Source organism: Foetidibacter luteolus, from assembly GCF_009650435.1.
Classification (GTDB): Bacteria; Bacteroidota; Bacteroidia; order Chitinophagales; family Chitinophagaceae; genus Foetidibacter; species Foetidibacter luteolus.
In genome coordinates this window covers 60,172-117,842 of record NZ_VVIP01000012.1, presented here as the reverse complement: position 1 = coordinate 117,842, position 57,671 = coordinate 60,172, and the positions used below count along the sequence as shown (strand labels likewise).

The 57,671-nt window shown below is 45.9% G+C and carries 47 protein-coding genes (1 of these 47 running past the window's edge); 21 read left to right on the top strand and 26 right to left on the bottom strand.

Features of this window, described 5'->3' with window-relative positions; all coding sequences use genetic code 11:
* From F0364_RS03455 to F0364_RS03445, 3 genes are all read right to left on the bottom strand, one after another.
* Positions 1-3,083: the 5' portion of a VPS10 domain-containing protein gene (locus F0364_RS03455; protein WP_153796355.1), read on the bottom strand. Its footprint begins 79 nt before the window's first position; only the first 3,083 of its 3,162 coding nucleotides appear in the window; it begins with the start codon at positions 3,081-3,083; its stop codon lies off the left edge, out of view.
* A 263-nt stretch (positions 3,084-3,346) separates the two neighbouring features.
* A complete protein-coding gene (locus F0364_RS03450) occupies positions 3,347-4,780 on the bottom strand; it encodes a RagB/SusD family nutrient uptake outer membrane protein (RefSeq protein WP_207632492.1) in 1,434 nt (477 codons plus the stop codon).
* 112 nt (positions 4,781-4,892) lie between these two features.
* A complete protein-coding gene (locus F0364_RS03445) occupies positions 4,893-7,847 on the bottom strand; it encodes a SusC/RagA family TonB-linked outer membrane protein (protein ID WP_153796354.1) in 2,955 nt (984 codons plus the stop codon).
* Between the two features lie 440 nt (positions 7,848-8,287).
* Between F0364_RS03445 and F0364_RS03440 the strand changes: the two genes are divergently transcribed.
* Positions 8,288-8,815: a hypothetical protein gene (locus F0364_RS03440; protein WP_153796353.1), complete on the top strand. Its 528-nt coding sequence runs from the start codon at positions 8,288-8,290 to the stop codon at positions 8,813-8,815.
* A gap of 433 nt (positions 8,816-9,248) precedes the next feature.
* On the top strand, positions 9,249-11,657 hold the full coding sequence (locus F0364_RS03435) for a TonB-dependent receptor plug domain-containing protein (RefSeq protein WP_153796352.1): 2,409 nt from the start codon (positions 9,249-9,251) through the stop codon (positions 11,655-11,657).
* A gap of 628 nt (positions 11,658-12,285) precedes the next feature.
* Here F0364_RS03435 and F0364_RS03430 read toward each other — a convergent pair.
* Positions 12,286-13,281, bottom strand: coding sequence for an SDR family oxidoreductase (locus F0364_RS03430; protein WP_153796351.1), 996 nt, complete (start codon positions 13,279-13,281; stop codon positions 12,286-12,288).
* Between the two features lie 175 nt (positions 13,282-13,456).
* Between F0364_RS03430 and F0364_RS03425 the strand changes: the two genes are divergently transcribed.
* The gene (locus tag F0364_RS03425; protein ID WP_153796350.1) at positions 13,457-14,014 is read left to right on the top strand and encodes an RNA 2'-phosphotransferase; all 558 of its coding nucleotides are present in this window, start codon (positions 13,457-13,459) and stop codon (positions 14,012-14,014) included.
* A 46-nt stretch (positions 14,015-14,060) separates the two neighbouring features.
* Here F0364_RS03425 and F0364_RS03420 read toward each other — a convergent pair whose 3' ends face one another.
* Positions 14,061-14,579 carry a DinB family protein gene (locus tag F0364_RS03420; RefSeq protein ID WP_153796349.1) on the bottom strand — a complete coding sequence of 173 codons (519 nt, stop codon included), beginning with the start codon at positions 14,577-14,579 and terminating at the stop codon, positions 14,061-14,063.
* 81 nt (positions 14,580-14,660) lie between these two features.
* Positions 14,661-15,335 (bottom strand): lipoprotein signal peptidase, encoded by a 675-nt coding sequence (locus F0364_RS03415; RefSeq protein WP_153796348.1) that lies wholly within the window; start codon positions 15,333-15,335, stop codon positions 14,661-14,663.
* A 262-nt stretch (positions 15,336-15,597) separates the two neighbouring features.
* On the opposite strand from F0364_RS03415, the gene F0364_RS03410 reads away from it, so the two are divergent.
* From F0364_RS03410 to F0364_RS03390, 5 genes are all read left to right on the top strand, one after another.
* Complete coding sequence (locus F0364_RS03410) at positions 15,598-16,056, top strand: DinB family protein (protein WP_153796347.1); 459 nt, start codon at positions 15,598-15,600, stop codon at positions 16,054-16,056.
* 39 nt (positions 16,057-16,095) lie between these two features.
* Positions 16,096-16,782 carry a type 1 glutamine amidotransferase gene (locus tag F0364_RS03405; protein ID WP_153796346.1) on the top strand — a complete coding sequence of 229 codons (687 nt, stop codon included), beginning with the start codon at positions 16,096-16,098 and terminating at the stop codon, positions 16,780-16,782.
* Between the two features lie 93 nt (positions 16,783-16,875).
* Entirely contained in the window at positions 16,876-17,301 is a 426-nt protein-coding gene (locus tag F0364_RS03400) for a MarR family winged helix-turn-helix transcriptional regulator (protein WP_153796345.1), read from the top strand.
* A gap of 70 nt (positions 17,302-17,371) precedes the next feature.
* A complete protein-coding gene (locus tag F0364_RS03395; protein WP_153796344.1) occupies positions 17,372-18,004 on the top strand; it encodes a thioredoxin family protein in 633 nt (210 codons plus the stop codon).
* 152 nt (positions 18,005-18,156) lie between these two features.
* Positions 18,157-18,951, top strand: a complete 795-nt coding sequence (locus F0364_RS03390) for an SDR family NAD(P)-dependent oxidoreductase (protein ID WP_153796343.1) — start codon at positions 18,157-18,159, stop codon at positions 18,949-18,951.
* Between the two features lie 25 nt (positions 18,952-18,976).
* Here F0364_RS03390 and F0364_RS03385 read toward each other — a convergent pair whose 3' ends face one another.
* On the bottom strand, positions 18,977-20,023 hold the full coding sequence (locus tag F0364_RS03385; protein WP_153796342.1) for a nucleoid-associated protein: 1,047 nt from the start codon (positions 20,021-20,023) through the stop codon (positions 18,977-18,979).
* A gap of 431 nt (positions 20,024-20,454) precedes the next feature.
* On the opposite strand from F0364_RS03385, the gene F0364_RS03380 reads away from it, so the two are divergent.
* A complete protein-coding gene (locus F0364_RS03380; protein ID WP_153796341.1) occupies positions 20,455-21,063 on the top strand; it encodes a YdeI/OmpD-associated family protein in 609 nt (202 codons plus the stop codon).
* 78 nt (positions 21,064-21,141) lie between these two features.
* Here the strand turns inward: F0364_RS03380 and dxs are convergent, their stop codons facing one another.
* The 5 genes from dxs to F0364_RS03355 form a co-directional block, all read right to left on the bottom strand.
* Entirely contained in the window at positions 21,142-23,073 is a 1,932-nt protein-coding gene (gene dxs / locus F0364_RS03375) for a 1-deoxy-D-xylulose-5-phosphate synthase (protein ID WP_153796340.1), read from the bottom strand.
* 455 nt (positions 23,074-23,528) lie between these two features.
* The gene (locus F0364_RS03370; protein ID WP_153796339.1) at positions 23,529-24,029 is read right to left on the bottom strand and encodes a hypothetical protein; all 501 of its coding nucleotides are present in this window, start codon (positions 24,027-24,029) and stop codon (positions 23,529-23,531) included.
* 57 nt (positions 24,030-24,086) lie between these two features.
* Positions 24,087-25,163: an Ldh family oxidoreductase gene (locus F0364_RS03365; RefSeq protein ID WP_153796338.1), complete on the bottom strand. Its 1,077-nt coding sequence runs from the start codon at positions 25,161-25,163 to the stop codon at positions 24,087-24,089.
* A gap of 172 nt (positions 25,164-25,335) precedes the next feature.
* Entirely contained in the window at positions 25,336-25,794 is a 459-nt protein-coding gene (locus tag F0364_RS03360) for a single-stranded DNA-binding protein (RefSeq protein ID WP_153796337.1), read from the bottom strand.
* 371 nt (positions 25,795-26,165) lie between these two features.
* Positions 26,166-27,332 (bottom strand): trans-sulfuration enzyme family protein, encoded by a 1,167-nt coding sequence (locus tag F0364_RS03355; RefSeq protein ID WP_153796336.1) that lies wholly within the window; start codon positions 27,330-27,332, stop codon positions 26,166-26,168.
* 461 nt (positions 27,333-27,793) lie between these two features.
* Here F0364_RS03355 and F0364_RS03350 point away from each other — a divergent pair, with 461 nt between their 5' ends.
* From F0364_RS03350 to F0364_RS03340, 3 genes are all read left to right on the top strand, one after another.
* Positions 27,794-29,260 (top strand): T9SS type A sorting domain-containing protein, encoded by a 1,467-nt coding sequence (locus tag F0364_RS03350; RefSeq protein WP_153796335.1) that lies wholly within the window; start codon positions 27,794-27,796, stop codon positions 29,258-29,260.
* Between the two features lie 15 nt (positions 29,261-29,275).
* Complete coding sequence (locus tag F0364_RS03345) at positions 29,276-30,595, top strand: phage tail-like protein (protein WP_153796334.1); 1,320 nt, start codon at positions 29,276-29,278, stop codon at positions 30,593-30,595.
* A gap of 288 nt (positions 30,596-30,883) precedes the next feature.
* Positions 30,884-32,065: a hypothetical protein gene (locus tag F0364_RS03340; RefSeq protein ID WP_153796333.1), complete on the top strand. Its 1,182-nt coding sequence runs from the start codon at positions 30,884-30,886 to the stop codon at positions 32,063-32,065.
* 193 nt (positions 32,066-32,258) lie between these two features.
* Here the strand turns inward: F0364_RS03340 and F0364_RS03335 are convergent, their stop codons facing one another.
* Complete coding sequence (locus tag F0364_RS03335; protein WP_153796332.1) at positions 32,259-36,158, bottom strand: TraB/GumN family protein; 3,900 nt, start codon at positions 36,156-36,158, stop codon at positions 32,259-32,261.
* Between the two features lie 851 nt (positions 36,159-37,009).
* Here F0364_RS03335 and queA point away from each other — a divergent pair.
* The 3 genes from queA to F0364_RS03320 all read left to right on the top strand — a co-directional run bounded on the left by queA (position 37,010) and on the right by F0364_RS03320 (position 39,084).
* Positions 37,010-38,059, top strand: a complete 1,050-nt coding sequence (queA, locus tag F0364_RS03330) for a tRNA preQ1(34) S-adenosylmethionine ribosyltransferase-isomerase QueA (protein WP_153796331.1) — start codon at positions 37,010-37,012, stop codon at positions 38,057-38,059.
* Between the two features lie 116 nt (positions 38,060-38,175).
* Positions 38,176-38,607 (top strand): Xre family toxin-antitoxin system antitoxin, encoded by a 432-nt coding sequence (locus F0364_RS03325; RefSeq protein WP_153796330.1) that lies wholly within the window; start codon positions 38,176-38,178, stop codon positions 38,605-38,607.
* A 9-nt stretch (positions 38,608-38,616) separates the two neighbouring features.
* Positions 38,617-39,084: an RES family NAD+ phosphorylase gene (locus F0364_RS03320; RefSeq protein ID WP_153796329.1), complete on the top strand. Its 468-nt coding sequence runs from the start codon at positions 38,617-38,619 to the stop codon at positions 39,082-39,084.
* A 20-nt stretch (positions 39,085-39,104) separates the two neighbouring features.
* Here F0364_RS03320 and F0364_RS03315 read toward each other — a convergent pair whose 3' ends face one another.
* The 3 genes from F0364_RS03315 to F0364_RS03305 all read right to left on the bottom strand — a co-directional run bounded on the left by F0364_RS03315 (position 39,105) and on the right by F0364_RS03305 (position 41,630).
* Positions 39,105-39,761: a phosphatidylserine decarboxylase family protein gene (locus tag F0364_RS03315; RefSeq protein WP_153796328.1), complete on the bottom strand. Its 657-nt coding sequence runs from the start codon at positions 39,759-39,761 to the stop codon at positions 39,105-39,107.
* Positions 39,762-40,012: 251 nt separating this feature from the next.
* Positions 40,013-40,894 carry a phosphatidate cytidylyltransferase gene (locus tag F0364_RS03310; protein ID WP_153796327.1) on the bottom strand — a complete coding sequence of 294 codons (882 nt, stop codon included), beginning with the start codon at positions 40,892-40,894 and terminating at the stop codon, positions 40,013-40,015.
* Between the two features lie 142 nt (positions 40,895-41,036).
* Positions 41,037-41,630 carry an RNA polymerase sigma-70 factor gene (locus tag F0364_RS03305; protein WP_153796326.1) on the bottom strand — a complete coding sequence of 198 codons (594 nt, stop codon included), beginning with the start codon at positions 41,628-41,630 and terminating at the stop codon, positions 41,037-41,039.
* A gap of 209 nt (positions 41,631-41,839) precedes the next feature.
* On the opposite strand from F0364_RS03305, the gene paaA reads away from it, so the two are divergent.
* From paaA to paaD, 4 genes are all read left to right on the top strand, one after another.
* Positions 41,840-42,784 carry a 1,2-phenylacetyl-CoA epoxidase subunit PaaA gene (gene paaA, locus F0364_RS03300; RefSeq protein ID WP_235921001.1) on the top strand — a complete coding sequence of 315 codons (945 nt, stop codon included), beginning with the start codon at positions 41,840-41,842 and terminating at the stop codon, positions 42,782-42,784.
* A 192-nt stretch (positions 42,785-42,976) separates the two neighbouring features.
* Positions 42,977-43,345 carry a 1,2-phenylacetyl-CoA epoxidase subunit PaaB gene (gene paaB, locus F0364_RS03295; protein WP_153796324.1) on the top strand — a complete coding sequence of 123 codons (369 nt, stop codon included), beginning with the start codon at positions 42,977-42,979 and terminating at the stop codon, positions 43,343-43,345.
* 54 nt (positions 43,346-43,399) lie between these two features.
* A complete protein-coding gene (gene paaC, locus F0364_RS03290) occupies positions 43,400-44,152 on the top strand; it encodes a 1,2-phenylacetyl-CoA epoxidase subunit PaaC (RefSeq protein WP_235921000.1) in 753 nt (250 codons plus the stop codon).
* 7 nt (positions 44,153-44,159) lie between these two features.
* Complete coding sequence (gene paaD / locus F0364_RS03285; protein WP_153796323.1) at positions 44,160-44,675, top strand: 1,2-phenylacetyl-CoA epoxidase subunit PaaD; 516 nt, start codon at positions 44,160-44,162, stop codon at positions 44,673-44,675.
* 26 nt (positions 44,676-44,701) lie between these two features.
* Here paaD and F0364_RS03280 read toward each other — a convergent pair whose 3' ends face one another.
* Positions 44,702-45,667 (bottom strand): terpene synthase family protein, encoded by a 966-nt coding sequence (locus tag F0364_RS03280; RefSeq protein ID WP_153796322.1) that lies wholly within the window; start codon positions 45,665-45,667, stop codon positions 44,702-44,704.
* A 287-nt stretch (positions 45,668-45,954) separates the two neighbouring features.
* Between F0364_RS03280 and F0364_RS03275 the strand changes: the two genes are divergently transcribed.
* Positions 45,955-46,731, top strand: a complete 777-nt coding sequence (locus F0364_RS03275) for an enoyl-CoA hydratase-related protein (protein ID WP_153796321.1) — start codon at positions 45,955-45,957, stop codon at positions 46,729-46,731.
* A 2-nt stretch (positions 46,732-46,733) separates the two neighbouring features.
* Here the strand turns inward: F0364_RS03275 and F0364_RS03270 are convergent, their stop codons facing one another.
* The 4 genes from F0364_RS03270 to F0364_RS03255 form a co-directional block, all read right to left on the bottom strand.
* Positions 46,734-47,249 (bottom strand): GNAT family N-acetyltransferase, encoded by a 516-nt coding sequence (locus F0364_RS03270; RefSeq protein ID WP_153796320.1) that lies wholly within the window; start codon positions 47,247-47,249, stop codon positions 46,734-46,736.
* A 4-nt stretch (positions 47,250-47,253) separates the two neighbouring features.
* Complete coding sequence (locus F0364_RS03265) at positions 47,254-47,736, bottom strand: MarR family winged helix-turn-helix transcriptional regulator (RefSeq protein WP_153796319.1); 483 nt, start codon at positions 47,734-47,736, stop codon at positions 47,254-47,256.
* A gap of 137 nt (positions 47,737-47,873) precedes the next feature.
* Positions 47,874-48,719 (bottom strand): ferritin-like domain-containing protein, encoded by an 846-nt coding sequence (locus tag F0364_RS03260; RefSeq protein WP_153796318.1) that lies wholly within the window; start codon positions 48,717-48,719, stop codon positions 47,874-47,876.
* Positions 48,720-48,769: 50 nt separating this feature from the next.
* A complete protein-coding gene (locus F0364_RS03255; protein WP_153796317.1) occupies positions 48,770-49,480 on the bottom strand; it encodes a ferritin-like domain-containing protein in 711 nt (236 codons plus the stop codon).
* A 287-nt stretch (positions 49,481-49,767) separates the two neighbouring features.
* Here F0364_RS03255 and F0364_RS03250 point away from each other — a divergent pair, with 287 nt between their 5' ends.
* The gene (locus F0364_RS03250; RefSeq protein ID WP_153796316.1) at positions 49,768-51,102 is read left to right on the top strand and encodes an APC family permease; all 1,335 of its coding nucleotides are present in this window, start codon (positions 49,768-49,770) and stop codon (positions 51,100-51,102) included.
* A gap of 269 nt (positions 51,103-51,371) precedes the next feature.
* Here F0364_RS03250 and F0364_RS03245 read toward each other — a convergent pair whose 3' ends face one another.
* The 5 genes from F0364_RS03245 to F0364_RS03225 all read right to left on the bottom strand — a co-directional run bounded on the left by F0364_RS03245 (position 51,372) and on the right by F0364_RS03225 (position 57,547).
* Positions 51,372-51,692 carry a DMT family transporter gene (locus F0364_RS03245; protein ID WP_153796315.1) on the bottom strand — a complete coding sequence of 107 codons (321 nt, stop codon included), beginning with the start codon at positions 51,690-51,692 and terminating at the stop codon, positions 51,372-51,374.
* Between the two features lie 404 nt (positions 51,693-52,096).
* On the bottom strand, positions 52,097-54,259 hold the full coding sequence (locus F0364_RS03240; protein ID WP_153796314.1) for a S9 family peptidase: 2,163 nt from the start codon (positions 54,257-54,259) through the stop codon (positions 52,097-52,099).
* Positions 54,260-54,312: 53 nt separating this feature from the next.
* On the bottom strand, positions 54,313-55,980 hold the full coding sequence (locus tag F0364_RS03235; protein ID WP_153796313.1) for a M1 family metallopeptidase: 1,668 nt from the start codon (positions 55,978-55,980) through the stop codon (positions 54,313-54,315).
* Between the two features lie 209 nt (positions 55,981-56,189).
* Complete coding sequence (locus F0364_RS03230) at positions 56,190-56,405, bottom strand: hypothetical protein (RefSeq protein WP_153796312.1); 216 nt, start codon at positions 56,403-56,405, stop codon at positions 56,190-56,192.
* 89 nt (positions 56,406-56,494) lie between these two features.
* Positions 56,495-57,547 carry a sugar phosphate isomerase/epimerase family protein gene (locus F0364_RS03225; RefSeq protein ID WP_153796311.1) on the bottom strand — a complete coding sequence of 351 codons (1,053 nt, stop codon included), beginning with the start codon at positions 57,545-57,547 and terminating at the stop codon, positions 56,495-56,497.
* Positions 57,548-57,671 lie beyond the last annotated feature (124 nt).

Genomic DNA, 57,671 nt, shown 5'->3' with positions numbered 1-57,671 from the left:
TCTTCTTTCTGGCCTGGTTTATATGTATCAAACTTTTTAACAGCCTTGTTTTGCAACAGGCTATTTAAAGTAGCCAGGTAGCCGTCCAGTTCAGCAGACAATTCTCCAAACACTTTGTAAGCCCCATCTGTGGGTTTGGCATCACCGGTTTCTATACTGCGCTGTAACGAGGCGAGGCGGTTGTTAATCTTAATTGGATAGTTGAGGGGGTCCTGGCTGCTCTGGTTTTTAACCTGGTACAGAGATTCTTCTACGGCACTTAAATCGGCCAGTATTTTCTTATTAGCAGTTTCGGCTCCGGCCTTTTTGATGTTTTCCTTAATACTGCGTATGTGTATTACCGCTTCATTAGCCTCTGTAGTTTTGTCGCGTACCTGCATGGCCAGCTTAAACTGTGCCTGTGCATCCGCTTCGGTAACTCCTTGCAGGCGTGGGTCAAGCCTTACCTCAAAGGTTTGAGATAAGGTTTGGCCACCTGTGGTTAGCCTTACCTCGTATTTGCCGGGAGGCGCAGATGGCCCGTTATTGCCCCTTGCACCCCAGATAATCATTCCTTTGAATGATGCGGCTGCAGGATACTGCATCATCCATTCAAACCTGTTAAGGCCGGCCGCCATTTTAGGTTGTTGCTGTCCACGACCATAAAAGCTTTCTTCATCAGATTCTTCTTTGCCTTCTTTAGATGGCTTTGGTTTAACACCGTAGAAAGTGTTTACCAGGGAGCCAGCCGCGTCAAATATTTCAATTTTCAGGCTGTCAGCATCTTTGGGAAGGAAGTATTGTATCAGCGCATTCTGTACACGGCGAACCGCATAGTAAGGTTTAAACAAATGAATACCATTGGCTATTTCAGGTTTGTATTCACGAATAGGCGCTACATCATCCAATACATAAATTGAGCGGCCATGCGTGCCTATTACTATATCTTTCTCGGTAACCAGCAGGTCAGACACCTGGGTGTTGGGCAGGTTAAGTTGCAAAGGCTGCCAGTTTTCGCCATCATTAAACGAAACCCAAACGCCGTGCTCAGTACCTGCATACAACAAACCGGGGCGAACTACATCTTCTCTTACCGCGTGTACATAATCTCCTGCTGAAATGCCGTTTATGATCTTCTTCCAGGTTTTGCCGTAATCATCTGTTTTAAAAATATAAGGCTCCCTGTCGTTCATCTGGTAGCGCTTGGCGGCAACATAGGCTGTTCCGGCTTTGTGGCGGGATGCGTCTATAATGCTTACCCTGCTGTCTTTAGGCAAACCGGGCGGGGTAATGTTTTGCCAGCTTTTACCGTTGTCCTGCGTAATGTGTACCATGCCATCATCAGAGCCAGCCCATATTGTGTTTACATCGTGATAAGATGGCGCCAAAGCGAAAACGGTGGCATAAATTTCAGGGCCATTCATATCCCTTGTAATAACACCGCCGCTGATGCCGAGAGTAGCGGTATCGGCATAGGTTAAATCCGGGCTTATTTTTTCCCAGCTCTGGCCATCGTTGGTTGTCATCCACACGTGTTGGGAGCATGTATACAGGCGATTGGGATCGATAGGAGAGAAAACAATCGGGTAAGTCCATTGCCATCTTTCAGGCAACACCTTGGCTTCTTCGCCGCTAAAGAAACGCGGATACACCTGCACGTCCCTTGTTTGGCCGGTTGCACGGTTAATGCGGGTTAACAGGGCACCCTGGCTGCCTGCGAAGAAAATGTCGGGGTTTTTCGGGTCTTGTGTAATGTAGCCGCTTTCGCCACCGCCAACAGCATAGGCGTAACCCATACCAGGCTTAATAGAATTGCTGCGGGTGTTCATGTGGTTCCATCCTTCGCTTGGTACAGCAATGGTGGTATTATCCTGCTGGGCACCGGCTACATGGTAAGGAAAATCGTTGGTAACAAAAATATGGTACAACTGGGCTGTGGGAAAATCCTCATCTGTCCAGGTAGTGCCGCCGTTAATGGAAACGGTACCGCCGCCATCGTTGGCTTCTGCCAGGCGCAATGGGTCGTTAGGGTCAATCCACAAATCGTGGTTATCGCCGTGCGGCACACGTATGGTTTTATCAAAAGTTACACCGCCGTCTGTTGATTTGTAAAAGCCCACGTTAAGGCCCCAGATGCCGTTTTTATCTTTAGGATCGGCATAAATGCGGGTATAATAAAAGGCCCGCTGACGAAGTTTTCTTTCGTTGTTCACCATCTTCCAGGTTTCGCCGCCATCATCGGAACGGAAAAGGCCCCCTTCATTGGCTTCTACCTGTGCCCATACCCTTTTTGAATCAGCCGGAGAAACAGCCACCCCTATTTTGCCAATAGGGCCGGCGGGCATGCCCGGTTTTGCGGTGAGCTCAGTCCAGGTGGCGCCGCCATCAGTGGTTTTAAACAAACCACAGGCACCGCCGCCGCCCCACATTTTGTAGGGGGTGCGTGTTACCTGCCAAATTGAAGTGTAAACAGTTTCAGGATTATTTACATCAATCACCAAATCTGCAGCGCCGGCTTTATCGCCTTTGTACAGTATTTTTTTCCAGGTTTTACCGCCATCAGTGGTTTTAAATACGCCCCTTTCTTCGTTAGGGCCGTAAGCATGGCCTAGTACTGACACGTACACAATATCCGGGTTGGTGGGGTGTATGCGGATGCGGGAAATAATCTGTGAATTTTTGAGGCCGATGTTTGTCCAGGTTTTACCGGCGTCTGTTGATTTGTAGATACCATCACCCTGCATGATGTTGCCGCGGAATTCTGACTCTCCCATACCTATGTACACGATATCGGGGTTGGTTTCTGATACCGCTACAGCGCCAACCGAAGAGCTGGCCAACTGGCCATCGGTAACGGGTTTCCAGCTAAGGCCGCCGTCTATGGTTTTCCACAGGCCGCCACCTACCGCACCAAAATAATATTCCAGCTTGCGTTTGCCGCTGCCGGCAACGGCCAGCGAACGGCCACCCCTGTTGGGGCCAATGTTACGCCAGGCCATGCCTTTAAAAACATCCGGGGATGTTTGGGCCTGCATTTCTGTAACGGTTAAGCTTAAAGCCAGGCCTGCCAGGCCTATCATCTTTGCTATTCCTAATGTTTTCATTGTAGTGTTTGTTTGTAAATTTTCAATGGCTGTTTGCAAGAATGTTTTTTAAAGCCTATGCTGGCTTACCCGCTCCCTCTTCCGGGGAAGAGGGGCAGATAAGTTTTCGGCGATAGTAGCTTTTGTGTACAGGCCGGTTGTTGCACCGGTGTGCTGAAGAGAGGACCAACCGTACAAGAGTGCGACGCAACGATGCTACATTCCTGTTCTTCTGCCGGGCCCATAAAAATTCTTCAGCAGGTACGGCGCAGCCGTAGCCCGTACTATTGGTAGGCCTCGTTTTGCTCGATATTGCTGTTGGCATCTACCTCGAAGGAAGGCATTGGAAATACCTGCCTGCCCGGTATGGTAAGGCTAACCGGAGGGCCGTTCTTTCTTTCTACGTTTACCAGTTGGGTAAGCGCCTGGCCTGTTCTTACATAATCGAAGAAGCTGTGCCCTTCGAAAGCGAACTCCAGTTGCTGCTCGTTCCAGATAGCAGCAAGAACAGCGGCCTGGCCGGAGGGATTAACCTCGTCTACACCGGCACGTTTGCGGACAACGTTAAGGTCTGCAATGGCGCCGGTAAGGTCGTTGGTTTTGGCCCTGGCCTCTGCACGGTTGAGGTACATTTCGGCAATGCGCAGGATGTGGATGTTATCAATATTGCCTGCTTTATTGTACTTGGTTGGATAGTAGATACCTGCTGAAGCTGCAAAACCAAAGAGTGTACCCCTGATGTCTTTAGGATCTGCCTTTGCTTTTTCGTAAAAGCTTGTATGGGCCGCCAAATCTCCACGGCCACCGGAAGAGGTGGGGAAATACCAGTTGCGGATATTGCTTACGTCTGCAGCGTTGTAGTTAAGCTCGAATATTGATTCGGTGCTGAGCTTGGTAAGAAAGATATCCGTGTAGCTGGGGTTTAATGCGTAGTTGGCTTCGCCGATAACGAGGGTAGCATACTCCGCAGCCTTGGCAAAGTTGCCGGTGTACAGGTACAACCTGGATAAGAGCGCCCTGGCAGCGCCTTTGGAAGCCTGCGACCTGTCTGCCGTGGAAAGCAGCAGGTTTTCGGCCTGCAACAGGTCATCTTCTACCTGTTTGTAAGATGCATCCAGCGTTGCCCTTGGGGGGAAGGAGCTTTCGTCTATCTGGCGCGAAGGTGTTAGCGTAATAGGTACACCCAGGGCGCCTACAACGCCAGGCACGCCGCCGTACAACCTGGTAAGATCGAAATAAGCGAGGGCCCTAACAAAATAAGCCTGGCCCATCATTTTGTTCTTGTCAGCGTCAGAAGCATCGGCAAGGCCCGGGGCCGCAGCTATGAGGTTGTTGGCCTGGTTAATGGCCCTGTATGCCCTGGCATAAAAGTTACCGTTTTCTGTATTGCCGAGTGATACCTGGTAGTTATCCATTTCACGGTAAAAATCCCAGGTGCCGATGCTTTGCCCCTGGTTGGAGCTAACATCGCTGATGATTAAGAAATTGCTGCCGTAGTAGTTGCTGTTCTGCAATTCGTTATACAGGCCCGCCATAGCGGCTATGCCACCCTTGCGGTTGGTAATGGAAGAGGCATCCTGCACTTCGTTTTGCGGTGACTGGTCCAATACCTTATTGCAGGAAGTTGTAAAAACAAGGCCAGCCATGATAAAGGCATAACCCAGTTTATATAGTGACGCCGAAGGCAAAACGGCTTTTGTTGCTGTTACTGTTTTCATCTAAAATATGTTTTAAGAGTTTTAAACATGATTGGCATGACATGGAAAACCCATGCCCGGCATCTTTTTGAGAGGTGCTTGAAACCACCTGCTGAGATGGTTTGCCAGTGTGCTAAAATGTTACATTAATACCCGCCATAATTGTTTTAGGCTGCGGCATTGTATAAAACTCTATGCCCTGTGTTAACGCGTTGGAGGCCGTACCTGTAAGTTCAGGGTCGAGACCAGTGTAGTTGGTGATGGTCCATATATTCTGCGCAGAAACATAAATTCTTGCTGAAGACATTTTTATGCTGCGTGCCAGGGATGAAGGCAACGTATAGCCGAGCGAAATGTTTTTAAGGCGCATGTAGCTTCCATCTTCCAGGAAGCGGGAAGGCCTGAGATCGCTGGCATAGTTGGCCGCCGTCATTTTGGGTATCATGGTAATATCACCGTCATTCTGCCACCTGTCTAACTGGCTGAGAGAGAAATTGGTTGACCTTGTGCCGCCATGCTCCTGGAAAAACCTGTTCCAGTGCAACTGTTTGTTGCCCTGTGAGAACTGGAAGAAGAACATGAGATCGAAACCCTTAAAGCTGAGGTTGTTGGTGAAACCGCCGGTGAAATTGGGATTGGCGGTACCTACAATGCGGCGGTCGTTGTTAACGTCGAACTGGCCATCGCCGTTTACGTCTTCAAACTGGATGGCGCCGGTTTTAGGATCAACACCTGTTTGGGGGTTAAGATAGAAGGAGAACATCTGGCCACCTTCCTGGTAACGGTAAATATCCCTGTTATATACATTGAAAGGAGCTGCCAATTTCAATATCTTGTTCCTGTTGAACGACATATTTAGGCTGGTGCTCCAGGTAAGGCCGCTTTTGGAGCGGACAATATCGCCACTGATGCCGAATTCGAAGCCTTTGTTCTCCAACTCGCCATAGTTTTGCGTAAGAACATTAAAACCTGTGGAGCGGGGCAGCGATACATCCAGCAAGAGATCCTGCGTTTTTTTGTAGTAGTAATCGGCGGTGATATTTAACCTGTTTTGAAAAAGGCTGATATCAATGCCTATATCTGTTTGTTTGGTTGTTTCCCATTTTAAGTTGGGGTTGGCCAATTGCGTAGGGCTGATACCCGGCAAATCCGCATAAGCCGCGCCACCCCAAAGGCCAAGTGCCTGGAAATCTTTAATACCACTTTGGTTACCTGTAATGCCGTAGCTTCCGCGGATTTTTAATGTGTTAAGCGCCGGGATATCCTGCAGGAATTTTTCTTCAGTTAATACCCAGCCCAAACCCACTGAGGGGAAAGTACCGTACTGGTTGGCTTTACCGAAACGGGAAGAGCCATCTCTTCTGACATTTACAGTAAGCAGGTATTTGCGGTCGTAATCGTAATTAACGCGGGAAAAAACAGAACCTATACCCCAACTGGTGCCGGTGGTTGTGGCTGTTTGAATAGCTGCCGCGGTAACTTCTTTAAAATCATCGCTGGGGAACTGAGTGCCGGTTACAGAGATAACTGAGGTGGTTGATTTTTGAACAGTGGTACCCACCAGGGCGCTTACTGAGCTTTTACCAAATTTAAAATTGTAGCTCAATACGTTTTCCTGTATCCAGTTGTTGTTGTTGGTGCTTAACGCCTGCGCCCTGCCGTTTACAGCAGAGCCGCCATTGGTTTTAGAATTGTCGTAAACGGTTTCTTCAACATTACTGTAGTCAAGGCTATAGCTGGATTTAAGCTTTAGGCCGTGTATAAACTCATATTCCGCATAAATGCTGCCCACAAAGCGGTTGGTCATCATAGCCAGGTCGCTTTCTGCAATGGCTGCCACCGGATTTTCGAACGTAGGTATTTTAAAATAAGAACCATCGGCATTATAAACGCCCCTGTCTGTAGGATAGAAGAAAGTGCCTTCCAAGCCGCCGGAAATGTTATCGTCATTTCTCAACCTGCCCCGTTTGTTATAGGAGTATAAAAGGCTGGTTCCGATTTTAAGTTTTTCTATCGGAGTAAAGTCCAGGTTAACACGCCCTGTGCTGCGCACAAAATCGGATTTTTTCAATATGCCTTCCTGCAGCATGTTGTTGCCGGAAACCATATATTTTACTTTTTCGTTACCCCCGCTGATGGAGAGATCCACATTGCGCAATGCGCCTGTACGGAAGATAAGATCCGCCCAGTTGGTAGTGATGGCCGTATCGGGATTGCCGTACGGCGCCGGCTTACCATCGTTAACAGCAGCCTCATTCATTAGCCTTTCGAATGTGGGGCCATCTGTAACACCGGGTTTTTTAGGCGCTTTTTGGTTGCCATAGTAAAAGCCGAGTGCAATTTTAGCCTTGCCGCTGGCGCCACGCTTGGTAGTAATAAGTACCACGCCGTTGGCGGCACGGGCTCCATAAATGGCTGTTGCAGAGGCGTCTTTGAGAATTTCCATGGACTCGATATCGGCGGGGTTAATATCTGCCATAGGATTGGTAATACCACCGCCGATGCTAAGGCCGGAAAGATTATTGGATTGTACGGGAACACCATCAATAACGTAGAGGGGGTCGCTTGAAGCATTGATAGATGATGTACCACGAATGCGCACAAATACACCGCCGCCCGGGGTGCCGGAGTTGGTATTTACCTGTACGCCGGCCGCACGGCCCTGCAAAAGTTGGTCGGAGCTGGAAGCCGGGATATTGGATATTTCGGCCGCTTTAACAGAAGTAATGGCGCTGGTAAGCGTTTTACGGTTTTGCTGGCCGTAACCGGTAACCACAACCTCTGTCATGGAATTAAAAGCAGGAGCCAGTGAAATTTCAAAAAGAGAACGGTTGCCGACACCGATTTCCTGTTTTTGAAAGCCCACAAATTCAAAAACCAGCGTGTCTGAAGAAGATGAAACTTTTAACTGGAAGTTACCAGAGGCATCAGACACCGTGCCTTTTGCGCTTCCTTTCAGTGCTATGCTAACACCGGACAATGCACCTCCACCTTCCTGGGAGGTTACTTTACCTGACACGGTCCGGTCCTGGGCCGCTAGGCCAATGGATGCCAGGCAAAAAAGCGAAAAGAATAATCTGCTTTTCATAAGCTAATCAATAAATGGTTTATAAACAACAAGAGTATCCGGTGTTATAGAGCAAGCTTTAACGAAAACGGCTAGGATTAGAAGGGTAAATTTATATATTACAATAAAAATAATGTGACTATTAGTAATGTTAGCAACAGTAACTTTTGGTACTACAAGATTAGTTATTTTTTAAAAAAAAATTAAAATAAAATGTAAAAACAGTAAAATTTCCTAATGAACATTAAAAAAGGAGTAAAAAAATAGAGAGATTATAAAAAAATTTTGAAACAGCAGTAAAAATTACTGTTATATATAATATTTGTAGTAAAATATTGTAATTAATGATAGAAAATGACACAAAAACGCTTATAAACAACAGTGTTTCAATTATTAATGGGTAAAATTATTAAGATAGTTTAATAAATTGCATATTAATATTGTATTAAACATAATATGTTTTGAAGAAAGCGTTAACCATATTTTTTCTTCTGGTATTCAGTTTTTATGCCGGGGGGTTTTACTCCTTCTTCATTATATTTCAGCAACAGGCCCGCAAAGAAATAAAACAACAAATTAAGCGGGATGTACCTGTACGAGAACTAACTGCTATACATATAAGCCGTGACGGAAAAGACGAATTGGAATGGTTTGAGGAAGGAAAAGAGTTTCATTATCATAACATGATGTATGATGTGGTGAAGACTGAGCAATCCGCTGACAGTATTGTTTACTACTGCATTAACGATGTACAGGAAAAGAGCCTTTTTGCGTTTTTAGACAAAATGGTGCAGGACCACCTGGCCCATTCAAAAAAACTGGGCTCACTTAAAAGCCTGGAAAAAGTATGGCTTCCGCTTATAGTGCCTGCAGCAAGTGAAGATACCCGTCACTTTGATCATTTGGCAACCTTACCTTCCTACTACAAAAATCTTTATCAATCTGTTTCACTGGATATGCCTGCCCCGCCCCCAAAACCTTTCTCATAAACAACAAGAAAGTATCAGCAACACCCTTAGCAATAAGGGTGTTGTATATGTTTTTCTTGAAAAACCTCATTAAACAGTCCAGGCATATACCCCGGGTATTACCTGCACCGTCACAGAAGGTTTTGTTACCGGTAAATGGCTGCTAGCTTTTGGTTGATCAATCTTGGTGTCAGTCCCGAAATTTCGGGAGAACAGTTTTTCAGATTGGCGTTACTTTTTCTTGAACACCCCAATATCATCATAAAGAACTTAACAGTATTTGCGCACAATCTACCAGGAACAATTCCAATGGAGCCACCAGTTAAACGTATGCTGTTCGCAGACATTTCACTTAGGGTGAATATCATATACTGCGATACCAAAAGGCCACTTATTACGGTACAAACCACTGTTACTGACGTGCAGGTTATTGATTACTACTTAAACTACTGTAATGAGGAAGATTATACTTATCCAGGCATGCCTGCTGTTTGCTTTTGCAGGCATGGGCCAGGAGCTAACCATAGAAGACGAAGTAACACGCCAGCCCCTTGCAAGGGTACAGGTAGGCAACAAAAAAGCCGGCATAAGCCTGCAAACAAACAACCTGGGCAGAATTGGCATTTCGCCACTGCAAAACGTTGACAGCATATTCATATTCCTGTCGGGTTACCTGCAGCAGGTGGTAACCTATGATCAATTGCAACAACGGAAATTAAAAGTGCTGCTAAAAGAAGATCCCATTTCTCTTGAGGCAGTAGTAGTTACTGCCAGCAAATGGCGGCAGGATAAAAGGCAAACCCCCGCTAAAATTTCTGTCATCTCCCAAAAGGATATACTGCTGCAAAACCCGCAAACCGCGGCTGATTTACTGGGACAGGGAGGAGAAGTATTTATACAAAAAAGCCAGTATGGCGGCGGCAGCCCTATGATACGCGGCTTTTCTACCAACCGCGTTTTAATAACTGTTGACGGTGTGCGCATGAATACCGCCATTTTCCGCAGCGGCAACCTGCAAAACGTTATCTCGCTTGATCCTTTCTCCATCGAAAAAACAGAGGTGCAGTTTGGGCCGGGCTCAGTTATGTACGGCAGCGATGCCATTGGCGGTGTAATGAACTTCAGCACCTTATCTCCGGTATTGTCGTCAACTGGTCACACTTTCATAAAAGGCAATGCGCAGGCACGCTGGGCATCTGCCAGCAACGAAAAAACGGGGCACGTTGACCTTAACATAGGCCTGAAAAAATGGGCTTTTTTAACCAGTGCCAGCTACTTTGATTTTGACCACCTTAAAATGGGCAGCCATGGACCTGAAGAATACCTGCGGCCACATTATGTGCAAACCGTAAACGGTGTGGATGAAATGGTAACCAATCCCAATCCTGAAAAGCAGGTGCCTACCGGGTACAACCAATACAACCTTTTGCAAAAGGTACGCTTTGCGGCAAACGAACACTGGGATGTTCAATATGGCTTCCAGTATTCCAAAACCTCCGATTATTCCCGCTACGACCGGCTCCTGCGCTACCGTGGCAGCAACCTGCGCTCTGCGGAATGGTATTATGGCCCGCAGGAATGGATGATGAACAACCTTACCGTAACCAGCACGGCCCGCACAGCCTTATATGACCAAATGAAAATTGGCGCCGCACAGCAATACTTCAGGGAAAGCCGGCACGACAGGGATTTTCAAAAAACCACCAGGTACAACCGCATTGAAAAGGTAAATGCCTGGTCTTTCAATATTGACCTGGAAAAAACTTTAGCCCAAAAGCACACCCTGGGCTATGGCATTGAATTTATTTACAACAAAGTAACCTCTACCGGAACCGATGAAGATGTAAGCACTGGTAAATCGGTAGCCGGGGCACCCCGCTACCCGGATGGCGACGACTGGAAATCTTACGCGGCCTACCTTACCTATCGTTATAAAGCCAGCGAAAAATTAAGCCTGCAGGCCGGCACACGCTACAACCGCTATGTGCTTAATGCCGTGTTTGATACCAGCTTTTACCATTTTCCATTTTCCACCGCAAAAGTTAACGCCGGGGGGCTTACCGGCAGTGCTGGCCTGGTGTATAACCCCAGTAATACCTGGCAGTTAAGTGCTAACCTAAGCACAGGTTTCCGTTCGCCAAATGTGGATGACATGGGCAAGATATTCGAATCAACCCCGGGTTCCGTTGTGGTGCCCAATCCATCCCTCAAATCAGAGTATGCGTACAATATAGACGCTGGTATTGCCAAAACTTTTGGCGGCATTGTAAAAGTTGAGATAAGCGGCTTTTACACCTGGCTGGAAAATGCATTGGTGCGCCGCAACAGTACGTTAAACGGGCAGGACAGCATTGTGTACGATGGGGAATTAAGCCAGGTACAATCCATACAAAACGCCGCACAGGCAAGGGTATGGGGTGTAAGCGGCAATATAGAAATAAAGTTGCCCTCTGGCTTTGGCATTTCCAGCCGGTTGAACTACCAGAAAGGCGAGGAAGAGCTGGATGATGGCAGCACAGCACCATTAAGGCATGCGGCGCCATTTTTCGGCATAACGCACCTTACCTACTCCCGCAACCGCTTCAAGGCAGATTTTTATGCCGTTTACAACAGCCAGGTAAGCAACGCCAACCTGGCGCCGGAAGAGCAGGGCAAGGATTATATGTATGCCGTAGATGCGGATGGCAAACCCTACTCGCCATCCTGGGCTACGTTTAACCTGAAAGCCATGTACCAGCTTACGGATAACTTTATGTTTACGGCGGCTTTGGAAAACATAACAGACCGCCGATACAGGCCCTACTCATCGGGCATTGTATCGCCGGGAAGAAACTTTATTATTTCCGCAAGGGTAAGTTTCTAAAACATCCCCTGCATTACAACAATTTACAAAACCGCCTTTTTAAAAGGGCGGTTTTGCTTTTGGTGGCAGGGGTCCGGTACTTCTATGAGGCATCGTTGCGTCGCACTACGTTCATCAGTTAGTTTTCATGGCATCTTTTCAGCCCCGGGTAGAATGTCTGAACCAGGATTTTGCGGTGATGTTACTGATTGAACTGATAGCCGCAGTGTCTGCCGCCTTTGGCGCCAGACACGTTGGCACTATTATGTACAAAAAATGTTGCCGTGTAATAAAGAGCTACGCTGATGACAGAATGGGGGCGCCCAAACTCAATACTGCAGGATTAAGTAGAATAAGCGCATTACCCAACATGTGTTCCGGCGGAACACTTTGTGGGTAGAATACATTGCGGGGTGTTAGCTTGGCGTTCCAGAGGAACGCTTTGTGCCCGTATCAGCAGGGATGAGCACAAAATGTTCCTCAGGAACATAGTATTACCTTGGGCTTATTGTGCCTAATCCTATTTATAATATTCTCTATCAGGGGCTGAAAAGCCGCCCTTAGAACAGAACGATGAAAGGATTGCGACGCAACTGGGTGGCCACAAAGTACCAAAGCTGGCAACCAAAAAAAGATTGAAAAACGGACTTTATTCACCGACGGAAGAATGTTTGCTGTACCATTCCACAGTTTTTTCAAGGCCGATTTTAATGGTTACCGTTGGCTGGTAACCAATAACGGCAAAAGCTTTTGAAACATCGGCCAGGCTATGCTTTACATCCCCCTTACGCTCCGGCCTGTAAACCGGCGCTGCTGTTGTTCCTGTCGCATGACTGATGTGCTGCCACAACTCGTTTAAAGTAATAGAGGTGCCGCAGGCGATGTTCATTACTTCGTGCTGTGTAATATTATCCGCCAGCAACGCTTTTATGTTGGCCTGTACCACGTTTTCAACAAAGGTGAAATCGCGGCTGGTATTGCCATCGCCATTAATGTACGGGGCTTCGTTTTTTAACGCGGCCTGTATAAAAAGAGGTATCACTGCGGCATAGGGCCCGGCGGGGTTTTGCCTGGGGCCAAACACATTAAAGTAACGCAGGCCGATGGTATGAAACCCATATAAACGGGAAAAAACATCCGCATACAACTCATTAACATACTTGGTGACAGCATAGGGGGATAAAGGCTTGCCGATATTGTCTTCCTGCTTGGGCAGCACGGACGAATCGCCATAAGTGCTGGAACTGGCAGCATACAGCATCCGTTTTACCTGGGCTTCTTTAGCGGCCTGCAATATGTTAAGAAAACCGGAGATATTTACCTCGTTGATAGTAAGAGGATCGTTTATAGACCGTGGCACAGAACCCAAAGCGGCCTGGTGGCTAATATAATCCATACCCTGCACTGCAAGGCGGCAGGTACCGGCATCACGTATGTCGCCCTCCATTAATTCAAAGCCGGGGTGAGAAAGCCAGGGCTTAATATTGGCCGGCGAACCTGTGGCAAAATTATCCAGTACACGCACCCTGGCGGCGCCATATTGCAGCAGGTATTCCACAATATGAGAACCAATAAAACCGGCGCCCCCTGTTACCAGGAAGCTGCTGCCGCTTATATTTGCCTGGTGAAATTTAGTCTGGTACATAATTGCTGCATATATACAACAATTACACAGCCTGGTAAACTGTAAATAACAATTTAATGGCTGCAGCAGATTACCTGGCAATATTTAACTTCACCAGGCCTTAGCAGCAGGCATAATTAATACTTACTTCGTTTGGTTAACCCGTTTTAAAATCATATCAACCCAATAATATACCATGAGTACCCAGGTAAAAAATATTTCCAAACTAATGAGCCTTGTATTGCGCCATCAGCCGGAATATATTGGCCTTACCCTTAACGCAAATGGCTGGGCCAGCGTAGAAGAGCTTATCAACAGGATGAACAGCCACGGAATAGCTGTAAATAAAACGTTGCTTGAAGAAGTTGTAGTCACCAATAATAAACAGCGCTTTGCTTTTAATGAAGACAAAACGCTGATAAGGGGCAGCCAGGGCCACAGCATTGCTGTTGACCTTGAATTAAAAGAAAGCTTACCGCCGGATATTTTATACCACGGTTCAACCGTATCATCGGTTGAACTAATTATGCTTACCGGTATTAAGAAACAAAGCAGGCAGCATGTACACCTTAGCCAGGATACCAACACGGCCCAACAGGTAGGCGCAAGGCATGGCAAACCTGTTGTTTTGCAAGTAAATGCAAAAGCTATGTATGACCAGGGGTATCGTTTTTATATTTCAGCTAATAAAGTGTGGCTTACAGATGAAGTGCCCCCTCAATTTATATCGCTAAAGAATGCGAGTGAAAAATAAAAAGCAGGTACATAAGCACCTGCTTTTATCATAGATCAGCAACAATTTATCTTTCCCAGAATGGCGGAGGTTCAATACCCAATGAACGCAGGTAAACATAGCCCTGCCCACGGTGATGAATTTCGTTATCAATAAAGTAGAAAATAGTGGAGTAAACAGGTCCTTCGTATAAACCAAAAGCTACATCGTTCTGTTGAAACCTGCCCGGTTCCACCTGCTGCCATAGATTGTTTACTGTTTCAGTTACTTCATCCCAAAGCTGCAGCAGTTCTTCTTTTGTAGCCGGGGTAGCCAGTACAAAACCATCAGGCTTGCCAGGCACTTTCCAGGCGGAAGTGGCTACACCATAAATGCCGGGCAACGCCATGTTAACCATTTCCATAGCCAGCTCAGCAAATGGGCGCATACCGCCAATACTGTAGCTAAACAATTCTTTTTCAGGAAAGGTGTCAATAACACGGCGGGTTAAGGAGCGGTGCCCCTGCCAATGGGCCAGGAAAGCTTCTGAAGTTAATACCTGCTGTTCTGTAGCAGGTTGCAGTGTGTTGTTAAGAGTGGTATTCATGTGTTTTCTTTTTTGTTGATGTAAAGAAAACACCGGCCAGTGACAGCCTTATGTCAGCAGGAAATAAAAAAGTAAAGGAAATTATGAAACCTGGGTTTTGTCATCTACAACAGCGCCGGTTTCAACGGTATTGGCAGCGGCATGCTCTTTATGGGGCATCAGCCTTTTTTGAAACAGCAGCAATACTATTACCCCGAATGATATGGAAGCATCTGCCAGGTTAAATACAGGTTGAAAGAACTCAAACTGGTCGCCTCCCCAAACAGGAACCCAGGAAGGCAGGGTGGTATTGATAAGGGGGAAATAAAACATGTCAACCACTTTACCATGCAAAAAGCTGGCATAACCGCCACCGGGAGGAAAAAGCTGGGCCACATTTTGGATATAAGGGGTGCTCTCGTTGAAGATGAGACCGTAAAACATGCTGTCAATAAGGTTACCGAAAGCACCGGCATATATTAATGATGCACAGATAATAAAACCCCTGCTGTAGCCTTTACGGATAAAGTTGCGGATGATAAAAGTACCGGCTATAACGGCTACCAGCCTGAACAGTGTAAGAATAATTTTACCTACGCCACCGCCAAATTTCCAGCCCCATGCCATGCCCTCGTTCTCTACAAAATGCAGCCTGAACCAATTGCCAATTACGTTGTGCTCTTCGCCAAGGTAATAATGTGTTTTAATGTATACTTTGATGGCCTGGTCTGCTATTAAAATCGCCGCTATTAATAAAGCTGCATACTTACCCTTCACTATAAAAAATTTGGGGCAAAGATAAGGGAATTGGTTTCTGGCGATAACGCAATTAACAATAGCTGCAACGGGTTGAACAACAGTTGCAAAAGCACAAAATCAATACAAAAGCCTGTAGCCGTAAACAATACTACCCGGGCTGAAAAGCTGCGTAGAATTACCGAACGTACAAGTGAGTGACACAACCAAAGCCCAATAGTAGTATCACAGTCTGCGGCCAATACATAAAAACAACTTATTTTGAAGCTGAAAAAGAATTATTATGTACGAAACATTAACTGACAGGATATTGACTCTTTGCGATACCATACCTGCTCTGGTATTGCAGCTTCCGGAAAATGAGCTGACAGCCAGGCCTGCACCCGGCAAATGGAGCAAAAAAGAAATACTGGGGCATTTAATTGATTCAGCCGCCAATAACCACCAGCGTTTTGTACGTGGCCAGTTTGAACAGGAGCCGCAAATATTTTATGCACAAAATGAATGGGTAAGTTTTCAGCAGTACAATACCGCCAGCATGCAGCAGTTGTTAGCATTATGGCAGGCTTATAACAGGCACCTGGCTTACATAATAAGCCTGGTACCTGCCGAAAGCCTGGGCCGCCAATGCCGGGGAAGGGACGGTAATTTATATACGCTTTCTTACCTTATTGAAGACTACCTGGTGCACATGGAACACCATTTAAAGCAAATAATAACTTATAGCCAAGCACAAAACTAAGGTTGGTTACATAGTTGCATTTTTAGATAAATACACAGCATGCACGTACATTTTATACAACACGTTCCGTTTGAATACCCCGGCTCCATAATTGACTGGTGCGGTTTACACGGGCATACCTACAGTATTACCCACATGTACGGGGATTTTAAATTTCCGGCAACAGCAGAATTTGATATGCTGGTAATGATGGGCGGGCCCATGGGCGCCTACGAGACAGATACTTATGCATGGCTTAAGGCTGAAAAAGCATTTATAGCAGCAGCCATTGCCGATAGAAAAAAAGTGCTGGGTATTTGCCTGGGTGCGCAATTAATAGCAGATGTTCTTGGCGCGGAAGTACATCCACACACCGAAAAAGAAATAGGCTGGTGGCCTGTGCAAAAAACCGTTCAGCACCCGCTTACGGCACAGTTGCCGGATACCTTCACCTGTTTTCACTGGCATGGCGATACCTATACCCTACCGCAGGGAGCCATACAATTATTGCAGTCTGCATGCTGTAACCAGCAAGGGTTTGTGTATGGTTCTCATGTTGCCGGTTTTCAATTTCACCCGGAAGTAAAGGAAAACCTGTTGGACGACATGACGGAGCATGAAAGAGCCGAGCTGGTAAAAAGCACCTATGTACAAACAGAACAAGAGATTATTTCTGCCACACCGCATCACATATTGCAGCAACAAGTTTATATGCACAGTTTGCTGGACGCCTTTGTACGGTTATAGCAAATCCTGAATGGTTTAACAATTTAGCAACCCACATATATTTGTATATACAAATATTGTTTTTATTTTTGCCATCTTAAACAGAAAGTGATAATGAAAACATCAGAGTGCAGGTACGCTTCGTGCATATACTTCTCGGCCAGCGCACTGGCCAGGAAGGTGGAGAAGCTGGCGCTGGAAAGCTGGAAGCCCGTTGGGCTTTCTCCCAGCCATGCCTACCTGCTGCTGATAGTGCTTGACGATGCGGGCATACAGCCAGGGGCGCTGGCGGAACAATTACAGCTTTCGCCCAGTACTATTACCAGGCTTATTGAAAAACTGGAAGAACGCAAACTGGTGGTTCGCACTACAGAGGGAAAGGTTACCAATGTTTACCCTACCCCAAAGGCCAAAGCCTTGCTGCCGGATATGAAAAAGTGCATGGATGAGTTTGATAAAAGTACCTGCGGGCTGCTGGGCACCACTGAAAGCAAGGCCATTGCTGCCGGCATGAGCAAGCTGGCAGATAAACTGCCCTGATTTTTTTTGAGTTAACACTTGTATATACAATTAACACTTGCCTGCCAGGAATAAAATAAAAGGAGAATGTATGAAACTTACTGGTGAAAAAAACAAAGCTGTTATTAAAATAATTGATACAGCCTATGCTGATAAGGGGCTTGATTACAGCGCTTACCGGCAATTAATTGACGACCTGCTGGAACTGGGTAAATCAACTAGCCCTGTTCAATCCCCTGCTTTAACGGAATATACCAAACTGAATGTTGCCCGCATGAACAGGTTGGACAAAACAACAACCCTGCTTCCGGAATTTCAGGAAACAATAGCCAAAATAGATAACAAACAAATATGGCTGGTACTTACCGAAGGCTGGTGTGGGGATGCGGCTCAAACCGTTCCTGTATTTGCTAAAATAGCGGCGCAGAACAGTAATATTGAACTGAAATTTTTGCTGCGTGAAGAAAACCCGGAGTTGATGGATCTTTACTTATACAAAGGCATGAGCAAAAGCATACCCAAACTTATTGTTCTTAATGGTGAAGGCGAAGAGCTTTTTAACTGGGGCCCAAGGCCGCAAAAAGTGCAGCAACTGTTTGATGTACTTAAAATGCAGCAGGCACCGTACGACATCATAAAAGAAAAAATTCATGGCTGGTACGCTAAGGATAAGACTATCTCTGTACAGCAGGAATTACTGGCTTTAATGACAGAAGCCCAATAACCCGCCTAAACAAAACTATTCTTTACTCAGTTATATTAAGGTAAGGGCGCTTATGAACAACAGCACGGCTTTAGCAAACTCATCAGCGTTTTAACAAACAGGTTAGCTGCGCCCTTCCTTTTTTCGTTATTACATCACCTTATATAAATACTATGAACTTACATCTTACCAACAAAAAAGCATTAGTTACCGGCTCTACGGCCGGCATCGGTTTCTCTATTGCCAGCCAACTGGCACAGGAAGGCGCAGACGTAATTGTAAATGGCCGCACACAGGCCAGGGTTGATGCTGCCATAGAGCAGATAAAAAAAGATAACCCCTCTGCGAAGGTCAGCGGTGTGGTTGCGGACTTCTCCAAAGCAACGGATGTACAGGCGCTTATAGACCAGGTACCACACATAGACATACTCGTTAACAATATATCTATTTTTGAGCCCAAGCCTTTTACCGAAATACCAGACGCAGACTGGCTTAGGTTTTACGAAATAAATGTACTCAGCGGGGTTCGCCTGTCCCGCCACTACCTGCCCGCCATGCTTAAACAAAACTGGGGGCGAATCATTTTTATCTCCAGCGAATCGGCCGTACAGATACCTGAAGAAATGATTCACTACGGTATGACAAAAACCGCACAAATAGCCATCAGCCGTGGGCTGGCCGAACTTACCAAGGGCACTGATGTTACGGTTAATTCTGTATTGCCCGGCCCCACAAAATCCGAAGGCGTAAGTACTTTCTTAAGCGACCTGGCAAAGGTGCAGCAATCTGATACAAAAGAAGTGGAAAACAATTTCTTTAAAACCGCCAGGCCATCATCCCTGTTACAAAGGTTTACCACTACAGAAGAAGTGGCCAATCTTGTTACCTATGTTGCCAGCCCGTTATCATCCGCTACAAACGGCGCAGCGTTAAGGGCAGATGGTGGTGTGGTAAGAGCTTTATTATAGCAGAAAAATATAAAGGCAAAAGCGTTTAACTCTCTTCCTCAAAGTACAGTTTGTAGTAATGCTTCCCGGTCATTTCGTCGTAACCTTTTTCAATAAGGTCCCGGCGGCCGTGAATGTATATATGGAAGTTTTTATCCAGCTTAAGAACAGATTTAAACACTTTTGCCTGCTTTTTTACCGCGGCCAGGTGTATATCAAACGCTTCTTCTATTTCAAAATTCTTAGCGGCTTCAAAATTCTTTTTATAGTTATTAAAGCTGTCCACCACGTCTGGGTGATGTATTACTTCCTCTGCAAATTCCTGGAAGTTAAACTGCTCTTTGGTTTTAAAGTAGTCCATAGACCGGTTTAGCAAATCAATCTGGTCAGACTTTGTTACCTCGAATTTTTCCGGGTATTCATTCGTAATAAACTGTTTGCAAAAGCTCAGGTATTTATCCGTGTTGTGATAGCTGTCCGCATAAGGCGTTACCTGCAAAAAATCATTCACCCAGTACTGCGCATCATTCTGTTTATTGGTGCTGTCAACCACGCATACAACAAAACCTTCCTGGCTGTTTTTTCTAAACACCAGGCAGCCTTTGTCAAGCTTGTTAATATTAATACCTTGCTCCTGAACCACCTCCCAGCTTTTGCCATGAGGGAATACCTTTAAAAACGTTTCCTTTGTTTCGCTCTTAAACAAACCCACGGCCTGTATGTATTCCGTACCAAACGGAACATTGTTAAACAGCGCTACATACAACTCCCCTTCCTTCACTTTTACATGGGTGCTTTTGCTGTATAAGAAGTGGGCCAGCAATGCCGATTGGGCAGTAAAGCTTTGGGTGTTTTCAAATATCTCCGATATATAGCGGTACACTTCATTTAACTGTATATCGCTGATATGTGTAAAATGATACTGCTCATTCTCGTTAAACGATCCAAGAAAGTATTTAGTAAGCAGCTTGCGCACATCTTCATCATTTAAAGTAAGCGGGTTAGCCGAAAGCTTCAATTCCTCCCCGCGGGATGGGTTACCCACTTTGTGCACAATTACCTGTTGCAGTTCAACGCTGTCTGTACCTGTCATAATGCGGCGAAGATAACAACACCGCCAATACAGCCGGTGCGGGCAGCCATTTTAGCTTTGCATACCATATAACATCGTTGGGGCAAGTAGGTAGTGATAAATGGCGAGAAGGAAAATTTCCTTTTACATCGTACATCCCACATCTAACATCTTGCATTTCTTTTTACATCGTACACCCCACATCTAACATCTTACATAAAAAAGCACTTCGTACTTCTGCCTTCGTACTTGGGGGTGCCCCCAAGCTATCGCAAGGGGTCGGGCTTTCCGCTATTACTCCGGCACAAGGCCCTGCTGCGATGGCCTCACCGGGGTAGCCGCTGCAATCCCTCACCCGTTGGTGACACAGCGCAGATATTCACCATGCTTTCTCAGTTTAGGCCGTTTGCCGGTTTTTAAAACTTTCTTACATTGGTATAAATCTAACCGCCATGCCAGTTACAGATGCCCGCATTGACGCCTACATAGAAAAATCAGCCGCGTTTGCCCAACCCATACTGCGGCATATACGCCAACTGGTGCACAAAGCATGCCCCGGTGTTCAGGAAACCATGAAGTGGAGTTTTCCGCACTTTGATTATGGCAATGAAATGATGTGCAGCATGGCCGCTTTTAAACAGCACTGTGCTTTTGGTTTTTGGAAGGCCCGCCTTATGAAAGACGCGGATAAACTAAGCGATGGCAATACGGAAGCAATGGGGCACCTTGGGCGTATTACCTCGTTACAGGATTTACCCGCCGACAAAGTTTTAATCAGCTATATTAAAGAAGCGGCGCTGTTGAATGAAAACAAAGTAAAACTGCCATCAAAGGCAAAAGCTGAAAAGAAAGAGGTAAATGTTCCGGCGGATTTACAAAAAGCTTTAAAGGCCAATAAAGCCGCGGCAGCCACCTTTAGCAATTTTAGCTACAGCAATAAAAAAGAATACGTGGAGTGGATAACCGGCGCCAAAACCGAAGCCACACGTTCATCCCGCCTGGCCACGGCTATTGAATGGATGGCCGAAGGCAAAATACGCAACTGGAAATATGTAAAGTAGGTTACGTAATGTATCATTTGCCATTGTTAACTGGTACCTACATCATACATCTAACATCGTACACAGTAAGTACTTTATCTATCCCAACAACTCAGCCACTCTTACTTTATCAGTCATCAGTTGCCTTACAGCATCGGCAATGGCTTGTGCGTCGTAGCCGCATTCGCGGTGCAGTTCTTTTAGAGTACCGTGCTCAACAAGCCTGTCAGGAATACCCAGTATTTTAATTTCCGCTTTATAATTATGTACGGCGATAAACTCTGCTATAGCGCTGCCAAAACCACCTACAATAGTTCCATCCTCAACAGTAACAACCTTGCTGTACTTGCTGAACACTTCGTGCAGCATCTGCTCGTCCAGCGGCTTTACAAAACGCATATCGTAAAGCGCCGGGTTAAGCCCTTCGGTGCGCAGCTCACGAATAGCGGCAGTAGCAAAATTGCCCGGGTGGCCTAAAGTAAGTATCGCCACTTCCTGGCCATCTTTCAGCTTGCGGCCTTTGCCTACTTCAATTTCCTCAAAAGCGGTGCGCCATTGGGGCATTACGCCTTCGCCGCGGGGGTAGCGGATAACAAAAGGATATTTCGTAGATTCCAGTTGAGAGGTGTACATCAGGTTGCGCAACTCCTGCTCATTCATCGGTGCACTGATGATCATGTTGGGTATGCATCGGAAATAAGGTATGTCGTAAGCGCCGTGGTGCGTAGGCCCATCTTCGCCAACCAGGCCGGCCCTGTCCAGGCAAAGTACCACGGGCAGCTTTTGTATGGCAATATCATGCACTACCTGGTCGTAGGCACGCTGCATAAAAGATGAATAAATGTTGCAGAAAACACGCATTCCCTGTGTAGCCAGGCCGGCGCTTAATGTAGCTGCATGCTGTTCACAAATGCCCACATCAAAAGCCCGGTGCGGCATTTTTTCCATCATAAACTTTAGCGACGAGCCACTGGGCATTGCCGGGGTTACGCCCATTACTTTATCGTTCAGCTCCGCCAATTCTATCATAGTATGGCCAAATACATCCTGGTATTTGGGTGGCTGGGGAATGTCGTACTTCTTTTTATATATTTCGCCGGTTACTTTATCAAACAGTCCGGGGGCATGCCATTTAGTCTGGTCTTTTTCGGCTAAAGCGTATCCTTTGCCTTTTACGGTAATTATATGTAACAACTTGGGACCGGGAATATTGCGCAGGTCTTTAAGCGTGTCTACCAGTTTGGTAATATTGTGGCCGTCAATAGGGCCAAAATACCGCAGCTTCAGCGATTCAAACAGGTTGGCGCTGCTGCTAACCATGCCTTTCAGGCTTTCGGCTACCTTGTGTGCCATCAGGCGTGAAAAACGCTTGCCCACCGGCAGTTTTCCCAAACCCTTCCAAATGTCATCCTTCAATTTATTGTAAGTGGGAGAAATGCTGATATCCGTAAGGTATTCCTTCAGGGCGCCCACATTGGGGTCAATGCTCATGCAGTTATCATTCAGTATCACCAGCATGTCAGCATCGGTTACACCGGCATGGTTCATGGCCTCAAAGGCCATACCCGCCGTCATAGCCCCGTCGCCAATAACAGCTACTGATTTCCTGTCTTCTCCTTTATACCGTGCCGCCATGGCCATGCCCAGCGCCGCGGAAATTGAGGTGGAAGAGTGGCCCACACCGAATGTATCGTATTCGCTTTCGCTTCTTTTAGGAAAACCACTAAGGCCTTTGTATTTGCGGTTGGTGATGAAATTATCCCTTCTGCCGGTGAGTATTTTATGGCCATAAGCCTGGTGGCCTACATCCCAAACCAGTTGGTCGTAGGGCGTGTTGTAAATGTAATGCAATGCCACGGTAAGTTCTACCACACCAAGGCTGGCCCCAAAGTGGCCGCCATGTACGCTGACAACATCAATAATGTATTGTCTTAATTCGTTACAAAGCTGGTGAAGCTGTTCACGTGGAAGCTTTTTAAGGTCATCAGGATTGTTTATCTGGCTTAACAAAGCCCCCGGCAGAATTTCCATGTAGCGTGATTTATATGTAAAAATAAGGCTTTGGCCCCTAAATTCAGGCTTTGCGGTTACCGGCAGCCTGGTTAAACCATATTTTAAGCTGCTTTCAGGCGATTTTTTGAAATCAAAGCACCTTAAAATCAATTTAGGGCCATTTTCTAAAATACCGGCTGAAACATTGATTACAAATCATCTGCTGTTTTGTTCTGCTACGCTAAAAAAGGGAATTTTTTGGGGGTGTCCCTCGTACCTCGGGCCGGGCAGAACTTCGTTCGCAACCTTCGTCAAAGCAACATTTAGTTGCTTTTTCTCGGTTGTGCTATTACTCCGGCACAAAAGCCCTGCTGCGATGGCCTCACCGGGGTAACCGCTACAATCCCTCACCCGAAGGTGCAGCCTGCTGATATTTTTGCAGGCAGGTTTGCAATGGTCAGCTCAACAAACCCGCTAAGCCAGATTTACGATTGCTACATACTGCCCTGCTCAGACTTTTGATTGCGCTTACTGATGTATGCGGTGATAATAGTAGCAAAAGAACCTGCGCTGAAGTTGCCAAAAGCGGCATTCATAAATACGATAAACAACAACCCGTTTGTTTTATCTTCCACCATGTTTGCCGGCGCATTTACCAACTCTTTTTCTGCATGCCCGCTACTGAAAAGCCCCGGCACATATACAGTAATAAGAATGAACGCTATTAAACAAAAAACTGAAATTGATAAAATGGTAAGAATATGGCCCGCAATAAGCATAAGCGAAACGGGCGTGTTGTTATTTCCAATCCTTCGGTTATAACGCATCATCACAAAAAAGATGCTGCCGAGAAATACAACATCCCCCAGGTACAGGAGCCAGATTTGAGAGAAATCGGCCTGCCTGATAAAATAAATCATTGGAAAAGACGAAATAATAGCAATGAGCACCGCATTCCTTACCAGGAATGGGAGCGCCCCCGGTTGTTTAAGCATGGTCAGCAATATTGTTACACTATTACCGCTGTAAAAACCATACCATACACAAACCGGCTATAGCGGCAAGTGGATGCCGAATTTTTTACCTGTAGCAGAAAGGTCCTCCGCAACGGATGGCTCCAGGGGTATGCCGTGTTGCATTCGCTGGGTTTCCATTTCCCTTTCCGGGTCGCCGGGAATCAACACTTTTTCGTGGCCTTCAGCGGTTTTGGCACTCCTGAAACGTGTTATCCAGTTATCCATGTGCTGCTTAAATTCATCTGCCGGGCGAAAAGCATCAATGCGCATGGCGCCAAAAAAATGCCCCAGCCCCTCGCCGGGCATATTTTGCGGCATAGGTACATAAGCCGGAAACGGCGGCGCCCAGGGGCCATAACTGGCGCCGCTGAGTACTGCGGAAAATATATCTACAATACTACCCAACGCGTACCCTTTGTGAGAACCATGCTCCCTGTCGCTGCCCAACGGCAGTAAAGCCCCGCCCTGTTTTAACTCATTGGCATTGGTAGATGGGCCACCATCTTTAGCCTGCACCCAGCCTTCGGGGGCATCCTGTTTTTTGCGCTGCAATATTTCCAGCTTTCCGTTGGCAGCGGTAGTGGTAGCAAAATCTGCCACAAAGGGCGGCTGTACGCCGGCGGGTATGGCCACAGCTATGGGGTTGGTGCCCAGCATTCTTTCTATGGAAAAGGTGGGCGCTACCAGGGCGCTGGCGTTGGTCATGGCCATGCCAATCATATCGTGCTGCAAAGCCATCATGGCGTGGTAGCCGGCAATACCAAAATGGTTGCTGTTGCGTACAGATACCCAGCCGGTACCTACCTTACCTGCTTTTTCTATGGCTACCTGCATAGCAAAAGGCGCCACCACCAGGCCCAGGCCTTTGCCACCGTCAATAACCGCGGTAGAAGGTGTTTGGTGTGTGATGCTTATTTGCGGGTTGGTATTAATTCTTCCTGCTTCCCATAACCGTACATAACCACTCAGCCGGGCTACGCCATGGCTGTCTATTCCCCGGGCATCAGCAGCTAACAAGGCATTTGTAGCTGTTGCAGCGTCTGCCGCGGAACAGCCCATCGCTAAAAAAACGCTGTTGGTAAACTGGTATAGGTTATGGTACTGAATAATCACAGAATGATGTTTTAAATAATGTAACCCCTTGCTGATACTGTAAACAGGGTGCCGCAAGATAAGGATAAGGCAGGTATAGCGGGAACATGCGATGCTTAAAGAGTTTCTCTAAAACGAACAAAAAAAGGCGGTAAAAAACCGCCCTTAGTTATTTTAATATTAAGCTGGTGTTTTAGAAAGGCAAATCATCTTCAACCGGTTCTGAATAGGCTGCTGGTGAAGAAACAGGTGCGGATTGTTGCGGCGCCTGTTGGTAATTGTTGTAAGCGGGGGCGCTGTTATAGCCTTGCTGTGGGGCGCCCTCCCCATCGTTTGCACGGCTGCCCAGCAACTGCACACTTAAAACGCGTAAGGTTAGGGATGTGCCCTGGCGGCCATCCTGTGTAGTGTAAGAGCGTATGTCTGGTGTTCCATCGGCGTAAACCTGTGTACCTTTTTTTAGGTAGGGGGCAATGCCGGTCTTGTCTGTCCAGTAAGCGCATTCTACCCAAATTGTTTTGTCTTTTTGATTGCCCTGGGCATCGCGGATCTTTTCTGTGTGAGCTACACTGAAATTGATAACGCTTTTGCCGTTTACGGTATTTACCACGCAATCTTTGCCAAGGTTGCCTATCACCTGTAACTTAATCATACACTGAATTTTTATTGATAAAGATTACAAATTAATACAATTATATTCAACCCGAAGGCAATTTAACGCACGTTATATGCACATGTTAAAAATGCAAAGTTTAATGTTGAGAAAGGTACTCTGGGCTGTATGAGTTATTGACGCTATGTTAGGGAGATGAAGTGTGGGTGCTACAGAGGGGCTAAGCTGTTAAGATTGCTTTGCCGCATAATATACTACAGGCAGCAAAAGCTATACTGCGGGAAAAGCTGAATAAAGAACCTGGCAGTACAAGTGTGCGACGCAACGGCAGTTTCATCTATGTTCCTGCTGCCGGGCCCATAAACCTTTCTGACCTTTGCGAAGCAAAGCCGCTTTAAAAACTTTTTAGTTTAGCTACCGCATTTATCAAAAGCCTGCTGTAAATCGGCGATAAGATATTCCGCATCTTCCAGCCCGCAGTACAGGCGCAGCATGCGGTGCTCCTGGCTGGCGGCAATAAAATTTTCTGGTTTAATGCCGGCACAACGGGGTATTATTAACGACTCATGGCCACCCCAGCTTACCGCCATAAGGATATGCTTCAGGGATTCGCAAAATTTTTCTATCACCGCGGCATTGTTGGCATGCATTACAAACGTGAGCAGTCCGCAACAGCCGCTCATTTGTTTTTTAGCCAGTTGGTATTGCGGGAAGGTTTCATCAAAAGGGAAAATAACCTTTTCAACCAGTGGGTGGTTGCGCAGGTAATCCAGCACTTTGGTTGTGGTGCGGGTAATGCGGTCTAACCTGGTGGGCAGGGTTCTGAGGCCCCTTATCAGCAACCAGGCATTAAAAGGCTGTATGCCGCTGCCGATGTTATTGTATTCGCTGTTAAAAATACGTTCAATCATTTGGCCGCTGCCGGTTAAAACCCCAGCCACTACATCGCTGTGGCCGCCAATGTATTTGGTGGCAGATTGCAGCACAAGGTCAATACCGGCCTTAATAGGCTGCTGGTACAGCGGGGTGCAATAACTGTTATCAATAATGCTGGTAATATTGTTTGCTTTTGCCAGTTGCGCTACGGCTTGTATGTCCTGCAGTTCGTACGTCCAGCTATTGGGGCTCTCCAGGTAATATATGGCAGTATTTGGCTGGGTGGCCTGTTTAAAATTTTCGGTTTCCGTACCGTTGATGTAAGTAGTGGTTACATTAAAGCGGGGCAGAATTTCGTCGAACATTTTCTTTGCCCAGGTGTAGGGGTTGCGTACGCTTACAATATGGTCTCCGCTTTTTATGTTGGCCAGTACCGCGGCAAATATGGCCGCTGCGCCGCTGTTGAATACCAGGCAATCTTCAGCGCCATCCAGGGCGGCCAGTTTTTTGCGGAGTATTTCTACTGTGGGGTTAAGCCCCCTGCTGTATAGCCAGGTGGAGTATTCGTCTTCAAAACCTTTGCGAAGGTCTTCTACTTTTCTGAAAGCAAAATTGCTGGTTTGCATAATGGGCGGGGCTACCGCCTGAAAATATTCTGAGCGCTCTTCAGCGTATTCATTCAGTATGTAAGATAAATCCATAATAAGCGTAAATATAAATTATCAGGCTAAAGAAAACCGCTGTACCCCAGGAAATTAAGACAGGCAGCTCACCAATTGCGGCGGGGTTTACTGCTTGGCTAACTATCCCACCGCTTTTAACGACAAAAAAGCCTTATGCGGCGGCAAAAAACCGCTGTAAAAGCGTTGAACTTTTTGAGGGCTAAACCTCATCAAAATATAAAACAATATTTGTATATTGCACAAATATTTTACTGCAACGGCCAGGCCGGACAAGGTAATTTTTGCCTGCTTTATCTTGTTCTTCCTTTGCTATTACCCCCTGGCTTATAACTGTAGTAAAACTATAATTCTGCCCTTTCTCTGTAAAAACTTGAGCGAATGATTATTTCTTCCCAGGAAATAAAGTGCTGTAACCCCTTTCCCACGCATTACTTAAATAACTAAATGAAAGCAGGGCTTGTTATGCCTCGTTTAAACTTATGAGATACCTACTCCTCTTGGCTTCGGTCATCATTACCGTACCTGTAATGTCTCAGGCCAGTCTTATTGTCGGTTCAGGGGCCTACCTGTCTGGCGGTGGAAATGCCTACCTTGTATTAGCCGGAAATATAAGAAGCGATGGCACAGTTAACCTCGCCAGTTCTTCTACCACCAACTTTAACGGCTCATCCCAGCAGCGTATAACCTGTATTGCCGGCAGTGGTTGTACCAGTATTTACAACAGTTCTGTTTACCCGGTAAGCCTGGGCAACGTACTGCAAAACAACAGTAACGGCATTGCCGTAGAGGTAAACACCACTGTTGCGGGCACCCACACCTTCAGCAGTGGCACGGCCGAAATAAAAGAAGGCATTTACTGGCTCACCAATACATCTACCCCTTATAGCGGTATAAATGCACCAACGGGCAGGTTTTTTACAACTACCGGCCGTGGCCTTTTAAAACAAAGCGGCATAGGGAGTACCAGGGTGTTTCCTGTAGGTACATCAGGAACCAATACCCAATATACGCCAGCCAGTGTTAGCTATAGCGGAACGGCAGACAACTTTGGCATTCGCGTAATGGATAATATTTACTATGATTACAATGCTGCCAATGGCGACCCCATAGGTACAACCACCAATTTTAATTTTGTGGAAAAAACCTGGATTGTTAAAAAAGACAACCGGGTAACAGGCGACCAGTTTACAGTTACCCTTCAATGGAACGCGGCCAATGAAAACGCCGCTTTTGCCACACACCGCTCAACAGATGTAACCATTGGCCGCCACCACGATGCTACCTGGTTTCCGCAGGCGCAGGGCCCTGCTTCGGGCAGCAATCCCTATACATTAAGCGGCACTGTTACTTATGATGCTGCCACTTATGAGTACTACCCGGTATCCGCCACCGCCATTAATACGGTGCTTGCCACAACGGCCCTGCAATTTACGGGCAGCTTAAGCGGTAATAAGGTAAGCCTTGTATGGAGCACTACCGCGGATACAAAAACAACTTCCTTCCATGTGCAGCGCAGTACCAACGGTATAGACTTTTTTACCATGGGCAGTGTTACCGCCACGGGCGCCACCGGGTATTACAGTTACACAGATAACCTGGGTAGTAATACCGCCCCGCTGCTGTATTACAGGCTGCAGTTGTCAGACGGGCAGGGCAATTCAACTTTCAGCAAAATTGTTGCAGTAAAGCCCGGCCCCGTAAACGGAAACGTAATTGTCTATCCCAACCCTACCAGTAGTTATATAAGATTAAAGTTTAAAAATGTTGCCGGTAATTACCAGGTAACGCTAACAGATATATCGGGCCGCATTCTGCGTACGGCCACCGTAAACAATGCAGATTACTTTATGCCCTGCGCCGGCATACCCGCCGGTAATTATCTTGTTACAGTAACCCAGCTTAACACCAAAAGTCAATCATACCACTATGTTTGTATTACTCAGTAAATTAAAAACCACTTTATGAAAACCATTATTTTTTTTAAAATTTCCGTTACTGCCGCTATGGCCGCGGGGGTAATGTGCGCCAGGGCGCAGGTTACCGGCATAGCCATTAACGATAATAATGCCTCTGCCGATGCCAGCGCCATGCTGGATGTTAATGTAGTTACAGCATCCTCAAAAAAGGGATTGCTTATTCCACGGGTAACCACCACACAACGCAACGCCATCACTTCCCCGGCAACCAGTTTGCTGCTGTATAATACTACCACTGCACGTTTTGAGTATTATACCGGCAGTAGCTGGCAACCCATTTCATCCGCCTTTTCCGGATGGACACTAACCGGCAACAGCGGCACCAGCTCATCCAATTTTGTAGGCACTACAGACGGGCAGCCACTTACTTTTAAAATCAACAATACACAGGCCGGTTACCTTGGCCTTTCCGGCTCTTCTAATGCCACTGCTTTTGGCGTAAGTTCAAATGCGGGGTTTAAATCTACCGCTATCGGGGCCGAGGCGGATGCATCTTCCAACAACGAAGCTGTTGCGGTGGGGTATGATGCTACCGGCGCCGGTTTTCAATCCGTGGCAGTGGGTGCAACATCACAAACTTCCGGCAATAACACCATCGCTATCGGGTACGATGCAAGGGCAACTGTTTATCAGGCTTTGGCAATCGGCGCTTCCTCCCGCAGCAGCGATAACCAGAATATAGCCATTGGTGTAAGTGCCAATGCTTCCGGCTACCAGGCCACGGCCATAGGTAATGCCACCGCAGCAAGTGCGCAAAACTCCATGGCGCTGGGCAACGGTGCATCAGTTAGTACAGCCAATTATATCAGCATCGGCAATACTTCCATACAGGCCATACGCGGGCAGGTAAATTTTACCACTTACAGCGATGGACGTTTTAAGAAAAACGTGAGCAGCAATGTGCCCGGCCTAAGTTTTATCAACAGGCTGCAACCCGTTACCTATACCTGGGATATACACCAGCTTAATAAATACCTTACTGCCGGTTATCAAACGCATCCAGTTGCTTATACAAAGGCTGAAGAGCAGAGTATGGCCGATAAGGAAAAAATACGCTACACCGGTTTTATAGCGCAACAGGTGCAAAAGGCGGCGGAAGAAACTGGCTTTGATTTCAGTGGTGTTTTGCAGCCTAAAAATCCGAATGATATTTATTCATTAAGCTATGCCGAGTTTGTAGTGCCACTGGTAAAGGCGGTGCAGGAGTTAAGTGATAAAAACCAGGTGCTGGAAGCACGGTTAAAAGCGCAGCAAAGCCTTATTGAACAGTTGGCGCAAAGGCTGCAAAAGCTGGAAACAAAATAGCCTGTTAGAATAACTGAAAAAATGTCCAGGGCGCCTCCCCAAGCTATCGCAAGGGGCCGGGCTTTCCGCTGCTACTCCGCCACAAAACCCTTGCACAAAATCCTCAGCGGGGTATCCGCTGCAATCCCTGGCGCGGTAGTGACACAGCGCACCAAACCACCCGGCTAACAGGGTGCCGCAGCATAAAATTATCCAACAGTCCGAAGGGCTACATGTGAATAGCCCCGGATGAAGTCCGGGGTTTACTAAAAAACGCTTTTGCCTATATTCGTATAAATCATCCTATTAATGCAGATTACAGAGGTAACCAGTGCGCAGGAAGCTGCCGGGTTTATAAAGGTGAATGTATTGCTCAATAAGTTCAATCCCAATTACATCCGGCCGCTGGATAGTGAAGTGAATGAGCTTTTTGACCCTAAAAAGAACAAAGCGTTCAGGTTTGGGGAAGCCAAACGCTGGCTGCTGCTGAGTGAGGATGGAGAACTGCTTGGCCGTATTGCCGCCTTTACCAACAACAAGTATATTAACAAGGGTACGGATTACGCTACCGGCTGCATCGGTTTTTTTGACTGTATTAATAACCAGCATGCCGCCAATAAGTTGTTCAGCAAGGCTGCGGAATGGCTTAAGCAAAAAGGCATGGATGCAATGGACGGGCCTGTAAATTTTGGCGACCGTGATAAATGGTGGGGCCTGATGGTAGAAGGTTTTGAAACACAGCCTTTGTACGGCATGCCCTTTAACCCACCCTATTATGAAAGCCTTTTTGAAGGATATGGTTTTAAGAATTATTACAACCAGTACTATTACGCCATGGGCGTTAAAGACAAGCTGCCGGAACGTTTTGCAGAGCGCCATGCAAAGTTTAAATCAAAGCCTGATTATACAGCCCGCCATATAGCCAAAAATAACCTTGCACAACATGCCGCCGAATTTGCCACTGTGTATAATGCGGCCTGGGCACAGCATGGAGAAGCCAAAGAAATTACTACAGAACAGGTGATGAAACTGTTTAACAAGATGAAAGCGGTAATGGATGAGCGCCTGATATGGTTTGCTTACTACAAAAAAGAGCCCATCGCCATGTGGATTAACATACCGGATCTTAACCAGTATTTTAAGCATTTCAACGGCAAACTGGGCCTGCTTGAAAAATTACGTTTGCTATGGATGAAAAGAGCGGGAAGCTGCCGGATTTTTACTGGCGTGGCTTTTGGCGTTGTACCCAAATTTCAATCGCTGGGTATTGATTCATTCATGATTTACGAAGGCGCCAGCCTTATACAAAACAATGACTGGTACGACAGGTACGAAATGGGCTGGGCCGCCGACTGGAACCCTAAAATGCTGAACATCTATAAAAACCTGGGTGGCAACCAAAGCAGGCGAATGGTAACCTATCGCTATATTTTTGATGACAGGCATGCTTTTGAAAGGCATCCGGTAATGGAGTACGGCCAGGGAAAGTAAGGGTTACGTTTCTGCCAGCTTCGCTGCCAGAAACGTAATAGCCACGGGCTGAAAAGATGCCATAATAACTGAACGATAAACGTAGTGCGACGCAACGATGCCTCCACAAAGAACCGGACGTTCGCCACCATATAAAAAGCTAAAGACGCCTTTTAGGCGTCTTTAGCTTTTTATAACCGTAAAGGTTTCTTGTTTAATCGTACCGGCCGGATTTTACCGCATCCACCACGTAAGATTCCCTGTCGTCATCTTCATCATCGCCTTTCCTGTAAAACCGTGATGCACTTTCCCTTGTACCGTAAAGGGCTTCTTTCAATATTTTTTGCAGTATAGGTTTTACCGGCTGGCCAGGTGTATAAATTTCATCTGTGTATTGGGTAAAGTCAGAGGAAGCCAACCCCTTCTTTTCGCTTATTTCATCATCGTCTGTTGCAATTTCGGCGGTATCAAGCGGTTGCAGGCCAGACATGGCTATTTTCCATTCTGTATCATCTTTGTCTTTATACCGAAAAAAATAAGCCCAGCCATTGTATTTGGCGCCGGTTGTTTTAATACGGTCTATGTACACCAGGGTATCTTTACTGTTGTATCTCATAGCACTTTTAAGCTGCGCCCTCGCTATTTCGGCCTGGGTGGCAAAAGCCGCAGGCATTTTATTTAGCTGGCCGGCCTGTTTTAAAATGCGGTAAAGCCTTACACGGTTATTGTCGCTGGAGGCAATACTGTTAAAGACACTGTCGCTTACCGGTTTTTTGTTTCGTATCATCAGCAGCGCTATCTCTGTGGTAAGCTGTTTATCTTTCAGGTTCAGTAACTTTTCAAAAAAGGCGGGCACTTCCAGCGACTTGTCCCAAAAAGGCATCAGTAAAATAGCATAGCTGGAAAGCTCGCTGCCACCGCCACTACGGTTGTTGTAGCTAATGTCAGAAACGTAATCTACGGGAACAGTTGCATCAGCATCTTCTTCTTTTTTCAGCCTGTTCATTTCTTCTTCTGTTTGCTGTGCCAGCTCTTTTTTAAGTTGCTGTTTTGCTTCCAGCAGAAAGCGGTTAAAGTATGCTTCGTAAGCTGTGCCTTTTACGTAGCCGCTGTCAACGCCGTACTCCAGCAGTTGCACTACATCGCTTTTGTAGTCGTCCAATATGGTAAGGTCCAGCAAGCCGGGTATTATGTTGGCGGCAAGGGCAAGCGTATCGTATAACTGTGCCCATTTATAACCATAACTGCGGCGGCCGGTATATCTTTCTTCACCGGAAAAAAGGTTAACAAAATTGCCAAAATTAATGCGGCCATAAGCAGATGACCGGTTGTTTTCTGTAAGGGCCGGCGGTTCGGTGGTAACCAGTTCCTTAAAATGCCTGAAAGAAGTATCGGTACGCATATCCAGCAACGCATCCAGTATGGCATTTTGAAAAGCAGAAGTATCTTTTACCTGCGCATAAAGGCTTTGCAGGTAATCTGCCGCGGCCTTGCAGCGAAAGCTGCCTGCTACTTCTATCCAGGAGTTTTTTAACTGCAGGTAATCTTTTTGTTTCCACGAAAGCTGGCTGATGGCCTTTTGCACTTGTGGCAGGTCAGTTGAGTCAAACAGCGCAGGGCTTATAAACTTCATGGCCTTTTTGCGGATAAGGGTATCTGAACCAAAATAGTCTTCAAAAAACAATTTTGATTTTTTTACAAAGGGGTTTGTGCCGGAAATACTGTCGGCGGGGGTAAAGGTTTCAAAAAAAGTACTTACAAAACCATTTTTGGGAGTTAAAGTATCACCCTGGCTGAAAAGGTAAAAAAGTGCCCCGTTTTTATAAAAACCTTTGGTAAGTATGGTCCTGCTGCTGCCAGGGTTACCATACTCGGTATAATTGCAAAGCCAGCCCGATGGTGTGTGATATTGCTTTTTAAAGCGAACGGTAAACAGGCTGTCTATACCGCCCCTGTTGTTAAACAAACCAGGTTTTGCCAGCAGCAAAGAAGAATCTTTAATGTAAGTGTATTTGGGCATGCGCAGGGCTGTTATGGTAACACGCTCCCCGGTGGTATCGTTACCTGCAACTTTAATGGCTATGCTTTTTAAAATATCGTTATAAGCATCTTTGTCATCATCATCAAGCATGTCAAGATAATTGTTGCCGGTATTTTCTGTTGAATCTGTATTTGTTTTATAAAACAGCGGGCTGCTTACAGTAAAGCCCATAGCCGTGTCTTTTCTTAAAATTGCGGTACTGTAGGTAAAAGGCGTTATAGAGAAGGAGTTAATAAACTGTTCTGCCACGTTGCCGGATTGCTTATACCTGGCCCCGATAATGTAATAGTTATTGCCTTGCAGCAGGTAACGCAGTTTAACCTGGCTGCCGTCAGGCTGAGTGTACTTAGCGTTAATAACGGGGCGGTTGTTCCAGGTAGCAATGGTGCCCGGAGCTGCGTTACTGAACATTTTAGATTTAATGAAACTTTCTTCCATCAGCCTTAGTTCAAAACTGTCTTCTTCAATATAATCGTATTGGTGCAGGTTGGTGCGGTAAACAAAAAAACAGTTGCCCAGGCTATCTGCAGCCAGCCATTCGCTGCGGTTTTTTTCATTGCGTTCTTCATCAATGTACAAGGGCTGTGCAGGAAAACTGGCTGTAAACCCATTATACGGCGGGGCATAAGCAACATTGCCGTTTTGAGGTTTGCTGTAAAAATTGATGGATGAAAAAAACTGCCCGGCTTCGTTGCCATTGGCTATGTAATCGTTAAGGCCATGCACCTTAAATACCAGCACTTCGTTGGGCAATACAAAAATGTTGTAGCGCTGCAGGTCGCCCTTTCTTGTTTTATTGGTAATATCATACCCCGGTATATTGTTGCGAGCAATAGCCTTGCGGGCAACAATCCTGCCCGGTATGTTTTCGTACAGCAGGCTGTCAACTTTTTGCATTACAAGCGCAGTAGAATGGCCCAGCAGCGAAGCCGCAGTTTTAATGCGGGTAACCATGTAATAGCTGCCATTGCTCATATCCGCATATTGCACCATGTTTTGCTGGCCAATGCTGTTGTACCGGAAAAATTTGCTGCCCGGTATTTCAACACTAAACAGGCTGTCTTCAGCATACTGCTTTAAAAAAGTAACCGGCACCCGTATTTTTTCCACCCTTTCTTTTTCATCGCTGTCCTGCCGGCCCATTATTATAGGCCTTAGGCGGTAACCTTTTTTACGCAGCAATTCTATAACACCCCTTTCTCCGGGTAAGTGGGCAGCGCCGACACCTACAAAAAGAGAGTGCTTTCTTATAATGGTATCTATGGAATTGGCTTGTATCTCATTGCGCCGGTACATAAATTTTTCCTGGAAGGCTTCAGATATCACGCTCAGCATTTGAAGTGAGTCCAGCATATCCAGGTCTCCACGGCGGTAAGCATCTTCCATTTTCTTACGTTCGCCATAACCTTCGTAGCCGCGGCTCATTTTACGTTTTTTGTCTTTGTACATGGCCCGATAGGCCTCTTTTACCAGCCGGTTGCTTTCCTTATAATCTTCCACGCCGGTAACAATTTTGTTAAGCTTTCTGCCCAGCCGGTATATGTACATATCCAGGTAGGTTTCTTCTTCAAAATTTTCCATGCCCAGGTTGTTGCGGTACAGCATACCATTTACCATGCGGGCTTCAGATGCCAGGCCCAGTTTTATTTTAGATTCGTAACCACCTGTGTAAAAAGTTTGTTGTGTAAGCCGTTGGCTGGCGCCCCTAAAGTTGGTAAACATGCGGGCCATGTTGTAACCGTTGTCATCATCATCGTTTTTCGACAGTTCTTCCTGCCATACCTCAGGGTTTTGTTCCAGGGCTACGGCATCAGCGTTTCTAATAGCCCGGTAAAAAGAGTCACTAAGGTTAAAAACCATTTTATTGCTTATGTGCATGGTGCCAAACAGGTACGATGGCTTGGGCAGGCCATTGCCGGTAATTTCCCACAAAAGGCTGTTGTATCTTTTAAGTTCTGTTGCTGCAACGGGCGGCTTAACTGTTTTTTTGCTTTTTTGCCCATGCACCGCGGTAGAAAAAAGTAAAATAAAAGCGAAGGTTACCTGCGCCACAACTGCTTTAGTACTGCTCATAGAATCTGGTTGGTTAATAGGTTTGGGTTAACGGATACTACAATTTTATTCATTCCTTGCAATTTACGGAAAAGCCTGAATGGAATGGAACGTAATGGCCGGCGAACAGAAATTTATCAGGGCGCCTGCCCACGCTAAGGCGATGGGCACCGGGCTTTCCGCTCATACTCCGCCACAGGGGCCCTGCTGCGACGGCTTCAGCGGGGTAACCGCTGCAATCCCTGGCGCGGTGGTGACACTGCCTGTACTTGCACATAAATGCTGTAAAGCAAAAGCAGTGTTGTGCACCCTCATCTATATTGTGGGAAAAGCCGGGTAAAATTACTGTTGATGAATGGCTGCCGGACAATGTTATTAAGTTAAGCTCTAATGTCAGGTTGAACTTGTCGAAATTGGGTTATGCAAGTTACTTTTTCACGAATCCGCCTTCGACAAGCTGAGGCTGACAACCTTAACTTAATGACATTGGGCTGCCGGATTGAAACGGTTACCCCGCTGCCCCTGAAGGGGGAATGCAGAGCGCCAGGTGGCGGAGTTTGAGTGAAAAGCGGAACCAAAACCCATTAAATCAGGCCAAAGCGTACAGCCCAATGGTAAAACACGGAGAGGGCTAATAGTTTTTCACCGAATTAACTTTTAATGTCTTACCTTTGCCCACTTTTAGAATCATGCCTTAACATGACGTAAGCTGCCCCGTAAGGCGGCGGCGGACTGCATGTGGCCTATTACAATAACGGTAGTCACATGGAATAACCAATCCCGGGTTTGTCAGTTCGCTGGTATCAGCCGCTAAAAACTGCCCGCCTTAACAGGATGGTTACTCCTTCAGCAAAGCAAACAAACAGAAAAAGATGAAATTATCACAGTTCAGGTTCGATCTGCCTCTTAATCTGATAGCCCAGAATCCCACAAAAAGACGCGAAGACAGCAGAATGATGGTTGTGCATAGGAAAACCGGCCAGATAGAAGACAAGAATTTTAAAGATATCCTCGACTATTTTGATGATAAAGATGTTTTTGTAGTTAACAATACCAAGGTTTTTCCTGCCCGCATGTATGGCCGTAAAGAAAAAACCGGCGCCAAAATTGAAGTTTTCCTGCTGCGTGAGCTGAATAAGCCCAACCGCCTGTGGGATGTGATTGTTGACCCTGCACGTAAAATTCGTGTGGGCAACAAACTGTACTTTGGCGAGAACGATGAACTGGTAGCCGAAGTTATTGACAACACCACCAGCCGGGGCCGTACCATCCGTTTTTTGTGGGACAGCGATGATGAGAGCTTTAAAAAAATGCTGGAATTTTTGGGAGAAACACCACTACCCAAATACATTAAGCGTAAACCTGATGATGAAGATAAAGAGCGTTACCAAACCGTTTACGCCAAACACGAAGGTGCTGTTGCCGCCCCTACAGCAGGCCTGCACTTTAGCAAGGAATTAATTAAACGTTGCGAGATAAAAGGCATTCGCTTTGCGGAACTTACACTGCATACAGGCCTGGGTACTTTCAGGCCTATTGAAGTGGAAGATTTGAGCAAGCATAAAATGGACGCGGAATATTACCGTATTGATGATGAGGCCTGCAAAATTGTAAACAAGGCCAAAGAAACCGGCCATCGCGTTTGTTCCATAGGCACAACCACCATGAGGGCTATGGAAACCAGCTTTACCGCACAAAAGCTTTTAAAACCAAGCGAAGGCTGGACGAACATCTTTATCCACCCGCCATACCAGTTTAACGTGGCAGACAGCCTGGTTACCAACCTGCACCTGCCCAAAACCAGCCTGCTGATTATGGTTTGCGCTTTTGCCGGTTACGACCTGGCCAACGAAGCCTACAAAAAAGCCATTAAAGACAAATACCGCTTCTTTACTTACGGCGACGCTATGCTGGTAATTTAAAAGTGGTGTAGAAATAAAAAAGTGGAGGCCGCGAATGCGGCCTCTTTTTTGAATGTGATAAAGAAATTTTTCTTCTTTAAAGAAGAAAAATTTCTATTTTTGGAAAAACGAAACTTATGGCAGTTTCAACTTCTACCGCGTTATCTGTGAAACAAAGGTTTAAAAACCTTGGAGTAACAAATCTTTACTCTATTGTAAATACGGCCCGTAAAGGAGTAAAGACCAGTATTTTTTATGATTTTGCTGAGGCCATTAATATGCCGGAGAAAAAGCTGGCAAGCATTATTAACCTTACTTCCAGAACTATTAGTAACTATAAAGATCAAAAAAAAGTCCTTGAGCCGTCTTACAGTGAGCACCTGCTTAAGCTTATTGCACTGTTTGAAAAAGGAGAAGAGATTTTCGGAAACGTAGACGAATTTAATTATTGGTTGAAAAAGAGTTTTTGGAATTCTGACGAAAAGCCGGAAGATTGGATTACCACACCCGGCGGCGTGGATTTATTGATGGATGAGCTTGATAAAATAGCACAAGGTTACCCTGCTTAATATTTGTTTATGCTTGCTTACAGGATTGTACACAAAAATTATAGCAGTAGTTTATTTGCATCTGGGTTGAAGGGCCGGTGGAATACCGACGGCAGGAAAGTTATCTATACCGCAGAATCCATCGCCCTGGCATTTCTTGAAAATATGGTGAGAAGGCAGGGTGTTGGGTTTAACCGGGATTTCAGGATCATGTTCATCAACATTCCCGCTGAAGCATCTGTAAATGAAATAAGTGTTGAAGATTTACCAGAAGGATGGAGGGATTTTCATGATTACTCCAAATGCCAGCCTTTGGGCGATAAATGGTATGACGAGAAAAAGGCTTTAATACTAAAAGTGCCTTCCGCTGTATTGCCCGAAGCTTTTAATTTTATTATTAATACCACTCACGCCGATTTTTCGGGAATAGAATTAATTGATTCTACTGATTTAGTTCCGGATGAACGTATTGAGGTGATATTGAAGAACTATCGTTAATATTTTTTACTACAGAGCTTTTACATAGTAGCCAGCACCGTTACCCCGCCCTGCACGGCCTGGTTTAGCTGCACCTGCACTTTAGCCGTAAGCGGCAGCAATACGTCAACCCGGCTGCCGAATTTTATAAAGCCCATTTCTGTGCCCTGGGTAACAATATCTCCAGGCTTAAGATAGTTGCAAATGCGTTTGGCAAGGGCGCCGGCAATTTGTTTTACCAGTATACTTCCATTATCATTTTCTATTACCACGCTGTGGCGCTCATTTTCAGTGGATGATTTTGGGTGCCATGCCACCAGGTATTTACCCTTATGGTACTGGCTGTACTTAACCTTACCAGAAACCGCATTACGGTTTACATGCACGTTGGCGGGGCTCATAAATATACTTACCTGTATGCGGCGGTCGTTGTAGTATTCCGTATCAGTAATTTCTTCAATAACCACCACTTTGCCATCTGCGGGACAAATTACTTTTCCGGCATCTATGGTAAGCAGCCTTTTGGGTATGCGGAAAAAAGAAATAATAAACAGGAACAAAAACAGCGTTATTATGAATATTATCGTGGCTAGCCAGGGTATTTGGGCGCTGAGGAAATAAAAGGATAACAGGTTTATCAACCCGAAAATTAAAGCGGCGATTGCGATAGACTTGTAACCCTCTCTGTGAATGGTCATTGGATATAATTAAGCGCCAAAGATAAGGGAAGATATATGATAGCCGGATAGGTGAGTTATGCCAAAACTGCCTGCTGATGATGAACAATGGTTGTGAGCTATCGCTTAATAGCATTCCCGCAGTTGAATGGCTGCCGGATTGAAGCGGAAAGCCCGCAACCACGAGGAACGAGTGGTGAGGACTTGCAGCGAAAAGCCGGGACCAAAGTTGAGCTAACGCTTTACAGGTGAAAGCCCCAAAAAATAAAATCTCAATAATCCAGGATGAAAAAACGTACGTACAACCATACAAAGGGCGTGGCAAGTAACAAGCTGTCAAACCTGTCAAGGTAGCCACCGTGGCCAGGCATAAGGCTGCCACTGTCTTTAACGCCTGCCAGCCTTTTAAGTTTACTTTCCAGCAAATCCCCGGCAGTGCCAAACACCGCCGCGATAGCTGATACAACAATTAACGTAACATAGTCTGTAAAACCAAAGCCATAATACCCCACCAGGGTAATGGTGGCAATGGCCAGTATAGCCCCGCCCAGGGTACCTTCCCAGGTTTTTTTAGGAGAGATTTTGGAGAATGGCGTTTTACCAATCAGTGAGCCCACAATGTAAGCCATGGTGTCATTTATCCAAATGGAGAAAATAATAAGCAGGGGTATTAAAAGGCCTATATCAACACTGGCAAAAAGCCCGCTGCTGTACATACTGCGCAGGTTTACCAGCAAGCCCCAGCTTAACGATATATAAAGCAGGCCAAGGAAAGAATAACCTATGTTTTTAATAAACAGGTTTTTGCTTAACAGTATTTCAATGAGTGGCAGCGCAATTACAAAAATAAGCATCAGCCACCAGCCAATTTCATGCAGGGTTATGTTGCCCAGGCTGTAAATATTGCTGGTCATCCAGAGCATAAAACTCCAGCCGGCAATCATAACGCCGTATTTGTGAAACGCGGTAATGTCTCTATAATCGGGATCAATCAAGCCAATCAGTTTCTGGTATTCAAACCAGCAGCCAAAATGTATAATGGAAAAAAGAATAAGAAATGTCCAGTGGCCGGTAAATAAACCTGCCAGCATTACCAGCACAAATACCACTGCCGTTAATGCCCGGGTTTTAAAAGTTTGGATGTTGAAAGCCATGAAGCAACAAACATTGTTGAACTACGAAGTACGATTTTTTTGTTGAAAATGAATGGAAAAACTGCTAAATGCCATGAATAGCTTAAAGTGCACAGCGTTAACAAAAGAATGCCAGGCATTAGTGTAAAAACATTTTGGAAAACTACCGGTGGTTTTGGCTTACCGTTGTATGGTCGAAAGTTTTGCTGCTGTAATTAATGTTGAGGGCGGTGCAAATACGCTTAACAGCTATGGCCATTTGCGCATCTATGGTATTTACGGATATGTTGAGAATTTCAGCCACTTCTTTGTACTTCAGCCCATCTTCACGAACAAGTTTAAAGATCATTTTGCAGCGGGGCGGCAGGGCGTCTATGGCCTTATTCATGCGTTGCATCATTTCCGCGGTAATCATTAAATCCTGCGGGCCGGGCGTGTTGTCGTCAATATCAATGTCCAAAAAATCAAAACCCTTGCTTACCAGCTCTGTAGCTTTGCGGGAGAGTGTGTTAAGCGATTTGTTTTTTACCGCCACATACAGGTAAACCGTAAGGTTTTCAATAGAGGCAATGCGGTTGCGGTTGCACCAGAGTTTTACAAATACGTCTTCCACCAGCTCTTCCGCTGTTTCCTCGTTCCTCACAATAGCCTTGGCAAAATGCTGCAGTTTTTTGTGGAAATGCTGGTAAAGTTCGGCAAGCGCCTGTTCTTCACCATGGGCAATACGCTGTTGTATTAATAGCAATCCTTCAAGCATAACTTCAAATGGAGCAATCCATATCTAAGGCAAAAATGATAAAATTATTGATGCATCGGATAAAATAATTTTAGTATTATTCATAAGATGCCGGCTAACAGGCGTTAGTCACAGATATTAAATGCTTAATTTTGAAAGCGTTCTTTGGTTCCGCTAACAAAATAACGGTTTTACCGGCAATAGTTCTAACCTTTTTTAAAAACATGGCTATGGATGCTCGGTTCATGGATAAAATAAATAAAGAAATTAAAATTGAGCCCAAAGACTGGATGCCCGATAAATACCGGCAAACGCTTATACGGCAAATTAGCCAGCACGCCCATAGCGAGATAGTAGGCATGCTGCCAGAAGGCAACTGGATTACCCGGGCGCCAACATTAAAAAGAAAGGCCATACTGCTGGCCAAAGTGCAGGATGAAGCCGGCCACGGCCTTTACCTGTATTCCGCCACCGAAACTTTAGGCATCAGCAGGGATGAAATGACAGAGCAACTGCTTAGCGGCAAGGCCAAATATTCTTCTATTTTTAATTATCCCACCCTTACCTGGGCCGATATAGGCGCCATTGGCTGGCTGGTGGATGGCGCTGCCATTATAAACCAGGTGCCTTTGTGCCGTACCTCCTACGGGCCGTATGCCCGTGCCATGGTGCGCATATGTAAGGAGGAAAGCTTTCACCAGCGGCAGGGTTTTGATATTTTACTTACCCTTTGCCGTGGTACGCAGCAACAACGCAATATGGCGCAGGATGCCATTAACCGCTGGTGGTGGCCCAGCTTAATGATGTTTGGCCCGCCAGACGATGCATCGCCGCACACGGCGCAAAGCGTGCAGTGGAAAATAAAGCGTTTTACCAACGATGAACTGCGGCAGAAATTTGTTGACATCTGTGCTGTGCAGGTTAAAACCCTTGGCCTGCAGTTGCCCGACCCGGATTTGAAGTACAACGAACAGACCGGCCACTACGATTTTGGGGTTATTAACTGGCAGCAGTTCTGGCAGGTGGTTAATGGCAACGGCCCCTGCAACAAAGAGCGTTTGGAAGCCAGGCAAAAGGCCTGGAACGATGGCGCCTGGGTGCGGGAGGCGGCTGTTGCCTACGCGACAAAAAGGAAAGAGCAGGAGCAAAGTATAGCTAAGCCTGCTGCCGCTTAAAAATAAGGCAGGGCGCCTGCCCACGCTAAGGCGATGGGCACCGGGCTTTCCGCTCATACTCCGGCACAAAGGCCCGGCTGCCATGGCTTCACCGGGGTATCCGCTGCAATCCCTGGCGCGGGAGGTGACACAGCGTAATAACATTAGATAAACATCGCCCCGCAAAAGCGGCAGGCATTAAATACTTCAGCTATGCGTTTATATATATCGAAATATTATTACGGAGACATACCAGGCAGCGATGCTGGTGGGCCACAGCCGGCCGCTACCGTAAACCCGGCCACTGAGTGGCCGCTGTGGGAAGTATTCATCCGCAGCAAACAGGGGCTTGACCATAAGCATGCAGGCAGCCTGCATGCCGCCGATGCGGCAATGGCTATGGAAAACGCCCGGGATGTTTACACCCGCCGTATGGAAGGCGTTAGCATTTGGGTGGTGGAAAGCCGGTATATACACGCCAGCAACCCCGACGATGCGGAAAGCCTTTACGAACCGGCAAACGATAAAGTGTATCGCCACCCTACTTTTTACAACATACCGGCGGAAGTGAAACACATGTAATGACGGCATTCTTTGCTGCAAACATTATCAACTTTAAATAAGCTTGCTATACAATTGGTAAACTACATATTGCACCTGGCAGATAATGCCCTGGTACTCGGCCACCGCAACAGCGAATGGTGCGGCCATGGCCCTGCTTTGGAGCAGGATATTGCCATATCCAACATTGCGCTGGATTTAATTGGCCAGGCAAGAAACTTTTATCAATACGCCGCCGAACTGATGAACAATGCGGGTAACAATACGGTAACGGAAGACAGCCTTGCCTACCTGCGGGGTACTGCTGAATATAAAAACTGCCTGCTGGTAGAGCAGCCCAATGGAGACTGGGGCAAAACCATAGCAAGGCAATTTTTGTTCAGTGCATACCAGCACTCGTTATTTGCGCTGCTCGCCAAAACTGGGGATAGCCAGCTTGCCGCCATTACATCTAAAGCAGTAAAGGAAGTGGCGTATCACTTGCAATGGTCTGCAGAATGGGTAATACGTTTGGGTGACGGTACCAAAGAAAGCCACGCAAGAATGCAGGCTGCACTAAACACACTGTGGCCATTTTTGCCCGAACTGTTTGAACCTGTAGAGTATGAAGAAATCGTTTTGACGGCAGAGTTTATGATAAACATTACTTCTTTGAAGGAACATGTAATGCACATTATTACAAACACGCTGTATGAAGCAACACTTGCCCTTCCGGCGGATACATATGCAGCAGCCGGTGGTAAACAGGGCAGGCATTCTAACCATCTTGAAGCAATGCTAACGGATATGCAATACCTGCAACGCACATACCCGGGATGTAACTGGTAGCACTACGATGAAAGTAAAGCAAAACCATACCGCAGCAGACCCAGCACGCATACAACAAATACTGGAAACAGTGATGGATCCGGAAGTTCCTGTATTGTCTGTGATGGACCTGGGCATTGTGCGGCAAATTTTATTACCGGAAGATGGCGGCGTAGAAGTAATTATTACACCTACTTACACCGGGTGCCCCGCTATGGATGTAATTAGCATGAGTATTAAAGTGGCGCTGCTGCAGCAAGGTTACAGCCCTGTAAAGATTACCACTGTTTTATCGCCTGCATGGACGACGGACTGGATAACCGTAAAAGGTAAGCAACAATTAAAAGCTTATGGTATTGCACCGCCTTTGCCATCGCATTCCGTATGTACGCCGGCGCTTTTTCAACAGGAAGAAGCTATACAATGCCCGCAATGCAACTCTTACAACACTGTAATGATTTCCCGGTTTGGCTCTACCGCCTGTAAGGCGCTGTACCGCTGCAATAACTGCCAGGAACCATTTGATTATTTTAAATGTCATTAATAAGGCTTACTTAAACCCGGGGGTTGTCAAATTTTAAAACTGTCTTTTACAGGATAACCTTCTTTTTTATAACGCATTGTGTCATTAAGGTACCACTCATTTTGTCCTTGTATCATTACACCAATATAATAAGCAAACTGCCTTACTGTTTCTGTGTAACCGCTAAAATCCGGTACATTAAGCTGCATTTGGTAAATAGATGCCACATCTGCATCATGAATTTCCATCGCTCTTTTATTGGCTTCTTCCAAAGACAGGCGGTAATGATGCTGTAAAACAAGTATAAGGTTCAGCGGTTCGCGGCCTGCATCTTTAAGCAGCGAATAAAAATCGTTGCACCAGGCAAACACCCTGGCGGCCTTCCGGTAAAGCTCAGTAAGGTATGAACTGTGCATGATTTCATCAGGAATGGGTTTGTCTAATTGCATTTCAATAAGATCAAGATAGGCTTGTACGCCAATGGTCCTCTCACGAAGTTTTGTAAAGTAATCCAGTTGCGGAAAAATCATCTCGCCTTTGTACGGCGCCTCTTCCCTCATGCTTTCAATCCAAATGCCAACATTCTTTGAAAAACGCTCTAACCAAAAGGCAGGCATTAATTTAGAAAGGCTTTCACGAATATCAGCAAGTATTGCAAAGAATGGGGAATCAGTTGCATATGCTTTTTTCCCTTTCAATATTTCCATGCACCTGTAGTAAAGTTCTTCAAGCTCAGCAACCGTTTTATACTCAAAAAAATCATCAAAAACAGTACCCCATAACATAAACCTGCCAGCTACCTGTAACTGTTTGTATTCTTTCATGCAAGGCAGGCACCGGGCTGTAATTTTACCAAAATTACTTAGCAGGTATTTTAACCGCATTTTTTCAGGCAAAAATTCAAAGTCAGTTTCAAGCCAGTGCTTTGTATCGTTTATAACAGCATCAGACCAGTTGCTGATTTTGGATGGGAAGCCATAACATGGCAGCGGTAATAAGAAGTGGGTATGCATAAGTTTAGATATTGGTAGTAATGAGGCGGAAAAAATGCGCTAACATACCGGCTTATAGGTTCTTCTGTGGCTTATTTTTTACAAAAAGGCTACGCAGCAGGATAAAATTACTACCTATAAAACAGCAGCAATGCGGATAGAAAAAAATTAATACCGCTTTAATGCAGGGCTATTTTTATATGCATAGTTACACGAGGACAACGTGGAAACTAATTGGGCGTAAGTAAGGCTTTCATTTGCCTGTAAACCATGGCAGAGAGTACTAACTTAGCAATCAAAAGCTGCACATGAGTTCTATACAATTTGAGATAAAGGACAACGTTGCTTACATAACACTAAACCGGCCGGAAAAGATGAATGCTTTTAACCGGGAGATGGCTATGCTGTTGCAACAAACCCTTGATGAATGCGCTGCCAATGAGGCGGTGCGTTGTGTGCATATCACCGGCGCCGGCAAAGCATTTAGTGCCGGGCAAGACCTTGCCGAAGTGGTTAACCCCAACGGACCGGGCATGGATAAAATTTTGGGTGAGCATTATAACCCCATTATAACCCGCATAAGGCAATTGCGGAAACCTGTAGTTGCAGCAGTAAATGCCGTGGCAGCAGGTGCAGGCGCTAATATAGCCCTGGCCTGCGATATTGTGGTGGCCGCGGAAAACGCTTCGTTTATACAGGCATTCAGCAAAATAGGTTTGATACCAGACAGCGGCGGCACCTATTTTTTGCCCAGGCTGCTTGGCTTTCAGCGTGCATCTGCGCTGATGATGCTGGGGGATAAAATAACGGCTGCTGAAGCCTTGCAAATGGGCTTGCTTTATAAAGTATGGCCAACAGAAAGTTTTGAACAGGAAAGCACAAAAATTGCCGTACAGTTATCCTGCATGCCTACACAGGCGCTGGCATACATTAAGCAGGCATTAAACCATTCGTTGAACAATACACTCGAAGCTCAGTTACAGCTTGAAGACAGGTTGCAGCAGCAGGCTGCCGCCACCGCTGATTTTAAAGAAGGCGTAGAAGCCTTTTTGCAAAAACGGCAACCTGTTTTTAAAGGTATTTAACGCTATACAGATGCACATGAGCCGTAAGCCTGGCGGCAATTACCTGCGCTGCTGCTGTTTAGCAACAATTCCATTCTTATATCCGCACGGGCATAAGGCGTATCAGTTACCGGTATTTCCTTGAAGCCCAGTTTTTCATACAGGTGCAAAGCGGGCTTTAGTATCCTGTTAGATTCCAGCCATAGTCTTGTTGCCATTAAGCGTTTTGCTGTCTCAATGGCGTAAAGACCGAGGCGGTAACCAACCTGCATTCCCTGGTATTTGGGGTATACGCCCATTTTGGCTAATTCATATTCATTTGCGCCGGTTTTAATAAGTGCACAAACACCGGCCACTTCGTTATTGCAAAGGGCAAAAAGTATTTCGCCGCCTTTATCAATTATGTATTCCTGGGGGTTGCTTAGCTGCTCCAGGTCGTGCTCTTCCACTACAAAATATTGTTCAATCCACTCCAGGTTAAGCCGCTTAAAATCTTCGGCATAGCGCTTGTCAAAAGCGCAAAATGTTATATTGTTCATCGTGTTAAGATTGCATGCTTTTAAAGCGTTTATAAAAAGACTTTTCTTCCAGTATATGCTCCATCTCTTCAATGGCTTTCAGCAGGTTGTTCTGTTGCTTTTTCATAAGCTGGTTGTTTAGTTTATGAATTTTATCCCATACTTTTTTAAACTCAGGCAAGGCAGCTTTACCCTTGGAGGAAAGTTTGAGCAATCTTTTCCTGCTGTCTGAAGGCGATTTTTCAGACGTTATATAACCCTTTTTTTCGAGGTCTTTGGCCAGGTGAATAACGGCGGGGTGGGTAAGGCTCAACTCGTCTGCTATTTCCATAATCCCTATTCCATCCCTTTCTGATACCAGGTAAAACAACACAAAATAACGGGCTTCAAAATCAAGGTTATGCTCTTTATAAATGATGGCAACATCCCTGGAAAAGATATCTGTAAGCCTTCTCATTCTTGCCCCTATAGCCAACGCCCCAAGCTGGGTGATAATATTTTGCTGCATAAAGGTAAATATATACGTAAGTATTTACGTAAAAATAAATATTTTATACTTTACTCCGTAAGAATTAAGTAAAAAATAAACCCCGGTTATACAACCAGGGTTTAAAACACGAAATAGGAAAATGCAAGCAACAGGAATCAGGGTACGATAAAAGGATCTACAATCGCGAGAACCTGGTCTTTGGTTAAGGGCTCATCAAAGCTTTCGCTGGCAGCCTCTGCACTTATAGCGGCGCCATTAATATTTTTAATTTCAATGCCCGCCTGGGATGTTACTTCTTCACCATCATAGCTGGCCTGTACTGCAGCCCCAATGCCACCGGTATCTTTTAAAGTTATCCATGGTTTAATGGATGAATTATTGAGATTGGCCCTGCGCATGCTTCTTATATGCGATGCGTGCCTGGCTTCAACCGAGTGAATGTTTAAGGCCGCGGTTAACACATCATTGTTAGACATAAGTTCTGCCGCACGGCCCTTATAAGCACGTACGCCGGTATCTTCAAAAGTTTGAGCAACGGCCAGGAATAAACCATAATCTGAAAATGCATTTTTAAAAGGCCCGTTACCGCTGCCTTTTCCGCCGGAGAAGTCGAAGGTTGGCTGGTCAACGGGTGTAACGCTTAAGGAGCCCAGTGCTGCTTTTAAGAAGTTAACATGCGCCACTTCATGGTCCCTGATGGTTGTAATAGCGGCGGTAGGCGCCCCGGCAGGTATAAGGCCGGATGAGGCCACTGCTGCTTTATAAAATTCAGCCTCCAGGTATTCCAGCGTTAAAGCGTAATTCAATACATCGCCGATGCTTTCTGTGGTACCGGCATAGGCTTTTTTAAACATGCCGCCCAGCAAAAAAGGCACGGCTGTTAATGCTATCCTGCCGCTGGCTTTAGCAAACTGGCGCATGGCGCTTCTGCGGGTATCAAGCCTGTCGTAAACTTCAGGGTCAACTTTTTCTATTTCTGTAAGAATATTATTGATGTTCATGTTATTTGCTTTTGATGGTGGAAATAATTGCTTACTGGTACTTACATTGTTTAGGAAGTAGGCAGGTTGCTGCCGTTAAGTTTAGATTTAAGAAAACCTGCCGCTACGGTTAGCACATCTGCCGGCGTATTGGCTTTGTCAAGGCCGTTGGTATCAATAACGGTGCTGTCAGCAAAAGAACCATTACTTATCAGGTCTCTTATATAGCCGGCATGCCTGGCTTCAACGGATACTATTTTACCTGCCAGCAATAAGTAGTCTGGTGATTGTATAAGTTTACCTGCGCCATTGTAAGCGGAAACACCCAGGTCTTCAAAAGCTTTTGCTGTAGCAAGTACACTGTCACGGCTGCTAAAGTCAATTTTGCTGAAATCTACTTCCAGCCCCGGTATTGCTGCCGAACCAAGTGCTGTTTTAAAAAACTCCCTGTGGGCAATTTCATGGTCGCGTATATCTGTAAGCAATGCTTGTTCAGATGCTGTTATACCGGTGTATAAGGTTGTTATTACCTGCGTATAAAAAGCAGCTTCCAGTTGTTCTAAGGCATAAGCGTAATTAAGAATGCCGGGGTCACCGCTGCCAAGGTCTATGCCATCAGTTGGCATAGACGGGCCATCATCATCTTTACTGCAAGATGTTATGATGGTTGCCGCTACGGCTGTACCGCCAAAAATGGATAAGAGTTTTCTTCTTTGTGCTCCCCTTGCTGTAAGTTCATTAGTTGTCTGGGCATACGCATCCCCATTAAAGTGCTGTTTCATAAGTAGAAAATATTAAGTTTAAAAACTGTTCAGGTTCAATTAGATGTACGGGTTACCATTTTGATTGGATTTATTTTTTTTAAATAATTGACAGGCAGGCCATTGAGTTTAAGGATAATGACAAACAGGTTTGTATTTGTTAAACAGTTATGCCTTACAGGTAAAGCCGTGGCCACCGATAGCGCCTGTAAATATTGCAAAGCATAATTAAAAACCACCTATACTTTCATTAAGCAATAATCTTTACTTTACGGTTCAAACAAAATATTTGCCTTTGGGCAGGGCCTATGCAAACAAAGCAAAAACTATCGTTGTTCGATCTTACCATGGTGGTAACTGGCCTTGTAATAGGCATGGGCATTTTCCGTACCGCTGCCACATCGGCCAAGTATGCGCTTAACCCGCAAATTTATTTTACTGCCTGGGTGGCCGGCGGGCTTATTGCGCTTTGCGGTGCACTCACCTATGCGGAGATAGGTTCCCGCTACCCTGTTACCGGCGGCTACTACCGCATTTTTTCGTATGCTTATCATCCGTCTATCGCCTTTTCTATTAACTGCATTATCCTTATTTCCAATGCGGCCTCGCTAAGTGCGGTAGCGTTGATAGGTTCCGGTTACATCAGCCAGGTAATATTTGGAGAAGCGGCTACAGATATCACCAAAGCCCTTATTGCCACCAGTGCCATTATATTGTTTTATGGCGTAAATCTGCTCGGGTTAAAAATGAGCGCCAAAACGCAAAATGTTTTGATGATTATCAAAATAAGCATGATAGGCCTGCTGATTGCTGCCCTGTTTATGCCAGGCATTCATGCGCAGCCTGCTGTTACCAATGCGGCGGTTACAAGCAATGGCTTTATGCCCTGGGTACAGTCTTTTGGTTTAAGCCTTATTGCCGTATCGTTTACTTATGGCGGCTACCAGCAAACCATCAATTTTGGCAGCGATGTAGAAAACGCATCCCGCAATATCCCCCGTGGCATTTTTATGGGCATTACAATTATCATCCTGCTTTATCTGCTGGTTAACTTTTCTTACTATAAAGTGATAGGCTTTAGCCAGTTGCAGAATGAGCGTGAAATAGCTTCTGTTGTGGCCGGTAAAATGTTTGGGCCTACCGGTGCTACCGGTTTTTCAGCGTTACTTTTTTTGTCGGTGCTGGCTTATGTAAATGTGTTGCTGATGAGCAACCCGCGTGTAATGTTTGCCATGAGCGAGGATGGCGTACTGCCAGCCATCTTTCAAAAAAAGTCGCAGAAACGTGATGTGCTGGTTATTTCGTTAACCACTTTTGCCGCAATATGTATTGTTATTTTATTCTTTGCTCAAACATTTGAAAAGATACTCAACTTCACCATCTTTCTCGATTCATTTGGTATGGCCGCTTCTGCCGCCAGCATTTTCTGGTTGCGTAAAAGAACCAAACATCTTGATGGTACCGGCGCCATTTACAAAATGCGTTTTTACCCGCTGCAGCCAATCATATTTATCTGCGCTTATGTTTTTGTTGCTATAAGCATCACCTTGCAAACACCTATGACAGCCGTTACCGGCATTTGCGTACTGGCAGCTTTTATGTTGCTGTATTTTTTAACCAGGGCCCTGGGTAAGCGTAGTTAGCTATGGCCAGTACATTGCCATAATAGTTAATTGGAGCAAAAGAAATTTCAGGAGGTGCCCCCAAGCTGCGCAAGGGGTCGGGCTTTCCGCTATTACTCCGCCACAAGGCCAGGCTGCGAAGGCTTCAGCGGGGTAACCGCTTCAATCCCTCACCCGAAGGGCAGTTGCCGGTTACAGGTAGTAGATTACCGGTCTGTTGAAGTGTAATTGGCTGAAATTATTCTGTGGTGATGAAGTGCAGGTTCCGTAGCGCCACTAACATTGAACAATCAATGCTCAGCCACTGCCTTTAACCCCACAATAGAGCCGATTAATGTTACAATAAAAAATAGCCTCCAAAAGCCCGCTGGCTCTTTAAAGAAGAGTATGCCGGCTATTACCGTGCCCACAGCGCCTATGCCCGTCCAAACAGCATAAGCAGTACCGATAGGTATAGCTTGGGCAGCTTTGTTCAGCAATAAAAAACTAAGGGTAATGCAGATAAAGAAACCCACACTCCATGGAAGATTGGAAAAGTTGTTGCTCTTTTTAAGGCAAAAAGTAAAGCCTACTTCAAATATGCCTGCCAGTATTAATATCAGCCAGTTCATACCAAAACAGATTAGCCGGCAAATGTATTGTTTTAGCAAGCGAAGGGCTGTTAAAATAACGGGATATTTTAAATGCAACTGAAGACGGTTTGCAAATAAACTACAGTTGTTCTGTATGGTTAAGAAGTACCATAAAAGCCGCCTGCCGGGTTATATTCCCAAAGCTGAATGGCTGCCGGATTGCAGCGGAAAGCCCGCAACCACGAGGCACGAGTGGTGAGGACTTGCAGCGAAAAGCCGGGACCGCAGCTACATTGAAATGCCACAACTAAAAGCCCCAAAAAATGTCTCGTTGCTAATTTTCATGAATGGCCGGCCTACGCTTTACGATAAACTAAAATAAAGGGCCCCCTAAAAAGGAAGCCCTATACTTAGTGCATGAGAAACTTGTTATTAATATGCCTTTACCTGCCGCCGGGCGGGCAATGCGCTTTTAAGTATTGGGTAAACAATGTTTGCAGGTGCAACGCAATGCCTTCGCCCTCCTTTAGTGCGTGTGTGCTGTTCGGGTAACTCATTAGCTGAAATTGCTTATTGTATTTTACCAACTCATTTATCAGCAGCTCCGCATTTTGGTAGTGTACATTATCATCCCCGGTGCCATGTATGTACAGCAGGTTACCCCGCAGGTTTTTGGCATGTGTTACGGGTGAACCTTTTACAAAATACTGCAGGTTTTCCTGTGGCAGCCCCATATAACGTTCCTGGTAAATATTATCATAGGTAAGCTGGTTAACTACGGCAGACATAGCGATGCCGGTTTTATAAATTTCCGGGTATTGACACAGGAGGTTAAGCGTGGTAGAGCCACCGCCACTATGCCCCCAAACAGCTATGCGGCTGCTGTCAACAAACGGCCATTGTAAAATTTTCATGGCGGCCATTGCCTGGTCGCGTACGTTAACTATGCCAATGTTGCGGTAAATGGCTTTGCGCCATGCAGCGCCCTTTGGCGCCGGCGTGCCACGCCCATCAAGACTTATGTAGATGTAGCCATCAGCGGCCATACTGCCACTGTAGTATTTGTTATTACCGCTGCCATATTCATCTTTTACCGTGGCGCCGGCAGGCTCAGTATATACAAAGAACACAACCGGGTATTTTTTTGCAGAATCAAAGTGCAGCGGCTTAACCATCCAGCCATCCATCGTAATACCGTCTTGCGTTGTAACCTGAAAAAATTCTACGGGTGCCGGTTTGTTTTTTGCAGCGCTGGGTTCTTCTTTAATGATGTTATGCCGGGGGAGGCTTACCCAGTTAATTTGGGGTGCTGTGTTGGCATTGCTGAATGTATGCTGCGCATAAGCACCAGTAGGCGAAATTTTATAGTTGTGCGTACCCTTTTCTTCTTTGGGTGAAAGCATTTGCAGGGGCTGCTTGCCATTAATTGCTATACGGCAGAGGTATTTTTGTGTGGCGTTTTGTGGGGAGGCAGAAAAATAAATATAACCTTCTGCACTGTTGATGGCTTTAATGTCTATCACATCGTACGCCCCATTGGTTATTAATGTTTCTTTTCCACCGCGGGTAATAATATAAATGTGCTGCCAGCCATCTTTTTCACTAACCCATAGGAATGATTTGCCATCGGGCAGCCATTCCCACCCGGATGGGTCTCCATTATTCCATCTTTCTTTGCAGTCAATCCAGGCTTCGCTGGTTTCTTCATGTATAGTGCGGGCACTGCCTGTTACGGCGTTTACCAGCATAATCCTGCTTTGCTGCTGCTTGCGGTTAAGCTGTTCTATAATCAGTTCGGTATTACCTGCGGCCCATTCCATACGGGGCACGTAGTGCTGCCGTGGGTCTCCGGGAATATTCATCCACCTGGTAACCGCGGTGGTTACATCAACAATGCCTATTTTATACGGGGAAGGGCTTTCCCCTACCTTGGGGTATTCCACCGGCACGGTAAAGGAATAAATAGAATCTGTATTGTTAATCATCAGGAAGTTCCTGATTTGCGTAGCATCAATTTGCCAGTAGGCTATGCTTTTGCTATCGGGGCTCCACCGGAACCCGTCCCTGCAGCCGAACTCCTCTTCATAGGCCCAATCGAATGTGCCGTTAATGAGCCTGTCGGTACCATCTGTAGTAAGCTGTTGTGCCTGGTGCGTAAATACATCCTCTGTGTAAATATTGCGCTGACTTACATACGCTATCTTTTTACCGTCGGGAGAAAATTTGGCAAACATCAGCGACGAAGCGGGCAACCCCTTACCCACCTGTTCCAGTGTTTTAGCCGCAAGGTTTAACAGCCAGTAATCTCCCCTTGTGTTCTTACGCCATACCTTTTTGCTGTTGGTATAAATAAGCAGGTTGGCGCCATCAGCACTAAAGAAAAAATCTTCCACTTTTAGCGGCTGGGCCTGGCCTGTGGGCGTTAATTGCTGCGCCGTAACCAAAATAGTTTTTGTGAAGGCCGGTAGTTTGTACTCAACAAGCGCATTATCTTCTTTGCTGTAATAGCCATTGCCGTCCTGCCGCCACTTAATATCTTTTTGGGCAAATAAAGCCTGTAGTGCAAAAACCTGGATGATACATAAAACAAAATACTGTTTTCTCATGCGTAACTATTTAAACCTGTAAACGTGGGGTATAAAAATAGAAGGTATCAAACTTAATTAGCCGCTTTTTGTTCCGCGGTTATGTAATACATGCTTTCAATAGCTGCCTTATTAAAAAGGGCAGACTGTGCTGCCGTTATATTGCTGCTTTTCCATGCTTCGCCGGGAAATATTTTTATGCTGCTGGTTTTATCTTTTAACAGCAGCGGCAGGTTAAACCCCTTTATGCAATTGCTGTAGCGGTAAAATACTTTGCTGCTGCTGGTATAGTATTCCAGCACCGGTATCTGCGTAGTGGTAAGGTATTGGTCAAAAACTTTGTTGCAGTTAAAACCAGTGCTTTTGCTGAAGAAGGTTTTAATTTCCGCAGCATCCACGGTTTTGTGGTAAAAAGCCTTGTTAAGCCCCCGCATAATGGAACGGAACAACGTATCGTTATTAATGCTGTGCCGTATGGCATGTATCATATTGCTGGCTTTGGGGTACATATCCCCGCTGCCCTGTGCATTAATATTGTAATCTGGTATTATGGGCTTATCGTTACGTATGCCCCTGCGTATGCCGGCATTGTAAGCATTGGCCGCATGGCTGCCCCACAGGTAGTCTATGTACAAGGTTTCGCTGTAGTTGGTAAAGCCTTCGTGTATCCACATATCTGCCAGGTCGTTGCTGGTAATGTTGTTGCCAAACCACTCATGCCCGCTTTCGTGAATAACAATAAAATCCCACTTAAGCCCCCAGCCGGTACCGCTGCCATCCCTGCCCCGGTAGCCGGGTTTGTACCAGTTGCCATAAGCAACGGCGCTCTGGTGCTCCATGCCCGTATGCGGCACATCAATCAGTTTGTATCCATCCTCATAAAAAGGGTAAGGCCCAAACCAGTGTTCAAAAGCCTGCAGCATGCTGTTTACTTCTTTGGGCAGGTAATCTTTTGCTTTGTCAAGGTTATAATCCAATACCCAGTAGTCAATATCAAGCTGCCCTTTTTCGCCGTTGTACAGGTCTTTGAAATTTACATATTTACCTATGTATGGAATGATATCATAATTGTTGATGGGGCTTACAACTGCCCATGTATAAGTGGCTGTACCCTTGCCATTGCTGGTTTTAGATTGCAGCCTGCCGTTGGCTACTGCTACCAGTGTATCAGGTACAATCATGGTAAGAGAAGCGCCATTATCCGGCTCATCGCTTTGGTGGTCTTTGCAGGGGTACCAAATGCTGGCGCCCAGGCCCTGGCAGGTAACCGTCATCCATGGGCGGCTAAGGGAGTCGGTAGTAAAAGTCCAGCCACCATCCCAGGGCGCCCGTTTTGCTTCATGCACCTGGCCCTGGTAATACACATCAATTACCTGTACAGAGCCTTTGGCTTGTTGTGGCGGTTGCACATGCCAGGCATTGCCTTCTTTTGTAAAGTTTAATTTGCTTTTGTTGTTAAGCACAATGCTGTCAATAGCCAACGGCTCCTGCAAATCCAGTTGAAGGGTATTGGCATGCTTATCCTGAAGGACTTTGTAAGTAATGCTGCTTTTGCCCAGCAAATGTTTGTTGGCATAATCCGGTTGTACAGTAATATCATATTTCAGCACATTCCACCAGGCACGGCCGGCGGTAATGCTGCCGCGCAGTGTATCGGCACGGGTATAAGGTGGTTGTTTTGGTTGTGCGGTAACGGTTACAAAAGTTGCGGTACAGATAAATGACACGAAAAATTTAAGCATATCCGTTGCGGTTATTTGCGGGAGAATAATCCGTCAAACCTATTAAATAGCCACCAATAATGCTGTATGCTTTTTGCCGTGTTATTAACAGATATTGGCAAACTACCGGGCCTGCTACCCGGGCTGAAAAGCTGCGTAGCGAATCCAAACGTTGAAGAGTGCGACGCAACGATGCCTCATGCTTATTCCTCCTGCCGGGCCCATAAAAATTATGGAGCATACATAACTACCCGTTTGGAAAGACCAATTGAAGAATGATTGAAAATTGAATCTGCCGGCTGCACCGGCTGGTCTTTCGAAAACTTACCGGTAACCACAGGCCGCCTGGAAGAATAATCGTTGACAAACGTATTAAATATGGCGCCAAATGCCAGCGCAGCAATGCAACTGTGAGACAGGTTTTGACCGTTGATGATGTTTCTCATACCCGTGCTGTTTGATTATGGAATGCCCGATCAACTGAAATTATTCAATTGCTGTGCCAGACCATAATCAAACATGCATGAGTAATTACTTAAAGCCCCAGAACTGCCCGGTTATAAGCTTCGTCGCTGCCGGTACCCGCAAAGTCGTCAAATGCTTTTTCCGTAACGCGTATAATGTGGTTTTTAATAAACACAGAACCTTCTTTAGCCCCGTCTTCAGGGTGTTTCAGTGCACACTCCCATTCCATTACGGCCCAGCCTTTGTAATCGTAAGCAGCAAATTTGCTAAAGACAGATTTAAAGTCAACCTGCCCATCGCCCAGTGAACGAAAACGGCCGGCTCTTTCTACCCAACCGGTATAGCCGCCATACACACCCTGCCTTCCGGTGGCATTAAATTCCGCATCCTTTACATGAAAAGCCCTGATGCGCTCATGATATATATCTATGTAATCAAGATAGTTGAGGCATTGCAGCACAAAGTGTGAAGGATCGTATAACAAACACGCACGGGCATGATTGTTTACCTTTTCCAGGAAACGCTCATAGCTAACACCGTCATGCAGGTCTTCGCCCGGGTGAATTTCATAACAAACGTCAACGCCATGCTCATCAAACACGTTTAATATCGGCAGCCAGCGGTTGGCCAGCTCTGTAAAGCCGGTTTCCACGAGGCCCGCCGGGCGTTGCGGCCAGGGGTAAAACGTATGCCACAATAATGCACCGCTAAAAGTGGCATGAGCATTAAGCCCCAGGTTTTGAGAAGCCTTGGCGGCATACTTCAACTGCTGTACAGCCCACTCAGTTCTGGCTTTGCTGTTGCCATGCACTTCTTTGGGTGCAAACCCGTCGAACATAGAATCGTATGCCGGGTGAACGGCAACCAACTGCCCCTGCAGGTGTGTAGAAAGTTCTGTTATCTGCAGGCCCGCTTCTTCAATAATGCCTTTTATTTCGTCGGCGTAGGTTTTGCTTTCGGCCGCTTTTTGCAGGTCAATTACCCGGCCATCCCAGGATGGTAGCTGAACGCCCACAAAGCCAATGCTCTTCGCCCATTCGCAAATGGATTTCAAAGAATTGAACGGTGCGGCATCTCCTAAAAACTGCGCAAGGAAAATGCCGGGGCCTTTTAATGTAGTCATATGGTTGTTGTATAAGATTGATTGTTTAAAAAATACAAATACAGGTTTGGTACTTGGCTGGATTGCTACTATTGAACATCGTTGTGTCACTCACTTGTACGTTCTGTCCGCTATTCAGCACAGC

Bases quoted from the DNA above. Each gene is read 5' to 3' on its own strand.
- F0364_RS03450 (WP_207632492.1), bottom strand. From the start codon at position 4,780: ATGAAAACAGTAACAGCAACAAAAGCCGTTTTGCCTTCGGCGTCACTA.
- F0364_RS03445 (WP_153796354.1), bottom strand. From the start codon at position 7,847: ATGAAAAGCAGATTATTCTTTTCGCTTTTTTGCCTGGCATCCATTGGC.
- F0364_RS03435 (WP_153796352.1), top strand. From the start codon at position 9,249: ATGAGGAAGATTATACTTATCCAGGCATGCCTGCTGTTTGCTTTTGCA.
- F0364_RS03430 (WP_153796351.1), bottom strand. From the start codon at position 13,281: ATGTACCAGACTAAATTTCACCAGGCAAATATAAGCGGCAGCAGCTTC.
- F0364_RS03425 (WP_153796350.1), top strand. From the start codon at position 13,457: ATGAGTACCCAGGTAAAAAATATTTCCAAACTAATGAGCCTTGTATTG.
- F0364_RS03420 (WP_153796349.1), bottom strand. From the start codon at position 14,579: ATGAATACCACTCTTAACAACACACTGCAACCTGCTACAGAACAGCAG.
- F0364_RS03410 (WP_153796347.1), top strand. From the start codon at position 15,598: ATGTACGAAACATTAACTGACAGGATATTGACTCTTTGCGATACCATA.
- F0364_RS03405 (WP_153796346.1), top strand. From the start codon at position 16,096: ATGCACGTACATTTTATACAACACGTTCCGTTTGAATACCCCGGCTCC.
- F0364_RS03400 (WP_153796345.1), top strand. From the start codon at position 16,876: ATGAAAACATCAGAGTGCAGGTACGCTTCGTGCATATACTTCTCGGCC.
- F0364_RS03395 (WP_153796344.1), top strand. From the start codon at position 17,372: ATGAAACTTACTGGTGAAAAAAACAAAGCTGTTATTAAAATAATTGAT.
- F0364_RS03390 (WP_153796343.1), top strand. From the start codon at position 18,157: ATGAACTTACATCTTACCAACAAAAAAGCATTAGTTACCGGCTCTACG.
- F0364_RS03385 (WP_153796342.1), bottom strand. From the start codon at position 20,023: ATGACAGGTACAGACAGCGTTGAACTGCAACAGGTAATTGTGCACAAA.
- F0364_RS03380 (WP_153796341.1), top strand. From the start codon at position 20,455: ATGCCAGTTACAGATGCCCGCATTGACGCCTACATAGAAAAATCAGCC.
- dxs (WP_153796340.1), bottom strand. From the start codon at position 23,073: ATGGAAATTCTGCCGGGGGCTTTGTTAAGCCAGATAAACAATCCTGAT.
- F0364_RS03370 (WP_153796339.1), bottom strand. From the start codon at position 24,029: ATGCTTAAACAACCGGGGGCGCTCCCATTCCTGGTAAGGAATGCGGTG.
- F0364_RS03360 (WP_153796337.1), bottom strand. From the start codon at position 25,794: ATGATTAAGTTACAGGTGATAGGCAACCTTGGCAAAGATTGCGTGGTA.
- F0364_RS03355 (WP_153796336.1), bottom strand. From the start codon at position 27,332: ATGGATTTATCTTACATACTGAATGAATACGCTGAAGAGCGCTCAGAA.
- F0364_RS03350 (WP_153796335.1), top strand. From the start codon at position 27,794: ATGAGATACCTACTCCTCTTGGCTTCGGTCATCATTACCGTACCTGTA.
- F0364_RS03345 (WP_153796334.1), top strand. From the start codon at position 29,276: ATGAAAACCATTATTTTTTTTAAAATTTCCGTTACTGCCGCTATGGCC.
- F0364_RS03340 (WP_153796333.1), top strand. From the start codon at position 30,884: ATGCAGATTACAGAGGTAACCAGTGCGCAGGAAGCTGCCGGGTTTATA.
- F0364_RS03335 (WP_153796332.1), bottom strand. From the start codon at position 36,158: ATGAGCAGTACTAAAGCAGTTGTGGCGCAGGTAACCTTCGCTTTTATT.
- queA (WP_153796331.1), top strand. From the start codon at position 37,010: ATGAAATTATCACAGTTCAGGTTCGATCTGCCTCTTAATCTGATAGCC.
- F0364_RS03325 (WP_153796330.1), top strand. From the start codon at position 38,176: ATGGCAGTTTCAACTTCTACCGCGTTATCTGTGAAACAAAGGTTTAAA.
- F0364_RS03320 (WP_153796329.1), top strand. From the start codon at position 38,617: ATGCTTGCTTACAGGATTGTACACAAAAATTATAGCAGTAGTTTATTT.
- F0364_RS03315 (WP_153796328.1), bottom strand. From the start codon at position 39,761: ATGACCATTCACAGAGAGGGTTACAAGTCTATCGCAATCGCCGCTTTA.
- F0364_RS03310 (WP_153796327.1), bottom strand. From the start codon at position 40,894: ATGGCTTTCAACATCCAAACTTTTAAAACCCGGGCATTAACGGCAGTG.
- F0364_RS03305 (WP_153796326.1), bottom strand. From the start codon at position 41,630: ATGCTTGAAGGATTGCTATTAATACAACAGCGTATTGCCCATGGTGAA.
- paaA (WP_235921001.1), top strand. From the start codon at position 41,840: ATGGATGCTCGGTTCATGGATAAAATAAATAAAGAAATTAAAATTGAG.
- paaB (WP_153796324.1), top strand. From the start codon at position 42,977: ATGCGTTTATATATATCGAAATATTATTACGGAGACATACCAGGCAGC.
- paaD (WP_153796323.1), top strand. From the start codon at position 44,160: ATGAAAGTAAAGCAAAACCATACCGCAGCAGACCCAGCACGCATACAA.
- F0364_RS03280 (WP_153796322.1), bottom strand. From the start codon at position 45,667: ATGCATACCCACTTCTTATTACCGCTGCCATGTTATGGCTTCCCATCC.
- F0364_RS03275 (WP_153796321.1), top strand. From the start codon at position 45,955: ATGAGTTCTATACAATTTGAGATAAAGGACAACGTTGCTTACATAACA.
- F0364_RS03270 (WP_153796320.1), bottom strand. From the start codon at position 47,249: ATGAACAATATAACATTTTGCGCTTTTGACAAGCGCTATGCCGAAGAT.
- F0364_RS03265 (WP_153796319.1), bottom strand. From the start codon at position 47,736: ATGCAGCAAAATATTATCACCCAGCTTGGGGCGTTGGCTATAGGGGCA.
- F0364_RS03260 (WP_153796318.1), bottom strand. From the start codon at position 48,719: ATGAACATCAATAATATTCTTACAGAAATAGAAAAAGTTGACCCTGAA.
- F0364_RS03255 (WP_153796317.1), bottom strand. From the start codon at position 49,480: ATGAAACAGCACTTTAATGGGGATGCGTATGCCCAGACAACTAATGAA.
- F0364_RS03250 (WP_153796316.1), top strand. From the start codon at position 49,768: ATGCAAACAAAGCAAAAACTATCGTTGTTCGATCTTACCATGGTGGTA.
- F0364_RS03245 (WP_153796315.1), bottom strand. From the start codon at position 51,692: ATGAACTGGCTGATATTAATACTGGCAGGCATATTTGAAGTAGGCTTT.
- F0364_RS03240 (WP_153796314.1), bottom strand. From the start codon at position 54,259: ATGAGAAAACAGTATTTTGTTTTATGTATCATCCAGGTTTTTGCACTA.
- F0364_RS03235 (WP_153796313.1), bottom strand. From the start codon at position 55,980: ATGCTTAAATTTTTCGTGTCATTTATCTGTACCGCAACTTTTGTAACC.
- F0364_RS03230 (WP_153796312.1), bottom strand. From the start codon at position 56,405: ATGAGAAACATCATCAACGGTCAAAACCTGTCTCACAGTTGCATTGCT.
- F0364_RS03225 (WP_153796311.1), bottom strand. From the start codon at position 57,547: ATGACTACATTAAAAGGCCCCGGCATTTTCCTTGCGCAGTTTTTAGGA.